We start from the raw sequence: 49,227 nt of genomic DNA, 5'->3' as shown, positions 1-49,227 counted from the left end.
GCTAAACGACCAGATGATGCAGGTGGAAGAAGTATTCACACCTCACCAATTGGATTATCTAGACGTAGTAAGGCAGCGGGTAGAAGGCGCAACCGAGTTGCAGAAAAACCCCTACAAAAAGCATACGCTTGCCTGGGGAACTTGGTTATTAGCCAGATTGGCGGGATGGAGCGGATACAAATCTCACGGTCCACCTGGATACATTACCATCAAAGATGGCTTCGATAAATTCAACCTACAATTTGTAGTGTATGCCGAAATAATGAAATATAAAGATGTGTGTAAAGATTAGCTCCAGAAGAGAGGGAAACAAAGGATTGTAGTTTGAACCATTGGGTTTAGATGTACTGCCCATAAAAACCCTCTCTTCTGGAAAGAAAGCCTCACCCTATGAAAGCGTGTGGTATTTGTTCTTTTCCGTTGTCCCTCTCCAGAAGAGAGGGAAACAAAGGATTGTGGTTTGAACCATTGGGTTTAGATGTACCGCCCATAAAAAACCTCTCTTCTGGAGAGGGCGGCTACAGATTTGCTAAGTCACCAACTTTCATAGGGTGAGGCCCATTTTAATGCGCATCAGTAACAATGTTTGCATTCTTCTTAAATTTCTGAAGATACAACAATGGTATAGAGAACAACATAATCAGTCCCGCAACCCAATAAGCATCGTTGTAAGTAAGCAACATTGTTTGCTTAATTACCGAACCCTCAATTGCTTTCATCGCCATTAATTTTGCATCAATAAACGATGCACCCTTTGCCATAAAGTTATTGGTTAAACCATTTAACTTTTGAACAAATGATGGATTGTATTCATTTATATTTGTTAGTAAGCTACTTCTGTGGAAACCCGCACGCACGTGGATAAGCGTTGTTAATGCAGCGATTCCAAAAGATCCTCCCAGCTGCCTGCTCATGTTATTTAATCCAGATCCTTGTCCAATCTCCGGGCCGGATAAATCCTGCATAGCCAATGTGGTTAGCGGTACGAAGAGCAAAGCCATTCCAAATCCTCTAATTACCAATGGCCAGAAGAAATCGCCTGTTCCAGATGCCAAAGTTGAATTGCTCAACATCCAACAAAAAACGAAGAATAAAAACATCCCTCCTGTTGCCATAAATTGTGCCGGCACTCCTTTTTTAAGCATAATACCAATAAATGGCATCATGGCGATGGTACAGATACCGCCTGCAATAAATAGCTTTCCTGTTTGCAATGGCGTAAATCCGAGCAAATTTTGCGCAAATACTGGGAAAACGAAAACAGAGCCATATAATCCAAATCCTAAGATAAAGGAGGTAAACATCCCGATTGAAAAGCTTCGTTTCTTCATAATTCGAAGATTTACAATAGGAAATTCTGTAGTGGTTTCTCTCCAGATAAACAGCAGAAGACCAAATACGGAAGCAACTGCTAAACCGGTGATGTATGGTGTAGAAAACCAATCTTCACTCTCTCCCTTTTCTAACACCGTTTGTAAGCTACCTACAGCAACCGCCAATAACCCAATTCCCCACCAATCAACTGGCTTTCCTTTTCCATCTTTTGGCGTCTCTCGAATAAAGGTATAGGTGCAATAGGCGGCGAGTATCCCGACGGGAATATTTACATAAAAAATCCAGGGCCAATCTGCAATCTCTAAAATATATCCACCAATTGTAGGCCCTACTGTTGGTCCTACAACGGCACCCAGACCAAAAAGAGCAGTAGCAATACCAACATCTTCTCTAGGCCAGGTTTCTATCAAAATTGCCTGAGCGGTAGAAATTAAGCCTCCACCAGCTACACCTTGCAATATTCTAAATAAAATAAGCTCATTTAATGAAGTTGCGTTTCCGCACAAAAATGAAACTAGCGTAAATACGATAATCGAGGTTAAGAAATAATTTTTACGCCCGAAACGACTTCCCAACCAGCCAGACATGGGCAGAATGATTACATTCGCAACGGCGTAACCTGTGGATAACCAGGCGACATCCTCTAGGGTGGCGCCAAGGTTTCCCTGTATTTGTGGAATTGCTACGTTTACAATGGTTGTATCAATAAGCTCCAATAAAGAAGCCGTGATTACCGTAAAAGTAATAATCCACTTTTTAAAACCTACTTCGGCCATTTTAGTATTAGTTAGTAGAAACAGATGCTTTAACGCTCATTCCAGGGCGTAGTTTAGCAAGCATTTCTTTTGATGGATGGATTTTGATTTTTACTGGGATACGTTGAACAACTTTAACGAAGTTACCAGTTGCATTATCTGGAGGTAATAAAGATCCTTTTGCACCAGTTATTGGAGAGAAATTATAAACTTCACCTTCAATTTTCTCATCAGGATAAGCATCAACCTCTATTTCTACCTTAGAACCAGATTTGATTTTCTCCAATTGGGTTTCCTTAAAGTTGGCGGTTACATAAATGCTTCCGTCGTTAACAACAGAGAATAAAGATTGACCAGCCTGAACTAATTGTCCTTTTTGAACATTCTTTTTAGAAACAATACCAGAAGCCGGAGCTTTAATATCAGTATATGATAATTGAAGTTTAGCAAAATCGATATCGCTTTGGCGTTGACTAATTACATTACTGCTTACCGCTAATTGCGATTGAGTTGTACCTACCTGTTTAACTGCAGCATTATATTGGTCTTGTGCCGCTTGATAAGCTGCCAAAGCCGATTGTTTTGCTGCATCAGCAGATTCCTTAGTTGCCTTTGCTTGGTCGAAAGCTTGTTGGGTAATTGAACCATCTTTTACCAAATTTTCATAACGAGCATAATCTTTCTGTGCCAAATTTACCTTAACATTTGCTGCTGCAACATTCGATTTTGCTGCTTCTACGTTTGCTTTTGCAGTACCTGTATTGGCTTGGGTAGCGGCAATTTGCGATTGAGCCACGCCAACACCCGCACTTGCACCTTTTTGGCCAGATTGCGCTTGCTCTAACTTCACTAAGTAATCGTTATCATCAAGCTTAACCAAAATTTGCCCCTCGGTTACATGTGTATTTTCCTCAAAGCTAATATCCTTTACATAACCGCCAACACGGGCAACAACCGGACTGATATCGCCATCAATCTGCGCATCATCCGTATCTACGTGTTTGCTATAATAACTCCATTCGGTAACCCCGAAGATTATTCCTATTACTAATAAAACGCCTAAAATGATGGGTACTACTAGGCTCTTTTTTTTCTTTTCAGTTGTCATTGCTGTATTTATTGCGTTATTTTTCCTGTTGATTTTAGTAAAGTATAGTAAGCCAAACCTGCATCAGCCTTTGCTATCTCTAAGTTTATTTTTGCTTGATATAATAAGGTTTCAGCGTCGATTCTATCGATAACCGAAGCCACATTGTTCTTATATTTCGATGCTAATAATTTATCGTTTTCGGTTGCTTGAGAAATGGAGGTTTCTAAAACCTGAATCTTATTTACCGAAACCTGGTAGTTTTGGTAGTTCCTGTTAATATCGGTTTTAACGTTATCTGATAAAATATCTTTCTGAAGGGTGATTTCGCTTTGCTGAATCCTTGCTTCACTTACCTTGTTCTTATTAGTCCAAAGGTTACCAATATTCCAAGAAACAGTTGCTCCAATGGTTATTGGCATTAAATATTGATTAGTTGGTGGAATGAAATTACCACTTGGATTGATGTAATATAAATTTGCACCAACACCAACCGTCGGCAATGTGTTTGCCCTGATTGTTTTGATGTTATAATCGGCAACCTTATTTTGCACATCAAGCTGTTTAAGTTCTTGGCGATTTGCCATTGCTAAACCGATATAATCATTTAACGAACTTGCTGTTTTCAAACCTGTAGAAGGATCTACGATTTTTACTTCAGTATCTTCTGGCAAGCCCAATAAAATATCTAAATTATAGTTGATTACTTTTCTATTGCTTTCTAGATCCATTTGCGTTAGCGTAACATTTGCCTGTTGCAACTGGAAACGTAAAACGTCGTTCTTGGTAACAATTCCTTGCTCAAAGAAGCGCTGTGCCTGTTTAATTTGAGCAGCAATAGATTCTAGATTTTGGTTAATTACCTTTTTGCTTTGCTCTACCTTATACAATGAATAATAGGTATTAATTACAGCATAAGTAATTTCCTCTTTGCTTTTATCAGCATTTAAACGGGCAACATCGGCCAATAATTTGGTAGATTCTTTAGCATATTTTAATTTACCACCACCATAAACCAATTCCTGTACCGCAGCCGTACCAACAAAAGCATCTGCTCTTTTAGGTAATTGCAGTGAAGAGCCACCACCCGGAAGCGTAAACGTGCTGGTTGGTATTTCTGCATGGTTATAAATAAAACTTGCATTTGCTGTAGGAAGTACGTTATCCTTTACAACCGCAAGCTGCGCAACGGCCTGGTCTATTTTGTTTTGAGATAGTTTTAAGTTTTTACTGTTGGCTATGCCAAGTTCAATTGCCTGATTGATATTTAATTCCTTCGCACTTTGTGCAAATAATGCTGCCGGAACTAATGATGCCACAAGCATTAATCTAATCGATTTGGGTATCATTTTTTTGTTGTTAAATAAACTGTTACAAGATTTTGTAAATGGGCGATGGCTCGCTCTTTAATAAGTTTGTTTTCTTTAGGGTTGCTTAAATCGATGATTGTACCCTGAGCAATTTTATGTGGTGCAATTACAACATTTGTTAACGTTCCCATAATGGTCGAAATAACCATTCTTACATCCACATTATTAAAACTACCATCTTCAATTCCGTCGATGATAATCCGATCAAGAAGCGACATGTTATGATTCATGGCGTTCTTAATCTTATCGTACATTTCTGGGCGTTGAGTTAGCGAAAGTTCTCTATGCATCATTTTATGGAATGCGATATTGGAGAATATACGGTTGGCATAGCCCTCTATTACTTTATGTAATTTTTCTAGTGATGATATTTTATCTTCATTAATGATTTTTAACTGAGAGGCGAATCCTGCAATCCGGTTATTCATGATCTCAATAAAAACCCCCTCTTTTGATCCAAAATAATAATTGATCATCGCCATATTGGCTCCTGATTCTTTTGAGATCTGGCGGGTAGAAGTTCCCTCATAACCAGTTTCGCAAAACAGCTTTTCGGCTGCTTCTAAAATGGCTTGTCTTTTATCTACTTTTTCTGTCTTCATTTCTTTTTGATAAAGCAAAATTAATCAAACGATTGATTAACTTCCAAATGTTTTCATACATCTTTTACATTAAAAAGATAAATCGTTTATATTTCGTGTAAACCTTCGAGGTTTAAGAAATAAAACAAGTAGAAATTATTAACCGTTAATAGTTGAATTAGAAATCTTTTGACAAATAATTGAATTAATTAATGCTTTAACGACGTAACGCAAACTAAAATTTAAAATAAATATTAACTTTGTCTCCAAATAACAAAAACATGAGCGTACAAGAAAATAGTAGCAATAATTTCAACTGGTTATATTATGCCTTAGGTTTATTCTTCGGAGTTTTAACTGGAGCAGTAATTACACAAAACTACATTTTCGCACTTCTAGGTGGTGTTTTAGGTTTGTTAACAGCAGGCTTATTTTTAAACGCTATCGTAAAAGGCAGAAAATACTAGTTTTTCATCCCCCTCAAAAACATCCCTTTTTAAGGATTTAAAACTAACTCACAGCAAATGAGAAATATCTTCATTGTTGTTTTCGCTCTATTGTGCTTTGGTGCAAATGCCCAAGAAACGGCTTCTACCGAGGTGAAATTTGCCGTTGCAGACCCAAGCCCTGCAGATATTGTTTACTATCCGCTAAATGCTGCAAAATTAAAAGCAGGCGATTTTACTAAGCCAAATATTAAGGTGGTTTACTCTCGTCCGCAGAAAAAAGGGCGTGATATTTTTGGCGTATTGGAGCAATATGGAAGCGTTTGGCGTTTCGGCGCTAATGAAAATACCGAAATTCGTTTCTTTACAAAAGTTACTATCGGCGGCAAAAAGATTAAAGCAGGCACTTACAGCCTATTCGCTATTCCGAATAAAGGAACCTGGACAATCATTTTAAATTCGCAGACTGATAGATGGGGAGCTTTTACTTATGATGCTTCTAAAGACATTGTTCGTGTAAACGTTCCGGTTAAAACCTTAGCAAAACCTATCGAATACTTTTCAATAACCTTTACGCCACTAGCAAAAGGCGCAACTTTAATTGCCGCCTGGGATAAAACACAAGTTGAATTACCAATAGGTTTTTAAGAAATAAAATATTATAGCAAAGGCTTCAGAAATTCTGAAGCCTTTGCTATTTTGTCAAAATGCTCGTTAGTTTCTCCCTATGCCAAACCTGATACATTCCCCATAAAAGGGTCTGTAATTGTTATTTCTCCATTTTCAATCTTTCCGGAATAACGATGTTTAAAAACAGTATTACCAGTTTGTAAGATGCTGAAATCGTACCAATGTGCGCTCTTCGATAAATTCAAAAGTATATTGGTTGTAGATTTTGGTTTCAAATTAAAATTTTGGGTCGCTGCTTTATATTTATTTTCTAAAATTTGAATGCTTACAGGCGATGTTCCTTTATTTTCGATTGTAAAAACCAAATTGCCAGTTAATTTTTTAGTAACCAAACCACTTTGTTCTGCCTTTGCTTTGATGCTGATTTGGGGGTTCTTTTTACTGCCTGCAAAATGCCTGTAAAAACCATTCGGACCAGTAATTCTGAAATCATAAACTTCATTATCAAAATCTTCGATGGCAATTTTGTCTGTTAAAGTATCGCCTGACTTAACTGCATAAGCCCAAACTTTTCCTTGGACACCTTTAAAACTAGCTACAGTATTCATGGTAAAAGGTGCGCCAACGATTTCTGTTTCATTCCCGAACAATGTTTTTGCAGATTGGAAAGTAAGCTCTACCTCATTCCCTACCACAACAGCATCTGCATTTAATTGATAAGGCAATGCACAAGCAGGTTTGGTTCCCGATTCTTGTTTTGGTGCATAAGCGGAAGTTTGGCTTGAAAAAGATTCAAATTTATTAATCTTCGCAACATCATTTTTGTTTAAAGCAGTCGGGCCAACCTGATCGGGTTTGTTCTTTGCGTTACCGATATTCGTGACAACAGTTTCGCGTTTTAATGGCTCCGGAGATTTAATTTCCTCGCCATTATAAGGACGGAATGCTGAAGTTAAATCGCCACAAATATTTCTCCTCCAATCGCTAATGTTGTTGCTCTTGATATTCTTCCCTGTCTTTTTACTCAACCATTTCTCCATAAACATTAATGAAGAAGTATGGTCGAAAACCTGCGAATTTACGAAACCGCCTTTGCTCCAAGGCGAGGCGATAACCATTGGCACACGGTAGCCCAAACCTATCGGACTACCTTTTCTACTCTCAAAATCGGTGGCATAATTTATTCCGGCAGAAACTTTTCCGCTTGAAGCATCTTCAGGGTTTGGTACCACAAATGGTGGTTGATGGTCGAAATAACCATCGTTTTCATCGTAGGTTAAAACGAAAATGGTTTTCTTCCAAACTTCAGGATTTTTGGTTAAAATATCCAAAGCCTCGCTCACATACCAAGTTCCATAAAGCGGCGAACTGGTATGGTCTGAAAAACGTTGCGGTGCCACTAGCCACGAAACAGCAGGCAGTTTTCCGCTATCCACATCTTTTCTAAACTGATGAAAAATATCGCCTTTTGGAATGTTTATCGTTTCAGATTTTCCCTCATCATTGGTAAATGTAAAAGGTGCTAATTCCAGATAATCCTTTTCGCTAATATTGGTTTGAAAAGCCTTATCAATCAGGTTTTTTTCCCGTTGGGATAATTTATCATATCTAGCCTGAACTTCGGCAGCGGTTAAAGCAGGTTTTACGGTATTATCTCCGTTTTTTCTAAAATAAGCAGACAACTTAACATTGTGTCTTTTTACATATTCAACAGGATTATCGCCATAATTGCCTAACCAATCATCAATTTCTCCCTCGGGAAGTTTTGATGTCCAAAGTTCGTTTTGGTATATGCGCCAATCGATGCCGTTATCCTCCAAAGTTTCCTGAAAAGTTGGCCAATCTACAAAAACATTATTTTGCGATTCTGCCTGGTCGTTATTTACAACTGCTATTCGGTTTTCGCTTTTTTCGCCCCTGATGGTTCCTGTGAAAAAGAACAATCTGTTCGGCGTTGTACCCGTTAAGGATGAACAAAAATGCTGGTCGCAAACGGTAAAGGCATCAGCCAAAGCATAATAGAACGGCACGTCGTTTCTATCATAATAGGATAATGTCATCGCCGATTTTACGGGAAACCATTTGTCGTATCTTCCGCCGTTTCTGGCCGCAACTTGGTCGTTCCATGAATGCGGCAAACCGCCTTGCCAGGTAATTTTGGTTTTATTAATATCAACGTGAAACGGCGCATAGGTATAACCCTGACCATCTTTTTGCAACCAAACCTTGTTTCCATCGGGCTGAATGTGCGGATGCGGGTCGTTAAAACCACGAACGCCTTTCATCTTACCAAACATGTGGTCGAATGAACGGTTTTCCTGCATTAAAAATACGATGTGCTCGGCATCGTGAAAGGTACTGCCAGGTTCAGCGTTAATCGCCATAGCCTTAAGTACCGAGCTGGGCAAGGTATTGGCCATACCCGTAGCACCGGCGAACAAGGCCGCCTTTTTTAGAAATTCTCTACGTGAGTCCATAAATTATACAATATAGCTTAGATACTGCAAGTTAGGAATAAGTCATGAATCTTGAGTTCAGAGTATTCTGTCTTGGATGTAAAAAGTTTGCGAGTTGGCGGTTTTCAGCTAACAGTTATCAGCTAGAAGTTGAAAGTTCTAGGCGCTTCAAAACCATTTAACAATAAAGCAGTTTAATTCCATTATCCATTTTACATCTTACATCAAATTTTACTTCTGGTAAACCCTAACATAATCTACTTTCATAGTCGCAGGAAATATCGAATCATCCACCCCTTTTTTACCACCCCAACCACCGCCAACGGCAACATTTAAAATAATATGGAAATTTTGGTCGAACGGCCATTCAGGCGCAGCTTTCCCTGTGTTTTTAAAACTTAAATATTTCTGGTCATCAACAAAGAAATCCATGCGGTCTTCATACCATTCGATGGCATAAACATGGTAAGCATTGTAAGGGTTAATTTTAACACCTTTGCCTACTTGTGTATGGATAACATGATTAAATTTCTCTGTATGAACGGTTCCGTAAACACTATCAGGCTCGTAACCAACATGCTCCATGATGTCTATTTCTCCACTTTTTGGCCAATCGCCGTATTTCCAATCAGTAGGAAGCGCCCAAATTGCAGGCCATAATCCTCTGCCTTTTGGCAGCATTGCCCTCACTTCTACTCTTCCGTATTTGAAATCGAATTTGTTTTTACTAACTAATCTTGCTGAAGTATAATGGTTGTTTTCTTTATCGGCTTTTACTACGATGATGTTTAGATTCCCCTTTTTTACATTTGCATTTGCAGAATCTGCATCGGTGTAATATTGCAGTTCATTGTTTCCCCAGCCTTTTCCACCAACATCGTAACTCCAATTTTTGTTGAGCGGCAAACCTTTATCATCAAATTCATCAGCCCACTTTAATTTCCATCCCAAAGCAACGGGTGTTTTCTTAATTTCTTCGAAAGTTAATTCTGGCTCATTTGTGGTGATGAAATCAACATTGTGAGCCACTAACCACTGCATTTCTGGTGCAGTATTTACCGTCCATGCGTTTACGGTTAAGCCCAATTTGTGTGCATTTTCAATCCAGCCATCTTTTTGGTAAAAGCTGAAATGATAATCTACCCCTGTTAATTTATCGGATTTCATTTGTTCGGCGCTAATTTCACCTCTTAGGTAAGCCACTTTTGCTTTGGGTAATACTTCCAAAATGCGTTTGCAATAATCGTAATCGAAGCTGATGTATTCCGTCCAATCTAGAACGCCAACTTTTTTAACCATTTCAATGCAGGCATTTGTTAATTCTATTCCGCGTTCTTTGCTGATTAACGATGGCTTTATCTCTAAAATAAGTTTTGTGGTTTTCTGTGTTTTGCCTGCCTTTAAATAAGCCTCGAGTGTTGGGATTTTCTCGCCGTTGCTCATGGTTTTGGTTAACAGCTCCTCATATTTTACTTTCTCGATGGTTAGACCTTGAAATTCAGGGTCGTGGTTGATAACCAAAACATTATCGGCGGTCATCCATACATCGAACTCGGAGCCATAACAGCCCAACTTTACTGCCTCGTTTAAGGCTGCGATGGAATTTTGAGGAAAGTTGTTCTTTTTCCATGCGCCTCGATGGGCAATTACTTGGTTTTTATTCCAGTTAAATTTTTGGGCAAAAGAAGCTGTAAAAATGAATAACATACAGGTTAATATAAATGCTCGTTTCATATTGGGGTGATTAAACAAAAAATCAAAAGTAGATTTTTAAAGGAATACTCGTTTAAAATCTATGTAACCTTTGTATTAATTAATAACAAGATAAGGGTTTTTAAATTAATCTATAGGTCCGTTGGCTGAAGCCGAACGGCAATGGATTTGATATAAGTTCCCAAAAATAAAAGCAATGAAAAAAACCACCCCCTTGCCCCTCCTTGAAAATAAGGAGGGGAGTTGGACAAGGCTATTTTTAAATTTGTTCAGCTATTTTAGATAGTGGGTTTAACCCAAAAGCCACATAGTTAATGCGGGAATCTGCCATAGCACAAACTACTCCCCTCCTAATTTAGGAGGGGCCAGGGGTGGTTATGTTGCCAAAAGCTTCAATCTTTGTTCAATAAACCTGATTGTACGGATGCCCGCTTTTCTTCAAAGCGGCAGGAGGGAAAGCGGGACTGAAAACCGCCAAAAACTACTGAATATCGTTTTCCATACCTTTATTCTATATTTTCAATAAACTATTTGAAATAAACACGTTACCTTAACGAGGTTTCTTTTAATTGATGGGAACAATTTTTACATTTACGGTGATATGGTGAGCAATAATTACAGCGATTTATTGAGGAAAATAGATGAGTTTATCCGTAAATTTTATTTGAATAAGATTTTACGAGGAGCCATTTATGCTGCTGCGATACTCTTGGCGCTCTATTTAGTCGTTTTTTTAGGCTTGTATTACCTCAATCCAACCGCTGGATTTAAGACTTTTATCTTCTTTGCTTATTTGTTACTCGGTTTATTGTTAGTTGGTTTTCTAATCATTAAACCGTTGCTTTCTATGTTAAAATTGGGCAAACATTTGTCTTTCGATGAGGCCTCGGTTATTATTGGAAACCACTTTGCCGATATCAAGGACAAGCTTTTAAATACGCTTCAGCTGCATAAACTTTCTGAAAATCTGCCAGAAAACAATCAGTTGATTATGGCGAGTATAGACCAGAAGATTCTGGAGCTGAAACCCGTTCCTTTTTATACCGCTGTTCGGATAAACGACAACAGAAAGTACTTAAAATACCTGTTTATTCCGCTTTCTATCATTTTGCTGATTGCCATTATTGCGCCTGCCATTTTACGTGAGGGAACAAACAGTTTCTTTAAATATGATGAATATATCGCACCGAAAGCGCCATTTAGTTTTACGGTTTTGAATAAGAATTTAACCGTTACGCAGGGCGATGATGTGACGATAAATTTGAAATTAGCTGGAGATGAATTGCCTGCTGAAGTTTATGTAGAAGACGGAAAAAACACCTACAAACTTGAAAAACAGAACATCACTAAGTTTAATTACAGCATCAAGAATATACAAAGTGATAAAAAACTGATTTTTAAAGGAGGTGGATTTAGTTCATCAACATTTATGATTAGCGTTAAACCTCGCCCAGAATTGTTGAACGCAACCGCAACTTTAAATTATCCATCCTACTTGGGCAAAAAACAAGAAGTAATTGCAAACGTTGGCGATATCCTTTTACCCGAGGGAACTCGGGTGACCTGGAATTTTAAAACAGGTCAGAGTAATTCACTTTTGTTTATTTTAAACGGCAAGGAAAATATTTTAAAGGTTGATGATGATGAATCTGATTTTAATGCTACTATCCGAAATAATTCAAAATACAGCATTACACCGAAGAATGATTTTGTAACACTTAGGGATTCTTTATCGCACCAAATTACGGTAATTAAAGACCAATCTCCTGCTATTCAGATTGAAGAAAAGCCCGATTCTATTAGTAACAAAGCGCTTTATTTTAGCGGACAGGTGACGGATGATTATGGTTTTAGCAGATTGAGTTTTAAGTATAACATCAAGGAAAATAATAAGATAATTAGTACCGTTAGCAAGAATATCTCCATTAAGGCCAACGTAACTGAAAATACATTTTTCTATTTCTGGGATTTAAAAACAGCAGCGGCAAAGCCTGGTCAGGAGATTGAATATTACTTTGAAGTAGCTGATAATGATGGTGTTAATGGAGCAAAAGTTACCCGCTCGGAGATTAAAACATTTAAACAACCAACCAAAAAAGAAGCTGCCGAGCAGGTTAGCGCTAACAGCCAGGCACTTAAGCAAAAGGTTCAATCAGCCATTCGTTTGGCCAATACCATTGAAAAGGAAAGTAAAAAAGTTGCCGAAAGCCTGATTGATAAGAAACAGATTTCTTTCGAGGATAAAAAGCAGATAGAGGCTTTGTTGGATAAGCAAAAGCAATTGGATGAGGCGGTGAAAGAGATTAAAGAACAAAACGATAAAAACATTCAGCAGCAGGAAGACCAAAAGCAAACGGAAGAGCTTTTAGAGAAACAAAAACAGATTAAGGATTTGTTTGATAATGTGCTGGATGAAAAGACTAAAGAGCTTTTGCAGAAGTTGCAAAACCTAATGAACGAGAAGAATAAAGACCAAACGCAAAACGAACTTTCGAAAATGCAATTGGATAATAAAACCCTCAAAAATGAATTGGACAGGATTTTAGAACTTTACAAACAACTCGAATTTGAACAAAACCTGCAAAACGATATCGACCGTTTAAATGAATTGGCTAAAGAGCAAAAGGCGCTTAGCAAGGAAACTGCGGATAAAAAACAGGACAATGAATCGCTTAAACAAAAGCAGGATGCCTTAAATAAGGAGATGAAAGATTTAAAGGATGATTTGAAGAAACTGGAAGAGAAAAACCAGTCTTTGGAGAAACCTAATCCGTTTGAGAATCCCGAAAAAGATGTTCAGGATATTCAAAAAGAACAGCAAGACAGTAAGGATGCATTAGATAAAAAAGATTCGAAAGGTGCCAGTCAGAAGCAGCAAAAAGCTGGTGAGCAAATGGAAGAACTTTCGAAAAAAATGAGCGATATGCAGCAGCAAGGCGAAGAAATGGAAAATAACCTGAATGCCAAAGAGTTGCGTAAACTATTAGAAAACTTGCTTAATACCTCTTTTGAACAGGAAAAAGTAATGCTGACATTAAAGAAAATGACTTCTGCTGACCCATCTTACATCAGCAATGTTCAAAAGCAACGCAGCATAAAGGATAACCTAAAAACCATTGCCGATAGTTTATATGCTTTGAGTAAGCGTGTGCCTCAAATTGAATCGACGGTTAATGAGGAGATGAATAAGATTAATTTCAACCTTGATAAGAGTTTGGAAAGTCTTGGCGATAGAAGAACACCCGAAGCGAATCGTTATCAGCAATTTACCATGACTTCGATAAATAATTTGAGTTTGATGTTGAGCGAAGCTTTAAGTCAGCTGCAAAACATGCAAAAGAACTCAAAGCCAGGAAGTGGTAAAAAACAAAAACAAGGCATGAAACAGCTCTCACAAATGCAGGAGCAATTAAATAAGAGCATGCAAAAAGCTCGTGAGCAGATGCAGAAATCTGGCGGAAATCAGGGGACTGTGGGCAAAGGCGAAATGAGTCAGGAATTTGGAAAGATGGCGCAGCAGCAGCAAATGATTCGTCAGGCTTTGGAAAAGATTAACCGTGAGGAAAATAAGGATGGTTCGGGAAAAATGGGTAACCTAAACGAGGCCATTAAGGAAATGAAACAAACAGAGAGCGACCTGGTTAACAAGCGTTTACAGCAAGAAACTTTAAATCGCCAGAAAGAACTGTTAACCAAGCTATTAGAAGCCGAAAAAGCAGAGCGTGACCAGGAAGAGGATTCTAAACGAGAAAGTAAAGCAGCCAAGGAGTTTCCGCCGTCATACCAAAAAATGGTTGAACAGTTTAAAAAAGACCAACAAAATGGAAGTGATATGTTGCAAAAATTGCCGCCTAGCTTGAATTATTATTATAAGAATAAAATCGCCGAGTATTTGAAATCGTTGAATATGGTGAGGTAGGTTTTGATTGGTTAAAAATGTGGTTCGTGAGGACACGAACCACGGCGTGAGATTATTTTTATTATATTTGTTATATTTGTTATATGAGAACAATAACTTTAGACATCTTAGACGACAACGCTTTAAATCTTTTAAAAGATTTGGAGTTGCTTAAGGTTATTCGTCTGCGAAGAGATAATCAACCAGAAACCTTTTCAACTGAGGATTTAGTAAAGAAGTATAAAGGTAGCATGGTTTCTCAAAGTAAGGAAGAAATTGACAACCAATTAGAAAGTTTACGAAACGAGTGGGAGTAACTTTTCTTTGGGATACGAATACTGTTATCTATTATCTTCAAAAGCAGCTTTCTCTCCCCGCTGAAACGTTTATTGATGAAATATTATCAATTTCCAGACCTGCCATTTCAGCAATTACTGAAATAGAACTTCGCTGGTGGAAAGCGGCAACTGAAAATGACATTATAGTTCTAAATAATTCTATTAACGACTCTTTTGTTTATGAGTTATATAGCGATGTCAAATACAAAACTGTTGAGATTCGTAAAGAATATAATGTAAAACTACCCGATGCAATTATTGCAGCTACAGCGTTAGTAAACGATTTTACATTGCTGAGCAGAAATTCTAAAGACTTCGTTAGAATTGATGGCTTAAAACTTGTAAATCCTTTTAATTTATAAACCAGACAATCTCACAATCTATCGCTAAATTTTATTTCTTAAATTTGCAGCCTTAAAGATATCACATGCCTGCAATTTCATTTTTTACAGAATCTGTTACTTACAATCTTCCTCAAAAACTTAAGGTTAAGAAGTGGATTAAAGCAATAATTGAAAAAGAGGGATTTGAATTGCAGGAACTTAATTTCATTTTCTGTAGTGATGAATATTTGTTGGGTATTAATCAACAGTATTTAAACCACGACACCTACACCGATATCATCACTTTCGATAACTCAGATGAAGAAAAGCAAATTGTGAGTGATATCTTCATTAGCATTGAACGTGTTAAAGAGAATGCAAAAACCTTTAGAACAAATGATTTTGATGAGGTTTGTCGCATCATGATTCATGGCACTTTGCATTTGCTTGGCTACAAGGATAAAGGCAAAGCAGCTAAGACGCTTATGACTCAAAAAGAAGATGAGTATTTGGGTTATAGAAGTGAGGTAGGATTGGTTTAGTTTTTCTGAATCCTGTCATTCTGAGCGCAGCGAAGAATCTGTTACATATTAACAAAAGGCTAAAATATCTCCATCAACATTTAAGTAAGCATTCCATCGCCTGTAGATTCTTCGCTGCGCTCAGAATGACAATGCTATTTAACGGTTGCTAGGCAAATCCAATCCTATAACTCACTATACCACAGTTAAATAAACCCGATTGTAGCGGAAACCAAAAGCTTTTTCTGCTTTTGTTGGAGCAAAAAGCGGGGCGGCTCTCTCCTATTTCTACTGAAATTGCTTTTCAAATTAATTTTTTTATTCCTGTTCGTCTAAAAGTTACGGGCGTTGGTCGATAATTTAGCTACGCTGGTATATTAACGCAAATCTGCGTGCAACCTTTCTGCCCTCTTGCAGTCTTATATTCGAAAACAACAACAAAAAGATTTAAAAAAATTAAGATATAAGATTATGAAAACCTCTATTAAAACATTATTCGCAGCAGCTCTAACAACAATTATTTTAGGTACTGCAAGCGTTGCAGCAAATGCAACCGAAAACAATAACAACTACACCAACTTAACTTCGGTTAAAAACATCAGCAAAATTAAAATCAGCGGAAACGTAAAATTGATTTTAGTTCAGGACGCTAAAGAAAGTGTTGAAGTGTACGATAACTACTTCGCGAAAAATGCTTTGGTACAACAACAAAATGGTGAATTGAGAATCAGTTCATTCACCTCAGCACCTTTAACGGTTATTGCTCATGTAAATAATTTGTCAAGTATTGAGGCTTCAAACACTTCGAGTGTTAAAACTTCGGGAAACTTCAATTTATTAAACTTAAATGTGGTTTTGAACGATAATGCAACTGCCGATATTAGAGCAAACACTGTAAGCTTAAGTACCAATGTTAACGGAACATCAAACTTAATTTTAAGTGGTTCTACAGAAAGTTACACTGCAGTTTTAGGTTCGGTTGCTAAAGTAAATATGAATGATTTCTTTGCAGCTGATACAAATGTAAGCGCTGCGCCTGTTGTTGCAACTTATGCATCTAACAGATATGAAGATATAAAAGTTGATGTTTTAGAATCTATTTTCTAAGCATCGCATCCAAGATAAAGTTTAGTTTTAGTTAATGATTGAAGCAGCGGCGGAGCGATTCCTCTGCTGTTTTCTTTTATAATGGTTTGCCACAGATTCGAAGATTTATTTTTGAGATGTCTGGCTAAGTTTCTAATATGCGAATCTTCGACTAACTGCATATCAATATTTTGCCATTTTTACCTGATACATAGTGGCTTTGAAACATCTTTCTACCCTACCAAATATTTTATACTTACTTTTGCACTAATTTTCCTTTATAAATCCGAAATACAAATAAATTGAGCACACTAATTGCGGCAGAAGGCTTGGGTCATGGTTACCATGATGAATGGCTATTTAAAAATTTAACCTTAGGTATCAACTCCGGTCAGCGTGTAGCGTTGGTTGGAATTAATGGCGCCGGTAAGAGTACACTTTTGAAATTATTGGCAGAAAGGTTTCCTCCGCTCGAAGGTAAGATTGTTAAAAATAAAGCCGTTAAAATTGGTTTCCTCGACCAGGAACCACAATTTAATGAGGGTTACTCTATAAGCGACCATATATTTTCTTTAGAGAATAAGCAACAACAGTTGATTAAAGAATATGAAGAGCTAATTGAAGACCCTAATCCTGATGAGAAAACGCTTAATCGTTTGTATGAGGAATTAAGCGAACATAATGCTTGGGAATACGAGCATGAGATTAAAACCATTTTGAATAGAATGGGTATTACTCATTTGCAACAAAAAATTTCTACGCTTTCTGGCGGACAAAAGAAACGTTTGGCTTTGGCCAAGCTTTTAATTGAAGACCCTGAAATATTAGTCTTGGATGAGCCTACCAATCATTTGGATATTGATACCATTGAGTGGCTTGAAAAATTATTAACTACAGGACAAAAAACAATTCTGTTGGTTACTCACGATAGGTACTTTTTAGATAATGTTTGTAATACCATAGTTGAATTGGATAGAGGTAAAATTTTCAATTACAATGGAAATTATGCTTACTATCTCGAAAAGAAATCGGAAAGAGAAGCGCTGGATGCTACTGTTCAACATAAGAATGAGCAGCTATTAAAGAAAGAATTAGATTGGATGAGGCGCATGCCACAAGCACGTGGAACGAAATCTAACGCTAGAATTAATGCCTTTTACGATTTAGAAGAAAAAACAAAGAAAAAGTCTGATAATCAAAGTGTTACGCTTCAAATGAAGATGTCTCGCCAAGGTGGAAAAATTATTGAGGTTGAACACATCGCAAAATCGTTTGATGGCCGTCCGATAATTAATGATTTCAGTTACACCTTTAAAAGAGGTGATAGAATTGGTTTGGCAGGTAAAAACGGCACTGGAAAATCTACGCTACTAAATATTATTACTAGTCAGCTAAAACCAGATGCTGGTAAAGTGGATACTGGAGAGACCACAGTTTTCGGTTACTATAAACAAGGCGGTTTAACATTCGACCCTAAGGAAAGAGTGATTGATATTGTAAAATCGGATGCTGAATACATTAAGATGGCTGATGGTTCTGTGATTACAGCTTCTGCCCTATTAACATTATTTCTATTTCCACCAAAGAAACAACATGGCATGGTTGAAAAATTAAGCGGTGGTGAAAAGAAGCGTTTGAACTTAATGAAAGTTTTAATGCAGAACCCAAACTTCTTAATTTTAGATGAGCCAACTAACGATTTAGATATTGATACCTTAAATGTATTGGAAGAGTTTTTAGAAAACTTCCCTGGCATTTTGATGTTGGTTTCTCACGATAGATACTTGCTTGATAAAATGAGTGACCAATTGTTTATAATGGAAGGAGAAGGTGTAGTTAAAATTTACAATGGGAACTATTCTGAATATCGCTTAAGCCTAGACCAGCCAAAAGCCAAAGTTGAAACCAAGAAATCTACTGTTGCAGTGGTTGAACAAGCACCAATTAAATCTCTAAAAAAGTTAAGTTTTAAAGAACAAAAAGAACTTGATGAAAGCGAAAAAGGGATGGCTAATACGGAAAATAAAATCGCTGAGTTGACAGAGAATTTAATAAAAATTGATGCTTCTGATTATATAAAAATTCAAGAAGTTTCTGATGAAATTGAAAAATTAAAACAAAAGCTTGACAATTATACAATGCGCTGGCTTGAACTTTCTGAATAAATTTTATAGTAATTTTTAAGTAATGTTCACGTTATGTTTCACGTGGAACATTATCAAAACTGCAAAAGAATAAATAGTAAAAACATTATGTTTCACGTGAAACATAAAAGAAATACAAAATAAAATGTTTTCAAAATACGATTTGATTGTAGTTGGTGCAGGACACGCAGGCTGTGAAGCTGCTGCTGCCGCTGCCAATTTAGGGTCATCTGTTTTATTAATAACAATGAATATGGGCACTATTGCCCAAATGAGTTGTAACCCTGCAATGGGTGGCGTAGCAAAAGGACAGATTGTACGTGAGGTAGATGCTATGGGTGGTTATTCTGGTATCATCTCAGATAAATCAATGATTCAATTTAGGATGCTTAACAAATCTAAGGGGCCTGCTATGTGGAGCCCGAGAGCACAAATTGATAGAATGCGCTTTGCTGAAGAGTGGCGATTAGCTTTGGAAAGGACTCCAAATGTAGATATGTGGCAAGACAGCGTTGTTGGCTTATTAGTTAAAGACAATGTAGTTTATGGCGTAAAAACATCTCTTGGAATGGAGATAGAAAGCGCCGCAGTGGTTTTGACAAATGGCACGTTCTTAAATGGCGTAATGCATATTGGAGAAAAGAAATTTGGAGGTGGTAGAACAGCAGAAAGAGCATCAACAGGAATAACCGAGCAATTGGTAGAGTTGGGTATGGAAGCTGGTAGAATGAAAACGGGAACCCCACCCCGTGTTGATGGAAGAAGTTTGGATTATACCAAAATGGAGGAACAATGGGGAGATGAAAATCCTAACAAATTCTCTTTCACTGATACGAAAGTTTCAACCGACCAACGCTGCTGCTGGATTACTTATACAAACAATGAAGTACATGAAACCTTAAAAGAAGGGTTTGAAAAATCTCCGATGTTTACCGGCAGAATTAAGGGTTTAGGCCCAAGGTATTGTCCATCTATTGAGGATAAAATTAACCGTTTTGCAGAGCGTGATAGGCATCAGATTTTCGTTGAACCCGAGGGCTGGAACACTTGCGAAATTTATGTAAATGGATTTTCAACTTCACTTCCGGAGGATGTTCAACAAAGAGCACTTCGTTTAATTCCAGGTTTTGAAAATGCAAAAATGTTCAGACCAGGTTACGCCATTGAATATGATTTCTTCCCTCCTACCCAGTTATCATTAACCCTAGAAACTAAATTAATCAGTAATTTATTTTTAGCCGGACAAATAAACGGAACGACTGGTTATGAAGAAGCGGCTTGTCAAGGTTTTATGGCAGGTATAAATGCACATCAAAAAATCAATGAAAAACATGAACTGATCATGAAAAGATCAGATAGCTATATCGGTGTTTTAATCGATGACTTGGTAACCAAAGGTACTGAAGAACCTTATCGTATGTTTACCTCAAGAGCAGAACATCGTTTATTATTGAGACAAGATAATGCTGATATTCGCCTCTCTCCTATTGGCCATGCATTGGGGTTAGTATCTGATGAACGTTTAGAAAAGGTAAATAAAAAAGTTGCGGCTGCAGAAGCTTTAGTTAAGTTTACAAAAAGCCAAGGCATTGAAATGGCTGATGCAAATCCAATGTTGGAAAGCTTAGGTTCAAGCGCATTAAATCAGAATGTAAAAATTCATAGTTTGGTTGGAAGGCCGCATGTTGGTTTACAAGATATTATTAAAGTAAGCAAACCGCTCGCCGAAGCAACAAAAGATTTAGATCATGAAACCATTGAACAGGCTGAGATCAAAGTTAAATATGAAAGCTATTTCGAAAAGGAAAATGAAATTGTAGCGAAGATGTTGAAGATGGAAGACAAGGAAATTAAACTAGATTTTGACTACAATAAAATTGTTTCTATTTCAAAAGAAGCTCGTGAAAAATTATTTAAGATAAAACCTCGTACTTTAGGTCAGGCTTCTAGAATTTCTGGGGTTTCTCCATCAGATATTTCAGTTTTGATGGTGTATATTAATAAGTAACTGATTATCAGGTATTTAAATAATAAATTAAAGACTTAATTAAAAGCGATTTAAGCGAAAAAAAATTATTTTTAATATTACTTCTCCAAAAACAATAAAAACTCGTCAGAACGTTTAAAATATGCCAAATTTAAAAGCTCACTATTTTAACTTAAAAAACATTGTTGTTGTTTTTACTTCGCTCGTATTTTTGAGTTGTGCGAGCATCCAAACTCCTCAAGGTGGGCCGAAAGATAAAACGCCTCCAAAAGTTTTGAGCATGACTCCGAAAAATCTGACAAGAAATTTCAATGCAAAAAAAATCGTAATTGAGTTTGATGAGTATTTTAATATTCAAGATGAGTTTAAGGAATTTTCAATTTCCCCGGATCAGGAAAGACCACCAATTTTAAAAAAGAGACAGAAACGTTTAGAAATTACCTTACAAGATACTTTGGAGAAAAATACCACTTATACCTTAAATTTTGGTAAAGCCATTGCAGATGTAAATGAAGCGAACGTGGTTAAAAATTTATCTTATGTTTTTTCGACTGGTCCAGAAATAGATTCACTATCCGTTTCGGGTAGGGTGAGTAGTTCTTTAACAAATGAAACAGAGAAAGAGGTTACGGTATTTATTCTTCCCGTAGAAAGAGATACCTTGTTTGGAAAAAAACGTCCATCAATTTACACAACAACAGATAGTGCTGGAAATTATAAGTTAAATAACCTAAGAAAAGGCTCTTATAAAATTTATGCTTTAAAAGAAAATAGTGGCGGTGGCGACAAGGTTTATCAGCAAGTATCGGATGAGATTGGATTTATAAAGGATCCAATTATAATTGATAAAAACCTCGACAATATTAATCTACAGGTATTTAAGGAACTTGCTCCAGAATTTAGGGTAATGGAACGAAAATTAAACGCTGATGGCAGCATTCTTTTAACTTTTAATCAGCAATTAAAACAACCTAAGTTAACTGTAATGCAACCAGCGGCAGTAGATGTTGGCAAGCGAGTATATTTCAATAAAACAAATGATACGGCAAAAATATGGTTAAGCGACCTTAGCTTTGATTCGGTTAAAGTAGCCATACAAGACCAAGGAAAGGTTTTACAGTCGGTTAATTTTACACGTGGGAAAAAGGATACCTATACCAGGGATGTAACCATTGCCGATAACATAACTGGCGGAAAATTAAATCCATCACAACGTTATACCCTAACATTTCCTTTTCCGATGATCGATGCTGATCCATCAAAAATTACTTTATTGGAAGATTCTGTTAAGCGAACAACGTTTCAAGTATTAAAAGATAGCGTAGATTTTCTAAAATATTACATTATCTATCCTTGGAAAACTAAAAAATCTTACGATATCAAGTTTGCAGCTGGCTCATTTACAGCTATTTTTAATGCAAAAAATAAAGATATAACCAAGCGTTTTACTTTAGAGCCTGCAGATAGTTACGGAACATTGGCATTAAAAGTTGAGGTTCCCGATAGTGCTAAACAATACATTTTAGAATTTATAGATGAGAAGAAAAATCCCATCAAATCATTTGTCATCACTAAAAATACAACGGTAAACTTTGCCAAATATCCCACTGGAAAGTATTTATCCAGAATAATTTACGATGAGAATAAAAATGGAATTTGGGATACCGGAAATGTAAAATTAGGCGCTCAGCCAGAAAAAATCTGGTATCCAGCTACAGATATGTCTTTAAAGGCGAATTGGGATAGGGAGGAAAAATTAGTTATCATTGCTACTCCTCCACAAATTCAGGAGAGTACCATAAGTCCACCTAGACAAACATCACCGAACAATAATAAAGAGGATTCTGGCATAAGAGAGGCGCCAAATTCACTTAGAAAGAATTAATTCCCCCTAACCCCCGAAGGGGGAACTAATAGCAAGGTGGAATAGCGAAAGCAAAAAAAAATTAAACATCAATATTTAAGGCTATTTGCCTAAACTCTAGAAAGTCAGAAGCCCCATTTAGGGGGTTGGGGGTTTAAACCACTCGCTATACATCACATAGTTATCAGGTAACTTATTTAACAAAGCCCTTTGCTCTTCAGTAATGGGCTTTATTTTTTTTGCAGGCGTTCCGGCATATAAATAACCTGTTTCGCAAATTGTATTTTCTAGAACAACAGATCCAGCAGCAATAATGCAATATTCTTCGATAACTGCATGATCCATAACAATGGCACCCATTCCAATCAAAACATTATCCCGAACAGTGCAACCATGAACAATTGCATTGTGACCAACTGAAACCCGATTACCAATATGTGTAGATGCTTTTAGGTAGGTAGCATGAATCACAGCACCATCTTGAATGTTCGACTCATTACCAATCGTAATGGCATTTACATCGCCTCTAATCACCGCATTAAACCAAACCGAACATTTATCGCCAATTACAACATCGCCTACAATTGTTGCGTTTTCTGCGATGAAATTTTCTTTACCAATTTGAGGAAATTTATCTTTTACAGGTAGTATTAAAGGCATAATAAATATGTAAAATGGTAGATGTAAAATGGACTATAAATTAAAGTCCCCTTTAGGGGTTAAAAAACAGTATCAATTAATTTGTCTGCATGGTTTGGATAATCTGTGGTAAAGTGTAATCCCCTACTTTCCTTTCTTTGCATGGCCGATTTAATCACCAAATAAGCAGTTTGAATTACATTTCTCAATTCGCAAAGCTTAACTGAAACCTTGTTTTTCTTGTAGAATTCTTCAGTTTCCTGATAAATTAAAAACAGTCTTCTGTGGGCTCTTTCTAATCTAAAATCAGAACGAACAATCCCGACATAATCACCCATTACCTTCTGCAATTCGCGAAGATTATGTGTGACTAAAACATCTTCATTACTTTGCGTAACACCATGAGAATCCCATTCTGGTATATTTTCCGGAATAACATTATTTTTAAAATTCTCTATCGCATCCTGAAAAATCCGATGCGCAAAAACTGTAGCTTCTAATAAAGAATTGGAAGCCAAACGATTTGCTCCATGTAAGCCTGTAGATGAAACCTCGCCACAAGCATATAGATTTTTAATGGATGAACGACCGTACTCATCAACCATAATTCCACCACACATATAATGAGAAGCTGGTGTAACAGGTATAAAATCTTTGGTCATATCGATACCGATAGACAAACATTTAGCATATATATTAGGAAAGTGCTTCAAAATATCTGCTTTCTTACGCATGGTAATATCGAGATAAACAAACTCATCACCCGATTTTTTCATCTCATTATCTACTGCTCGGGCTACAATATCACGAGGAGCTAAAGATCTTCTTTCATCGTATTCTTGCATAAATTCTTCGCCATTTTTACGGCGAAGTACACCACCAAAACCACGAACTGCTTCAGAAATTAGGAACGATGGATACTCTCCAGGATGGTATAAAGCCGTTGGATGGAACTGAATAAATTCCATATTCCTTACTTTTCCCTTTGCCCGATAAACCATTGCCATACCATCACCTGTTGCAATAACTGGATTTGTGGTGGCAGAATACACATGTCCCGCACCTCCAGAAGCCATAACCGTTACACTTGCTAAAATCTTTTCCACATCGTTAAGCTCTGTGTTAAAGGCATATATCCCATAACAGTTGATATCTTCAGTACGTTTATCAACAAACTCACCAAGGTGATGCTGGGTAATTAACTCGAGTGCAAAGTAGTGTGTTAATATCTCTATGTTTGGATTCTCGTGAATTTCCTTTAAAAGCACACGCTCAATCTCGTATCCGGTGATGTCTTTATAGTGCAAAACACGGTGTTCGGAGTGACCACCTTCTTTAGCTAAATCGTAAAAACCAGAGTTGTCCTTATCGAAATTTATACCATAGTCAATGATCTCTTGAATACGCTGAGGTCCCTCTTTTACAACGATTTCCACAATTTTTTCATCACATAAACCGTCTCCAGCAATCAGTGTATCGTGAATATGTTTCTCAAAAGAATCGCCCTTATCAACAACAACTGCAACCCCACCCTGAGCATATTTTGTATTGGATTCATCCTCATTTGATTTGGTAACGATTAAAACCTTTCCAAACTTGGCAGCCTTGAGTGCAAAACTTAAACCCGCTATGCCTGAACCAATTACCAGAAAATCTACTTTTCTCATTTATAAAACATTTACTTTATCAACCATGTTGATAACTATAGAACAACTGTTAGCTTTATGTCTATTAAAGACTAACAAATAAACTTGAATGTTTAAAGCTACTCTAAAAAGACAATTTGCCACAATCTTTTACCCAATTTTTAAGCACCTTTGTCTAAGTAATTAACTTTTTACCTACTTACAAACAATTAACATTCCAATATTGATAAAATTAAAGACGTTTATCGATAGTGCTGAAAATCAATCTTATCATATTACAAAAATGTAATCTGAATGTTAGTAAACAATTAACAACTTACATAACAGTGCTTTTTTTATAAACTTACCAACGTTACCAACACACTAATAAACAAACAAGATTTATTTAAATAAAATACTTATTAATTATTGAGACGTGGAAAGCTTTATCTTTGGCCAACGTCAAAATTCAAAAAAGAAAAATTTGTAATGAACATCGATGTCTTAGAAGAAATTAATAAAAAAGGATTTGTAGAGGAGGATATAGATCCAACACTCGACCTTTTTGTTGAGATTGAAAAATTAAAGAAAGAAAAGAATGCAATAATTCTTGCTCACTATTATCAAGAACCTGATATTCAGGATATTGCTGATTATATTGGTGATAGTTTAGGTTTATCTCAAGAAGCTGCAAAAACCGATGCCGATGTAATTGTGTTTGCTGGAGTGCATTTTATGGCAGAAACAGCGAAGATTTTATCGCCATCTAAAAAGGTTTTATTGCCTGATGTTAAGGCCGGTTGTTCGCTTGCCGACAGCTGTCCACCTCATTTATTTAAAAAATTTAAGGAGAAATATCCCGATCATTTGGTGATTACTTACGTGAATTGTACGGCTGAATTGAAAGCGATGAGCGACATCGTTTGTACTTCAACCAATGCCGTTCAAATTGTAGAAAGTTTACCAAAAGATCAAAAAATTATCTTCGGTCCGGATCGGAATTTGGGTGCTTATGTAGCCAAAAAAACAGGAAGAGATTTAGTGCTTTGGAATGGAGCTTGTATGGTTCATGAAATTTTTTCTCAGGAGAAAATTACAAAATTGAAAGAACGTCATCCAAATGCTAAGTTTATTGCACACCCGGAATGTGAGGAAGTAGTCCTAAAAATGGCTGATTACATTGGATCGACCACAGGATTATTAAAATATACGATTACCAATCCTGCAACAGAATTTATTGTAGCTACAGAAAGTGGAATTATTCACCAGATGGAAAAGGCAAATCCTACAAAAACTTTTATTCCTGCTCCGCCAAATAACAGCTGTGCTTGTAACGATTGCCCATATATGAAGCGCAATACTTTGGAAAAACTATATTTATGTTTGAAAAATGGTTTACCGGAAGTTACTGTACCAGAACATATTGTAGAGCTGGCTCGTAAACCAATCCAAAGGATGTTGGATATTTCAGCAGAATTAGGATTGTAAAAACAATCCGCTTAGATTAAAGCGCTCGTCATTGCGAGGCACGAAGCAATCTTAAAGCTATGGGGTTTAACTTAACTAAAGTAGTAAGATTGCTTCGTGCCTCGTAATGATGGAAAAACTTAAACAATGAAAAGAACCAACATCCTTAAAAATTACTCTGGCTTATTATGGCTTTTAGCGGGAATTACCGTTGGGAGTATTGTAGGCTTAATTTTTGGGAAAAGTGTTGAAAGTATAAAACCACTCGGAGATATATTTTTAAACCTGTTGTTCACTGCGGTAATTCCATTGGTATTTTTTGCGGTTTCATCGGCGATAGCAAACATAGATCGAAGCAAAAAACTAGGAAAATTATTAACTGTAATGGTTTTAGTTTTTTTATCAACCGTAATCATTTCTGCAGTTTTAACTTTAGTTGCAACCTGGCTTTTTCCAATACATCAAGCTTTAGGAAACAACCCAATTCCATTAGAAGAAACTAAAATTCAATCTTTTGGAGAACAAATGACTCAGCTTTTAACCGTTGGAGAATTCTTCGAAATTGGAAGTAGGAAAAATATGTTGGCTTTAATTATTTTTTCAGTGTTGGTTGGGTTTTCTACCCTATATTCTGGAAAAGAAGGCGATGGTTTTAAAAATTTCTTGGTTTCTGGAAATGAGGTGATGAAAAAACTCATCATTTTGATCATGAAACTTGGTCCAATTGGTTTGGGGGCTTATTTTGCTTATCAGGTTGGTGTATTCGGACCACAACTTTTTGGTACTTATGCCAAGGCTTTAGGTTTGTATTATGGTGTTGGTGCATTTTATTTCATTGTATTTTTTACGCTCTATGCCTTTATTGCAGGCGGATTTAAAGCAATAAAAATTTTCTGGAAAAACAACATTATTCCATCTCTAACATCCATTGGAACCTGTAGTAGCATTGCAACCATTCCGGCAAATTTAGATGGAGCGACGAAAATGGGCGTTCCTAGTTACATCACGAATGTGACTATTCCATTGGGTGCAACATTACATAAAGATGGTTCTAGTATTAGTTCCATTATCAAAATAGCAGTTGTTTTTGCTATTTTTGGGAAAGATTTGGTTCATGTAGATACCATTATTTTAGCCTTGGGAATTACTGTTTTAGTGAGTATTGTAGAAGGCGGAATTCCAAATGGTGGTTATATTGGAGAATTGTTAATGATTTCTGCTTATCAATTACCGCCAGAAGCTTTGCCTCCAGCGATGATTATAGGCACTTTGGTTGATCCAATGGCGACTTTGTTAAATGCAACGGGCGATAATGTTGCTGCCATGTTGATTGCCAGATTTACAGAAGGAAGGAATTGGATGGAAAGTAAAGATCATCCCAATATTGTTGAATCAGAAAAAATTTAAAAAATCGAGGGCTTTGTCCCTATTACAGCATAACATATGTTTGAAAATAAAGAGCGTACAGATATTAATGAATTAGGTGAATTTGGTTTAATCAAACACCTAACTACTAATTTTAAAATCAAAAATGACTACTCGGTAAAAGGTGTTGGCGATGATGCTGCTGTTTTAGACAGTAAAGGAAAACAGACTTTAATTTCTACTGATTTATTGTTGGAAGGAATTCACTTTGATTTGGCTTATGTGCCATTGATGCACTTGGGTTACAAAGCTGTGCAAGTTAATTTGAGTGATATTTATGCCATGAATGGCAAAGCAAGTCAGATTACGGTTTCGCTTGGTCTATCTAGCAAGTTCCCTTTGGAAGCCGTAGAAGAGCTTTATAAAGGAATTGAATTGGCTTGTAATAAATATAATATCGATTTAATTGGTGGCGATACTTCTTCGAGTAAACAAGGCTTGGTTATTAGCATTACCAGTATTGGTTATGCTGAGGCTGATAAAATTGTCTATAGAAATGGTGCGCAAGAAAATGATCTGCTTTGTGTTTCTGGTGATTTGGGTGGTGCTTATTTAGGTTTACAAATTCTAGAAAGAGAGAAACAAATATACCTTGAAAACCCGCAAATCCAACCAGATTTGGAAGGTAAGGATTACATTATCGAACGACAATTGAAACCAGAAGCCCGCATGGATGTGATAGCGCTTTTGGAAGATATGAACATTAAACCTACTTCCATGATTGATGTTTCTGATGGTTTGGCTTCGGAAATTTTACATCTAGCAAAACAATCAAACGTAGGAATTACGATTTATGAAGATAAAATTCCTTTAGATCCTATGACTTATGAAACTGCTCGAGAATTAGGAATCGACCCTACGGTATGTGCTTTAAGTGGTGGCGAAGACTATGAATTGTTGTTTACGATTAGTCAGGAAGATTACAAGAAACTGAAACATGATGTAGATATCACAGTGATTGGCCACGTTACGGATAAAAATTCTGGATGTAAAATGGTTTCAAAATCGAATAATGTTCATGAGTTGAAAGCACAAGGTTGGAATGCTTTTAATAAGTAGGAATAACAATTTTTAGTGCGATCATCATTGCGAGGTATGAAGCAATCATAAAGCTATGGGTTTTATAGCGCTCATAGTAAGATTGCTCCGTACCTAGCAATGACGGTTTTTTATGAAGATGATTTTAAAGATGATTTTAAATTTCTTTCAGCTCTGAATCAACGGTTGAATATTCTGACTTTAATATGTTTAAATTCATATTGGCCCTGTTGCCAATAAGCCATTTGATAATGGATTTATCATTTATGTAGTATCTATTTTCTTCCGTTTTTTTAATTTTAAAAGTTTTTTGATGTTCATTGGTTTATCATATAGATAACTCTTTTTGTACACGAAAAATAATTGATTGTTTTTGAAGTAATAATCCGTTTCAGCTTTGCCCATTTCTCCAAAAAGTACGCATTGTATTTTTTTAAGTTCAACGCCATCATAGTAAAAAATGGCGTCCCACCTTCTGCTGATAAACTGAATATATCACGGCTTTTCTTTTTATAATGCTTTTGATTCGCATTAATCTTTTATAAATCCAATTTAATTTTATTGATGATTGCAATCGTATCAATATTTAAGATAGAAGGAGTGGTTTTAAAAGAAGCTACAGATTTTGAAAAATAAAAACCGCCAAATAAGAATAGTATAAAAAATGATAACTTCATTAATAATTAAATTGCTTGATTTAAAAATAATATTATATTTTAATTAAAATTCTTATTTTCATAAAGTAAATTGAAAAATGGGAAACGAAATTAAAAAAAGTAATAATACATGGAAAAAAGCTGTTTTGGTATTTATTTTCATAATTCCTATTATACTTTTAATTTTATTAACAATCTATCTACACCGGGCAGAAGGATTTTTAAATGCAATTTTATCTGGTTACTTTACATACGTATTTTGGTTAATCATTTATATTGTTTTATTCTTTTTGCTGAAAAAAGTATTAAAGTATTTTGGTTTTAATTTTAAGTAACAAGTTGAGCACGAACTGATATATCAACCTTGGTTTTAAAAGTCATGTTTAGGCAAATCGTCATTGCGAGGCACAAAGCAATCCTAATGCTTCGTGCCTCGCAATGACGAATTCTTGAAGTTATTCCTCATCTAAATACTTAATATCAATCTGTTTAGTTGCCTTGGCACCCAACTTTTTAATCTTCTCCGAAGTATTAGTTAAATTTCCAGAACCTACGGAAAGCTTGTTAATGGCCTTATCATAAGCATCTTGTCCGTTTTTAATGTGTTTGCCAATGTTTTCCATATCGGCAACAAAACCCACAAACTTATCGTACATGCTTCCACTTAAACGGGCAATTTCCATTACATTTCGATTTTGCCTCTCCTGTTTCCACATGCTGGCGATGGTGCGTAAAGTGGCTAATAATGTAGATGGACTTACAATAACCACTCGTCTATCCCAGGCGAAATTAAAAAGCTCAGCGTCTTTTTGAACTGCAATACTGAAAGAGGATTCTATTGGAACAAAGAGCAAAACAAAGTCTGGCGAATTGATTTTATACAGATCCTGATAGTTTTTGGAGGATAGCTCTTGAATGTGATTCTTGATGGAGGCCAAATGCGCTTTTACAAAGCCCTCACGCTCTTCTTCTGTCTCGGCAGACACGGAACGCTCGTAAGCAACCAAACTTACCTTAGCATCAACCACAAGATGTTTATCATCAGGCAAATCAATCACCACATCAGGCTGGTATCGGCTGCCATCGGCGGATGTATGCGAGGCTTGAATGCGATATTCCTGATCGCGGACCAAACCCGAACGCTCTAGAACCTTTTCTAAAATTACCTCTCCCCAATTTCCCTGTTTTTTGCTATCACCTTTTAGTGCTTTTGTGAGGTTATTGGCATCCTCTTGAATCAGTTTGCTTTGGATTTGCAATTCTGAAATTACGCCTTTCAAAATATTTCTTTCATCAGATTCGGCCTTGTAAACCTTTTCTACTTTTTCTTCAAAAGCCTTAATGTTTTCTTTTAAAGGATTTAAAATCAAATCGAGATTAGTTCTGTTTTGCTCTACAAATCGGGTAGATTTTTCGTCTAGAATTTTATTGGCAATCAGTTCAAAATCCTTATTCAGTTTCTGTTGAGATTGCTCATAACTTAATTTTTGCTCGGCCAGTTTTTCCTTTTCGGCGATGTAGAAAGAACGCGTACTTTCAAGTTCACGGTTTGCATCAGCCAATCTATCGCGTTCAGCCTGCAATTCATCAATTAAACGTTGCTGTTCTTGTTTCAATAGTAGAGTGATGTGCTCTTTTTCTGTTGATAAATTTGAAACTCGTTCATCTGCTTTGGCTAAACTGATCTTTAAAACATCATTTTCTGCCTTTGCTCTTTCAAAATCCTCCATCGAAATTAAAGCCACGGCTGTTTGTGGTTTCTTGAAAAAAAGTAGTACTAAAACGAGTAAAATAATAACGAGAAGTCCGATGGCGGCAAATTCCATAATGATAAAAATTTTAGTAAAAATCGAGAATTAAAATAGATTTACCAAAATATTTTGCTTTTATTAGCCGGTAGGTTTTGGCCGCAGATTAGCAGATTTTTTTCTTGCTTTTGCTTAATTAATTTTAATCTGCAAATCTGCGGCCTGGTTTTTTGCTTGAATCCAACCAAATTTCTTATCATTGAACTTTAAATATAATTAATGAACGAATTAACAATCCTCATTTCCTGCCCCGATCAAGTTGGTTTGGTAACCAATATTACGAGAGTGCTGGCTGCGCATCAATTAAATATCATCGCCATGCGAGAATTTGTTGATGAACCAAATAAGGCTTTCTTTACGCGAATAGCCTGCACCGGATATTTAGAAGAAACAGAAAAGCTTAAAAATAAATTGCTCGAAAACCTCCCAAATTCTGCTGAGGTAAGCTTAATTACACAGCAAGAAAAGCAAATTGCCATTCTGGTAACCAAAGAATACCATTGTTTGGCAGAAATCCTGATTAAAAATCAATTTAAAACTTTAGGTGCAAACGTTAAATGCGTAATCGGTAATTATGAATCGCTTAAGGATTTTACTGAAAAGCTTGGAATACCCTATTTTTTCGTTGATCATGTGAATAAGGATAAAGCCGAATTTGAAAGCGAACTAAAAGAAATCATCAATCAATTTGATGTAGATTATTTGGTGCTGGCCAAGTTCATGCGTATTCTCTCTGCAGATTTTGTTAAGGATTATGCAGGAAAAATTATCAATATTCACCACTCATTCCTGCCTGCATTTATTGGCGCAAACCCATACCGACAAGCGTTTGAGCGGGGCGTTAAAATCATAGGAGCCACAGCTCATTTTGTAACCGATAATTTGGATGAAGGTCCGATTATTACACAGCATACCACACATGTAGATCATAATTTTGGTGTAAAGGAAATGGTGCGGGCTGGAAAGGAAATTGAGAAAAAGGTATTGTTAGAAGCGCTAGAGCTAATTTTTGAAGATCGAGTTTTTGTAAGTGGTAATAAAACGGTTGTATTTAAATAAAAATATAACAAGTTTTTGGAAATGAAAGGTTCTGTGATTATGGCAGCCGATAGTCCTGCTAACGTTTCAATTCCCGATGAAACCTGTGCAAACAATAAGCGATCAAATAAAAATTGAAAATACAGTTTCTTAAATCGGGAACTTTACACTCTTATCAGGTTTATAAACCAACTTAATCCGCTTTTTTGAAACACAAAAACCTAAAATTTAATAGGTCAATTTAGGGTTCTTGTTTTTGGCATTTTGCAACCTCAAATAGCAGCAGAAACCTAAGTTATTAAACGGGATTGGAATGATATCCTTTTTGGATCCATGATACTTAAATTTGGCATCAACTTTCACAAAAAGATTTAATGTAAAGCCCGACAAAACATTAATAGTCATAAAGACTTTGCTTTCCAAATAAGGCTTAGCATCCTATTTACAATCGGCAGAGCAGGTTATAAACTTTGTAAAACCAATTCTGCTAAATCTTCACCGGTTTGCGATCCAATGGCGATACCCATTCCATTGCACCTGGTTGCACAGAAAATGTTTGTTCTAACTTCTTTTATCAATGGTTCCAACTGTTTGCCAAAAGCCATTATCCCACTCCAACCATAATCTATTTCAAAAGCTTTATTTGGAAGAATAACCTCCTCAAGAAACTTTTTAAGTGCTGCTTGTACAATTGCTGTCTGACCAAAATCTGTAGTTTCTTCTGCTTTAAAATCGATGTTTCTTCCGCCGCCCAACAAAATTCGATCATTGATATTTCTGAAATAATAATAGCCCTTATCGTAGTGAAAAGTGCCAGCTATTTTTAAATTTTTGATAGGCGTGGTAATAATTACCTGTCCGCGGCCTGGAACGATAGCTATTTCGGGCAGCAAAGATTTAATAAAAGCATTCGAGGTTACCACTAATCGTTTGCATCTGAAAATTCCCTGTGAAGTTCTTAATGTTATCTTTTTTGTGGTTTCCTTAATCTCATCGACAAAACAATTATTAAAAATAGTTACACCCAGTTGTTGCGTACATTGAATCAAGGCAAACATCATTTTACCAGTATCAATTTGGGCTTCGTAATGGTTATAAATTAAGTTTTCAATCCCATCAAAACCAAAGTGTTTTATTTTATCGTTATTTAAACAGAATGCATCTTTCCCAACAACATCCTTAATAATTTGGTTGAAATGTTCAATTTTGGATACACACGTTGTAGCTAAATCCATTTCGGTGTTTTTAAATAATTCATAGCCACCCAAGCACTGATAATCAATAGTTTTATCTCCCAAAAGATTACGAAGTTTGGCTAAACCTTTCCATCTCTTTTCTATTAATAAGGATAAGCCGTTTGTGCCCACCAAATTTTCTTGTTCAATTAGCTCAGAAATGCTCCCGAAGCAAGCAAAACCCGCATTTTTAGTGCTTGCCCCTGTTGGCAAAAAACCCTTTTCGAGGATGGCTATCTTCAACAATGGTGCTTGCTTTTTTAAGTGAATAGCGGCATTTAAGCCTACAATACCACTTCCGACGATGATGACATCGAAACTAAAAAATGATTCTCTTTCCCAGTATGAAAGCTGATTGGCCATAAATAAAAGTAGTATTTTTTGGGAAGCAAATATTATGGGAACGCTTTTTGATATACGGCTAAACGAAAAACATACATAAGAAAATGGGAGTTTATTTAATATTAATCATCCCGGTATTACTGTTGAGCATGTTTGTACAATGGCGTTTTAGAAACAAGTTTTCCAAATACGCAGAAATGCAGCTTAGCTCAGGCTTATCGGGCAAGGAAGTGGCAGAAAGAATGCTACATGATAATGGGATATACGACGTGAAAGTGATGAGTACCGAAGGACAACTAACAGATCATTACAATCCATCAGATAGAACCGTAAATTTAAGTACAGATGTTTATTATAGCCGAAGCGTTGCAGCTGCAGCTGTAGCAGCACACGAATGTGGTCACGCTGTTCAACATGCTAAATCGTATTCGTGGTTAAATTTAAGAAGTACAATGGTTCCGGTTGTAAGTATATCCTCAAATCTTTTGCAATGGGTTTTGCTCATTGGCGTATTGCTGATTGGTTTTACAGGAAACCCTGTTGTTTTAGCAATTGGCGTGGTGGGTTTAGCACTCGTCACTGTATTCAGTATTATAACACTGCCGGTAGAGTTCGATGCAAGTAATCGGGCGTTAATCTGGTTGAAAAATAACCAAGGCGTAATGCAAACGCAAGAAGAAAATGTGCAAGCTAAAGATGCACTTTGGTGGGCCGCAATGACCTACGTTGTTGCAGCAGTTGGTGCCTTGGCAAACTTACTTTATTACGCGTCTATGCTTTTTGGGCGAAGCAGGGATTAAAGAAATACCTACCTATGAAAAGCAAAAAGCGTCGCGATGTAAATCGTGGCGCTTTTGTTTTATCAATTTTAGTCAGTTAAAAACTATATCTCGCAACCGTTTTCATCACAAATTGCATCATCGGCTTTATTTAATGATGTTAACGTGGTTTTAGGTTGAGCGGCTTTCCACTCCGTGAAACTTTGTTTGAGTGCGTCGGTAAAAGCCTGTACAGGTTATGCACCAGAAACACCATATTTCCGATCCATTACAAAATACGGAACGCCTCGAATGCCTAAATTTTGGCTTTCATAAACATCATAACGAACAGCCTCAGCAAATTGATCGCTCTTTAAAACCTCTTCTGCTTCCGATCTTTCTAGACCAATTTCTACAGCTAAATCAATAAGAACCGATTCTTCCCCAATGTTTTTACTTTTGATGAAATGAGCTTCGAATAATTTTTCTTCTGCTAAATCTTGAAGATTATGCTTAGCCGCTAAATGAATTAAGCGATGAGCATTGAAAGTATTTGCAGGAATATTATTGTCAAAATCTATTGATAAACCAGCATTTGAGGCCATATCAACAACCTGTTTAGTCATCTGTTTGGCTTGCTCTATAGGCATTCCCTTGCTTCTCGAAAGGTAATCGTAAACGGTTTCGTTGTTCGTATTGTGGTATTCTGGATTAAGCTGATAACTTTTCCAATCTACTTCAATCTCATTTTTGAAGGGCAGCTTTTCAATTGCTTGTTCAAAATGGCGTTTACCGATATAACAAAACGGACACATTACATCCGACCAGATTTCAACTTTCATAATGTAAAATTAAGTTCTTGCAATTAAAGGATGGTAAGTTGAAAGTAAAAAGCTGATTCCCAACTGTGGAAATACTTTGCCCAAGCAGGGGAATAATTTTCCCTATTTACCAAGTTAATTTAATTTAAATAACTCATTATCAGGATAATAAAAATGTGGCTCAATTTTGTATTGAATTATACAAACCATTTTTAAATTATGATGAAAAAAACGCTTTACATGGGCTTGTTTCTTACAGGCTTATATTTTGGTGCTTTCGCTCAGCGACAACCAGACAATGTATCAAAATTTGACTCCAAAATCCAATCAATCATGCTTGATAACTTAACTGGTAATATTATCGTTAAAGAAGCCAATAAGGTTTCTGCATTTAATCCTTCAACCAATACGGTAGAATGGACGGTTACGGATGAACAGATTGGAAAAATGAGTGCATCAAGCCAAGCTGCAAAGGTGAGTGATGCTTTGGGAGATCCAGATTTATTGAAAATTTTTCAATCAACAGATCAATTAAATTTTTTGCCAAACACTCCATTTATCCAAGCAAATATTAACGCCAAGGATGTTATTATCAATTCTCTTGATGGAAAAATTATGTTTAACTCTGGCACAACCCCGTATCGCGTTGTACTAAGTCAGTATGTAGATGGCGATGAGAAATTTCTGTTTTTGGTTACGGAGGGTAAAGATTTTAAATGTGTACTCTTTGATCCTAAACTAGGAAAAGATGATTGGATGACTGTTGTTGGGACAAAGGAAGGAATGCTTAAAAGTTTATTAGCAAATTCTGCCGCTAATAGCCTTGGCTTAGGCTTATCGAAACTGGCAACAAAAGACGAGGTTGTAGCAACAAATGATGCTATCTTCGCAACTATTAATAACCATCTCTTTAAGCTAGATAAAGCGAGTGGAAAAATTAAATGGTCGGCCAAGGAAGACGTACATCGATTCTATCTTTCTAACGATAACAAGCACATTATTACCATGCGAAATGCTGGAAGTTTAATTTCGGCAAAGAGAGCATTAAATGCGCTTGATACTCAAACAGGGGCACCTGTTTTTAAAGAAGATATTACTACCAAATATGTTTCTTATATTGAGGATTGGGGAAATAAATTTCTTGTAGCCCATTCAAACGGATTTAATTTTTTCGATTACAATACAGGACAAAAAATTTGGAAGAAAGATGCAAAAGGCGATGATATTAAGCAAGTGATCCCAATAGATAATGATTACTTATATATTGCAGATAATGAAATGAGCCTAATCGATCGCGATGGAAAACAAAAGTGGAAGAACTTTGTAGAAATTAGCGATGATAAGACCGATCCAGTATATTTTTTAAATAAAGTAGATAACAATAAGGTTTTTTATCTAACAGGAACCTATGGTAATATGGTAGATTATACAACAGGGAAAAAGATTTGGAAAGGAAACATCAAGTTTGAACCAAAGCTACCTTTATTGTATGCTTATGACGAGCCAACAAAATCTTTCTTAGTATTTAACGATGAGAAAATTTACAAGTTTGATCCATCTGCAATAGATAAGCCAGAAGCTTTTGCTAAAATTAAAGTTAAGAACGATAAGGCGTTATCTACTTTAGGCCTATTCGATTGGGGTGTATCTCTAAGTGGAGAAAATGAAGTAATTGGAGTTGGAAAAGATGGGTCTGTAAAATTTCAAAAAACCTACAAGGAACCGGGTGCTGCAGCAAGGCGACTGCTTAAAACAGGCAGTATAATTGGCATGTCTTATTTAGGTTTGAGATCTGGATTACAGCAGGGTTTTTCTGAGGCAACTTATGTTTCTCGAGATGCTAACGGTAATGTAAAAGAGGATTATTTACTTTCAGAATCATCAAGAGCAAGATTGAAAAGTAAGGCTGCGGTAAACAACGGAATATCTCAGGCAATCGGAGCAACTGTACTAAGCCGTGTTGATTCGAGATTTAAAGCATTAAAACAAAATAACGACTTCGCTTTTATTTTTGCTCGCGGAGAAAGTGATGAAACAAATTACCTTGTTAAGGTAAGCAAAGCTACTGGAGCAGAAGTGGATAAAATTGCAATTGATAATACAAAACCAATTTATGAAATTGATTTCGTAACCGATAATCTTTATTATGTGAATGGCAATGAGTTGAGAACATTTTCAAAGAAATAAAATAATCAAAAAAGTAACCAAGCCAATTAATTCGATTGGCTTGGTTATTCTCTATTTATACAACTGGTTAAAAATCAATTTAAAAGTTCCATGGGTTTGTGCCCTAAAGGCAATCTCTGGACCAAAAGCCAATAACTTCCCTTTCCCAACAGGTGCCTCAAAAGCTGTTACACCATCTTGAAGATAAGCTTGTCCCCAAGCCCAACCGCTTCTCAGCGGACTTGCATTTTCAAACCACATTAACGGCTTAATTTTTCCAGATGCAATGGCATCGCTGGTTATTTTAAAAACAGGGCTGTTATCAAAATAGACATCAGCTTCTTTTTCCATTCCCCAAGCCGAAGCAAGTTTTGTATCTACGCCAACATTTAAAACACTGCCTGGAACGTAATATTTTTCTGCCGGAAGTCTTTTCTCCTCACCGTTTATAATTTCTACCATCGCATTGCGAACTGGAAGATTGAGGTGATATGCCAAGTTTGTGCTGCTGCCGATGGTTACAACATCCCCACCATCTTCCAAGAATTTCTTCAACTGAGGAATTGATTTATCAGGTGTAATTCGGCCTAAACGGTTTCTGTACTCTTCGGGAATTTCTTCCGCTTTCGGACCGAAATTTCTCAATGAAGCGCCTCCTGCTTGAACAGATGGAATGGCACCACCAACAAAAATAATTACATCGTATTTAGATTTTAAATTTCCAGCATCAATATCTTGTGGATAAATCACTGTTGCATTGTAGTGGTATTGTTCCATAATAAAACGAAGCCAACCAGAAGCCATTGAGCCACCATAATTATCCCACAATCCAATTCTTGCTGCAGTAATCTTTGTTTTATTTTTTGGTGCAGCTGCTGATTTTAATTTAACATTTGCCTTTTCGAGAATCGACTTTCCGGCTGAAGAGACATAAAAATCCCCATTTTCTTTTGAACGGTAAACATCAACCTTATTTTTAAGCAAATCGTTTACTGCAGTGTAAGAATCATTTTGAGCAGCACTTAAAACATAACTAGATCCGGCAGGCAATTTGTTTTCTGGAACTAAAAGTTTACCAAATGGGTTTCTTTCAAAAGGCCCTGAAAAATCATCCTGAATGCGGTCAAACTTAACATCCATTAGATAAGCCAGTGTCCAACCGGCGGCGTCATAAGGCGGAATTGGAGCGCCACCATCGTACTTAAAATCGTTCGGATGATCTTGCGGCTCGAACATATCCAAAACATGCGGTCTAAAGGCCTGATCGGTTTTTACCACATAACTTCCTGCGGGATAATTCTTGCCAGCAACGCTAAAAGGTGCAGTAGCTTTTTGAACTACAATACCTGTTCTAATCAGGGCATTTAAAAATTTAATGGCAGAATTAAAATCTGCTTGATCAGCTGATAATATATAGCCTCTTGGATCTCTATTTGTTGGCGCATTCATTACCGTGTCGAAATACTTCACGCTCATTGCTCTTCGTGCCCCAAATTCTGAGTCGTCTCCAGCAACAGAACTCAATCCACCTTTTTTAGCCGCGTTGTTTATCGCTTCTATTTTTTTAGGAGAAAACGACCAAGTATCTTTCTTACCTCTATCAATAGAGTTTTTTCCCATTTGGTAAATGTTAAAAAGCAATTCATCATGATAGCGTTGGGCGTAATTCAGTACCGCATAGTTTAACGAAACAGAATAATCTATCGAGTTTTTGAAATACCATTTACGTGGTGTAATCGGGTTTGGAGAATCGCTATTTGGCAAAAGTCTAGCCGGTACCAAAGGTATTTCAGATGGCGTTGGACTACCGACAATCTCAGTCAACAAACCAATCATATTATGAAAATAAGTGGTCGTTCTTAAACCGCCATTGTACCAAGTAGAAAATACCGAGCCACCACGCTGTGTATAACCTGGTTTTCCTTCTACATTCATTCGATTGTGCATGGCAGCACCAACGGCATCTAAACTGGTTAAAAGCGTTGGATCAAAAACGTAGTTAAAGGGATCGCGATAGGGCGGACCTGCAACTACCGTTCCTGCGGGACCAGCTTGATGGTGATTATACATAATTTGAGGAATCCAATCTACAAAAAGCTGGCGACCAATATTTTGTGTTTCCTTTAAATTTAGCATGAAGAAATCCCGATTATTATCATGCCCGGCATATTTTTCGTAAAGCCTAGGTAAACCAGATAAGCTTCTCTTTTTCGGATCTTTTTCCCTCATGTACCAATTACTTACCAGCTCTTGTCCATCTGGATTTGCATGGGTAAATAGTATGATTACATTATCCAAAATTTTCATGGTTTCTGGATCTGTTTTCGAGGCAAATTCATAAACCGTTTGAATTAATTGATGCGCACCAACGGTTTCATTGGCGTGCAAGCCACCATCTATCCAAACTACCGCCTTTCCTTCTTGCGCCAATGCTTTTGCTTGTTCTGGTGTAATTTCTGCATGTGCTAGTTGTTGCGAAATTTCCTTGTATCGCTCCAGTTTCTGTATGTTTTCTGGCGAGGAAACGATTAACATATATTGGCTTCTGCCCTCTTCTGTTTTACCAATGTCTATCAACTTTACGCGTTTAGAAGTTTCGGCTAATTTCTTAAAATAAGCTTCTGTTTGGGTGTAAGTAGCGAGTTGATAATCATCGCCAATGCTGAAGCCAAAATGCGATTTTGGAGTTGGTACTTCTTGTGCAATAACAGCGCTACTGCTTACAATTAAAAAGGCAAAGCATAACTTTTTAAAGTAGTTTTTTATCATAGTCGGGATTGTTTGTTGGATTAATCAAATATAATATAGAATGCAATTTAAAATTAGCATGCTGTAAATTTGTTACAAGCTGCACATTTTCGAGTTTCCATCACTAAATTCGCCCCATAAATAATCATCATGACCCTAGAAGAAAGAATCGAAAACTCAACCACCAGTATTTTTAAAGCCGTTTTCCCGAATACAACCAATCATTACGACACCCTTTTTGGCGGAACAGCCATGCACTTGATGGATGAAGTTGCATTTATTACCGCAACTCGTTTTAGTCGCCAAATTATGGTAACCGTTAGTAGCGATCGAATTGATTTTAAAAAACCGATTCCAGCGGGAACAATTGTTGAATTAATTGGAAAGGTTAGCCATGTTGGAAATACAAGTTTAAAGGTAAACGTAGAAATATATATCGAGCAAATGTATGCCGAGGGAAGAGAACTTGCCGTTCATGGAAGCTTTACTTTTGTGGCTATTGATGAGCACAAAAAGCCTGTTCAGGTGATAAAATAAGGAGTTGCCACGGAAGCACGGAAATCACTGAATTGGTTTTTAGAATTCTGAGGGAACAATCTTTCATTATAAACCAGATTGAAACGGCATCCCCAAATTTTTCATTTGGGATATAGTGTAAAGCTGGGCTGCTGTTTCCGAAAGGCTCTTCCGAACATTTCCAAAAAATTAGTTGCTACGGAAGCGCAGAAATCACGGAATTGGTTTTTAGAATTCTAAGTGAACAACCTTTCATTCTAAACCAGATAGCAACGGCATCCCCAAATTATTCATTTGGGATACAGTGGAAAGCTGGGCTGCTGTTTCCGAAGAGCTCTTCCGAACATTTCCAAAAAATTAGTTGCCAGGGAAGCACAGAAAGCATGGAATTGGTTTTTAGAATTCTAAGGGAACATCTTTCATTATAAACCAGATAGCAACGGCATCCCCAAATTTTTCATTTGGGATATAGTGGAAAGCTGGGCTGCTGTTTCCGAAAGGCTCTGACGAACATTTCAAAAAAATTGGTTGCTACGGAAGCGCAGAAATCACGGAATTGGTTTTTAGAATTCTAAGTGAACAACCTTTCATTCTAAGCCAGATAGCAACGGCATCCCCAAATTTTTCATTTGGGATACAGTGGATAGTTGGGCTGCTGTTTCAGAAGAGCTCTTCCGAACATTTCCAAAAAATTAGTTGCCAGGGAAGCACAGAAATCACGGACATGACTCTCGTTAAAAAGGAGAAACCTAATATAAAATCAAATACAAATAAGCATAAACAACTGGAGCGGCCAATAATAATCCGTCGAAACGGTCTAATAAGCCACCATGGCCTGGCAGTAAACCACCGCTATCCTTGGTATCTAAACTGCGTTTAAGCATCGATTCTACCAAATCGCCAAGTGTTCCAAAGTTTGCAATTAATACGGCCATTCCTGCCCATACCCACGCAGGACTTTCGGTAAAAATAAATGATAAACCAAAGGCGACTAAAACACTTGTAAACATTCCACCGAAGAAACCCTCCCAACTTTTCTTTGGAGAATGGCGCTCGAACAATTTGCGCTTCCCGTATTTTACGCCAAATAGGTAGGCGCCAGTATCGTTAGCCCAAAGCATCAGCAAAAAAGCCAAAGGATAATGAAAATTGTACTCATTCCAGTTTTTTAAAAATCCCAAAGCATGGAAAAAGCAAAATGGAATAGTTACATATACAAAACCCACAAAGGTATAAGAGATGTTTGCGAACGGAATCTTGTTCTTTTTATAAAGTTCTGAAATGAAAACAGAGAAAATTAACGGGATACAAAGCAATAAATATTTAACATCGTATTTTAAGTAATGTAAGCCAGCAGCCATGAAAAAGATCAAGGCACCAGCAACCAAGCCAATATTTCTATGTGGACGAATGCCAGAGTTTTTAATTAATTTATAAAATTCGAAAAGTGATAAAACACTTAAAACCAAGTAAAAGATAGTGAACGTGTAGCTCCCTAAAAAGATAGAGCCAAGCATTACAATGGTAAAAAAGAAAGCGGTTATTGCCCTGGTTTTCATTATGAAAAAGGTAAGATGGAAAATGGAAAATGTAAAGTGTTCGGCATTTTATTCAATTTCATTTTGAACGATATATTCTATGGCTTTATCGAAATCTACCTTGTTAACCAGAACATTAATTTCACCAATATTGTAAGCCGATAGCTGTTTGTTAATGGTTACCGCAGGAATTCCTGCTTCTGTTAATCCTTGTTTTAAAACCTCAGCAGCGAATGCATCGCTTGTGGTATATACCTTAATCCAATTTTCGCTCACGTTCTGCGCTATCTTTAAAAAATTTAAACAAAGCTATGGTAATTATTGCACTAATTAAATAGCCATACCAAGGAAAACCAACCGGTTCGTCTGCTTTATCTAACGGCATATTGTGTTTTTGCATGTAAAAAGCAGCGCAAACGGCATAAGCATTATTTATAAAATGGGCTAACATGGCATACCAAATACTTCCACTGAAATAATAAAGATAACCAAAACCAGCGCCCAGAAGCATACGTGGCACAAAACCATAAAACTGAAGGTGTATTGCGCTAAATATTATTGCTGTAAGCCAGATTGCTAAATGCGGGTTTTTATATGCTCTGGTTAACGATCGCTGAATGCCACCACGAAACATGAGCTCTTCGCCAATTGCAGGAATTACTGCAATCATAATCAGGTTAACAATAAAATCGAGGTTGCTGCGAACGGTAATGAGTTTCATCATCACTTTCATGGTTCCATCTTCTTTCATTCTCATCCAGCGCTCTATTCCTTTCAAAAAATCGGGTAAAACCATTTTTTGGTTCATTAGAACCGTCCATTCCATAAAAGGCATGCTCACCATCATGATAACAAATACAAGGATGAGCAACAGAAGTTGAGGTTTTTTAAAGCTATAAAACTCAGTTACTCTTTTCCTTTCCGTCCAAGCTAAAACTATTGGTGGTGCGATAAATGTTCCAATGGAACTTAGAATTTGTATCAGTTTAAATCCATCAAGGTATCTAGCATCTCCAGCCAAAAGCAGATCGAAATTGCTGATTAAGCCAAGGCCATACATGATTAAGGTGATGGCTACAGCTATTATCCCAAAGATTAATCCTCCAAGTAATGCGTAAAATAAAAGTAAAAGTAATTGTAAGAAAGGATTGATTTCCTCCTTGTTAGGTGTTACAAAATTCATTATTTGTACCTTTGTGTGTTTTTATTAATTGTTGAAGATAGAGAATGTCTGTAAAGATAGGAAATATAGATTTAGGTGAGTTCCCGTTATTGCTTGCTCCAATGGAGGATGTAAGCGATCCGCCGTTCCGTTACGTTTGCAAGCAAAACGGCGCAGATTTAATGTACACGGAATTTATTTCATCGGAAGGCTTAATTAGAGATGCCGCCAAAAGCATACAAAAACTCGATATTTTCGAGTATGAACGCCCAATCGGCATCCAAATTTTCGGAGGTGATATCGAGCACATGCGTGAGGCATCGGAAATTGCATCTGCTGCAGGGCCAGATTTGGTTGATATTAACTATGGCTGCCCGGTTAAAAACGTGGTTTGCAAGGGCGCCGGATCTAGCTTACTTCGAGATATTGATAAAATGGTAAAAATGACGGAAGCTGTTGTTAAAGCTTCGCATTTACCGGTAACTGTAAAAACCCGTTTAGGTTGGGATGATGATAGCAAAAATGTTTATGAAGTGGCAGAACGACTTCAGGATGTGGGCATTCAGGCCTTAACCATTCACGGCAGAACCAGAGCGCAACTATATAAGGGCGAGGCCGATTGGTCGTTAATTCGTGAAATTAAACGTAATCCTCGAATCCAGATTCCAATTTTTGGGAATGGTGATATTGATAGTCCTGAAAAAGCGGCAAACTGGCGTATGGAATATGAGGTAGATGGAATCATGATCGGCCGTGCTGCAATTGGTTACCCGTGGATTTTCCGCGAAGTAAAGCACTTTTTTAAAACCGGAGAACATTTACCAGGACCAACAATAGAAGAACGGATAGAGGTTTGTCGTACCCACTTAGATAAATCTTTAGAGTGGAAAGGCCCAAAAACAGGAATTTTTGAAATGCGCAGACATTATGCAAACTATTTTAAAGGCTTGCCAGATTTTAAACCATACCGAATGCGTTTAGTGGCTGAGCCAGATATCAATAACATTTACAGCATCTTAGCAGAAGTGGCAGAAAAATTTGCCGACTATGATGCCACTAAGGTAATGGCTTGATTTTTGAAAGGTTTTTAATTACATTCGTAAACAATCATGGTTACAGCTATTACAGACGGGGTTAAAGTTTCGGTAGAAACGATTTACCAGCCAGAATATTCAAATCCGGCTAACGAGCATTTTATGTTCGCTTATCGTGTAGAAATTTCAAATCTTTCTGATTATGCTGTCCAGTTGATGCGTCGCCAATGGTTTATTTTCGATTCTAATTCTAGTCGTAGAGAAGTTGAAGGAGAGGGCGTTGTAGGTGTTCAGCCCATTATTGAACCAGGCGATACACATGTTTATGTTTCTGGTTGTAATCTAAAAACCGACATGGGAAGCATGAAAGGCACTTATTTAATGAAACGAGCTGTTGATGATTCTGAGTTCGATGTAGATATTCCAGAGTTTCAGCTGATTGCTCCGTATAAATTAAACTAGGTTTTTATTACTTCTAAAATTATTCGGAAAGCACTGCCTGTATTTCATTTTTATTGTTAGTCCTGCTTTTTGTTCCAACAAAAGCAGAAAAAACTTTTGGTTTCCACGTCAATCAGGTTTAGGAACAGTGGTTCCTGCAATTATTAAAGGTTGCAGATTGCGCTATAACACAAGCTTTGTCTGCGTAAATCATGTTAATATGCAGAAAGTAAGTAGCGTTATCGTCCTGCTGAACTTGATTCAGCATCTTTAATTTTAATATTTCATGCTAAACAGATCCTGAAATAAATTCAGGATGACGACCGTTCATGGTTGGTTTTTTATTTCGCTGGCCAGCCAATACGTCTTTTTGAATTTAATTCAGCATCTAATACTTAGGGTTTCTGCCATTAATATCCTGCCCACGAAGTAACTACAAGACATTTTATAATAATTACTCTATTTATAAATCAAGTTTAGAGAGATGGCTTTTTATAGTCGGCGCCTTAAAACCGATTCTGATTCTTCAACGGCGTTAATAAATATTCCAAACCATTAACCCGAATCTCAAACATCGTCGCCATTAAATCACCTAATTTTCCTTTTGGGAAACCCTTATCCTTGTACCAAAGCAAATAACTTTCAGGGATATTGCAGATCAAATAACCCTTATACTTTCCATATGGCATTTGCATTTTCACTAAATCGAGTAATAAGGTTGGATCCATTAAAGTATAAGGTCTAGATTTTTTTGTTAAGCGCCTCGGTCTGTGTCCTCACAGACCGAAATAAAAAAATGATCTGCGAGGACACAGTCCATGGATTGAAGTAAAAACGTTAATTCAGTCAACAAACTGACTGAATTAACGTTTTTAATCAATCAATTCTAAGGTCTGAATGGCCTCTTCAACAGTAACTACATTATCAAAAGCGATGCGCAAAGTATTTTTAACCTCTTTCAGATTACACATCCTTGGATGATTTTGAGCGAAAGTTAAAATTTTGGTAAAAGTTTCAGAATCGAAATATTTAGATTGTTTATCACTTAGAAAATATCCGCGTAAACTGTTTTTCTTGAAACTGATTTTTTCGAAACCTAGCTTTTTGCCCAGCCATTGTAACCGAACAACACTCAACATCGTTTTAACCTGTGGCGGAACTGGACCGAAACGATCGGCCAAGTGTTTCTCAAAAACAGCTAATTCCGTTTCATTATTCAGTTTGGAAAGTTCGGTGTATAAATTATAACGTTCAGTGATATTTGTGATGTAAGCATCAGGAATATAAAGCTCTAAATCGGTATCAACTTGTGTAAAACCTACAAATGGACGGGCAGGTTCGTTCTCAAATAAACCTTTAAATTCGGCTTCTTTGAGCTCCTGAATAGCTTCATCTAAAATTTTGTGGTACATTTCAAAACCAATTTCGGCAATGAAACCACTTTGTTCTGCTCCCAATAAATTTCCGCTGCCGCGGATATCTAAATCTCGCATCGCCACATTAAAGCCACTTCCCAAATCAGAAAATTCTTCAATGGCACTTAACCGTTTTCTTGCTTCAGAAGTTAAAGTAGAAAGCGGCGGAGAAAGTAAATAACAGAAAGCCTTTTTGTTGCTTCGCCCTACGCGACCCCGCATTTGGTGTAAATCGCTCAAGCCGAACATGTGCGCATGATTGATAATGATGGTATTGGCATTTGGAATATCCAAACCAGCCTCAATTATCGTGGTGGCTACCAAAACATCTTTTTCGCCATTAATAAAATCAAGCATTACATCTTCCAAAGCATCGCCATCTAACTGACCATGAGCTAAACCGATCCTCGCTTTTGGAACCAGTTTCTGGATCAATCCGCCCAACTGCATCAAATCGTTAACGCGGTTGTGTACAAAGAAAACCTGCCCGCCTCTATCCAATTCAAATTGAACCGCTTCTTGGATCAATTTATCATTAAAAACATGAAGTTCGGTATTTACGGGCTGGCGATTTGGCGGTGGTGTACTAATGATCGATAAATCCCTGGCGCCCATTAAAGAAAAATGTAAAGTTCTCGGAATTGGTGTGGCGGTAAGTGTTAAGGTATCTACATTTACACGAACAGCTTTTAGTCTTTCCTTTGCGGTTACACCAAACTTTTGTTCCTCATCAATGATCATGATGCCCAAATCCTTAAACTTCACATCTTTGCTTAATAAGCGATGCGTACCAATCAAGATATCAACTTTACCAGCTGCGGCCTCCGCTAAGGTATCTTTAATTTGTTTGCTTGTCTTAAAGCGATTGATATAATCTACCGTAACCGGGAAATCTTTTAATCTAGCAGAAAAAGTTTTAAAATGTTGTAAAGCTAGGATTGTTGTAGGAACCAAAATTGCTGCCTGTTTTCCCTCGGCAACAGCTTTAAAAGCCGCACGAACTGCAATTTCAGTCTTACCAAAACCCACATCGCCGCAAACCAATCGATCCATCGGATGTGGCGATTCCATATCCTTTTTCACATCCTGCGTGGCTTTTAGCTGATCGGGCGTATCCTCATAAATAAACGAAGCTTCCAATTCAGTCTGCAAATAACTATCAGGCGAAAAAGCGGTTCCGGCCTGCGTTTTACGCAAAGCATAAAGCCGAATCAAATCTCGGGCAATGTCTTTAACTTTTTTTTTTGTGGTCTTTTTGAGTTTATCCCAAGCGTCGGTACCCAATTTATTCATCTTCGGTACACCACTTTCCTTTCCGCTGTATTTCGCAATGCGATTTAGCGAGTTGATGTTTACATAAAGCAAATCATTATCCGCATAAATCAAACGGATCATTTCTTGCGTTTTGCCATTTACATCAACTTTTTCTAGGCCAGCGTATTTTCCAATACCATGATCGATGTGGGTAACATAATCACCAGATTTTAATTCACGAAGATCTTTTAACGTAATCGCCTGACTTTTCTGATAACCCTTTTTAAGCTTGTATTTATAGTAACGATCAAATATTTGATGGTCGGTGTAAAACGCAGTCTGAATTTGAGGGTCGACAAAACCCTCACGCAACATGCTATTAATTGGCGTAAATTTTGCCGTTTTATCAATATCCTCTAAAATGGCATATAAACGCTCAATTTGCTTTGGCGAATCCGTAAAAATGAAATTTACAATTCCGGCCTTTTCGTTCTCTTTTAAATTATGGATTAAGAGGTTAAAATCTTTATTGAACGATGGCTGAGGTTTAGTTTCGAACTCAAAACGATGCTCTGTTTTATAAAAGAACTGTTTACCGAACTCTATAATTGGAAAATCCTGAAGATGATCGCCTAATAATTTTTCATCTGTAAAAGCAAATTTTGGATCAATCCATTCCGGATTTTGAGTTTTATCAGCAAGCGAAAGGGCTTTCCAAAGTTCGACAGCCTTTTTGTAACCCGCTTTTATAATATCTAAAGTGAACTCAACATCTTTAAACCAAAGCTGTGTATCCTGATCGATATAATCGAGAATACTGATGTTGCTTTCCGTTAAAAACTTAGCTTGAACGTTTGGTACAATGGTAAGCGATTTTACGTCGGCCACAGAAAGCTGACTTTCAATTTCAAAACTACGGATACTTTCCACCTCATCGCCAAAAAACTCGATGCGGTAAGGCAAATCAGAAGAAAAAGAAAAAATATCTACAATCCCACCACGAATCGAAAACTGACCGGGTTCATAAACAAAATCACGTCTGTTGAAATCGTAATCAATTAAAAATTCATTAATAAAATCGATGCCCAGTTTAGCGCCAAGACTAATTTCTAAAGTGTTTTTCTCTAACGCAGAGCGATCAATCACTTTCTCGGCAATTGCCTCTGGATACGAAACCACAATTTTTCCATATTCCGAATCGTGATTCAGTTCGTTTAAGACCTCGGCACGAGCCAAAACATTTGCCGTATCCACTTGGGTAAAATCGAAAGATTTTCGGTACGAAGATGGAAATAACAAAACCTGCTTATCCAAAACACTTTCCAAATCAGATTGGAAATAGGCAGCTTCTTCCCTATCAGGAAGTATAAAAAGCAAAGGTTTATGAAGTATAAAATACGAGGAAAGCGCAACAATGGCATCGGCAGAACCCACCAATCCCTTTAATTGTATCTTTGGGTTTTTAGCGGAGTTCAACGCTTTGGTAAATTCGGTTACCCTATCGTCGGTTTTGTATCTATTTATTAAATCGCGAATGTTCAAGGCACAAAAATAAGCTTATCTTTTA

Annotated in this window: 36 protein-coding genes and 1 pseudogene; 20 read left to right on the top strand and 17 right to left on the bottom strand. The window is 36.8% G+C overall.

What is annotated here, in order from left to right; all coding sequences use genetic code 11:
- Positions 1 to 292 (top strand): annotated as a pseudogene (locus EZ449_RS18775) (hypothetical protein); the annotation flags it as partial.
- Positions 293 to 563: 271 nt separating this feature from the next.
- Here the strand turns inward: EZ449_RS18775 and EZ449_RS18770 are convergent.
- From EZ449_RS18770 to EZ449_RS18755, 4 genes are read right to left on the bottom strand one after another with little or no spacing between them, the layout of a single operon-like run.
- Positions 564 to 2,111, bottom strand: coding sequence for a DHA2 family efflux MFS transporter permease subunit (locus EZ449_RS18770; RefSeq protein ID WP_131561779.1), 1,548 nt, complete (start codon positions 2,109 to 2,111; stop codon positions 564 to 566).
- Positions 2,112 to 2,118: 7 nt separating this feature from the next.
- Positions 2,119 to 3,198 carry an HlyD family secretion protein gene (locus EZ449_RS18765; RefSeq protein WP_131561777.1) on the bottom strand — a complete coding sequence of 360 codons (1,080 nt, stop codon included), beginning with the start codon at positions 3,196 to 3,198 and terminating at the stop codon, positions 2,119 to 2,121.
- Positions 3,199 to 3,206: 8 nt separating this feature from the next.
- Positions 3,207 to 4,526: a TolC family protein gene (locus tag EZ449_RS18760; protein WP_131561774.1), complete on the bottom strand. Its 1,320-nt coding sequence runs from the start codon at positions 4,524 to 4,526 to the stop codon at positions 3,207 to 3,209.
- A complete protein-coding gene (locus EZ449_RS18755) occupies positions 4,523 to 5,149 on the bottom strand; it encodes a TetR/AcrR family transcriptional regulator (protein ID WP_131561772.1) in 627 nt (208 codons plus the stop codon). The genes EZ449_RS18760 and EZ449_RS18755 overlap by 4 nt, the downstream gene beginning before the upstream one ends.
- A 260-nt stretch (positions 5,150 to 5,409) precedes the next feature.
- Between EZ449_RS18755 and EZ449_RS18750 the strand changes: the two genes are divergently transcribed.
- Positions 5,410 to 5,595: a hypothetical protein gene (locus tag EZ449_RS18750; protein ID WP_131561770.1), complete on the top strand. Its 186-nt coding sequence runs from the start codon at positions 5,410 to 5,412 to the stop codon at positions 5,593 to 5,595.
- A gap of 57 nt (positions 5,596 to 5,652) precedes the next feature.
- Complete coding sequence (locus EZ449_RS18745) at positions 5,653 to 6,222, top strand: DUF2911 domain-containing protein (protein ID WP_131561768.1); 570 nt, start codon at positions 5,653 to 5,655, stop codon at positions 6,220 to 6,222.
- A 77-nt stretch (positions 6,223 to 6,299) separates the two neighbouring features.
- Here EZ449_RS18745 and EZ449_RS18740 read toward each other — a convergent pair whose 3' ends face one another.
- Positions 6,300 to 8,681: a phosphocholine-specific phospholipase C gene (locus EZ449_RS18740; RefSeq protein ID WP_131561765.1), complete on the bottom strand. Its 2,382-nt coding sequence runs from the start codon at positions 8,679 to 8,681 to the stop codon at positions 6,300 to 6,302.
- Between the two features lie 210 nt (positions 8,682 to 8,891).
- Complete coding sequence (locus EZ449_RS18735) at positions 8,892 to 10,394, bottom strand: glycerophosphodiester phosphodiesterase family protein (RefSeq protein ID WP_131561763.1); 1,503 nt, start codon at positions 10,392 to 10,394, stop codon at positions 8,892 to 8,894.
- A gap of 580 nt (positions 10,395 to 10,974) precedes the next feature.
- Here EZ449_RS18735 and EZ449_RS18730 point away from each other — a divergent pair.
- The 8 genes from EZ449_RS18730 (at position 10,975) to EZ449_RS18695 (ending at position 22,555) form a co-directional block, all read left to right on the top strand.
- Positions 10,975 to 14,292, top strand: a complete 3,318-nt coding sequence (locus tag EZ449_RS18730; RefSeq protein WP_131561760.1) for a DUF4175 family protein — start codon at positions 10,975 to 10,977, stop codon at positions 14,290 to 14,292.
- Positions 14,293 to 14,375: 83 nt separating this feature from the next.
- On the top strand, positions 14,376 to 14,588 hold the full coding sequence (locus EZ449_RS18725) for a hypothetical protein (RefSeq protein WP_131561758.1): 213 nt from the start codon (positions 14,376 to 14,378) through the stop codon (positions 14,586 to 14,588).
- Positions 14,579 to 14,971 (top strand): type II toxin-antitoxin system VapC family toxin, encoded by a 393-nt coding sequence (locus EZ449_RS18720; RefSeq protein WP_165499808.1) that lies wholly within the window; start codon positions 14,579 to 14,581, stop codon positions 14,969 to 14,971. The genes EZ449_RS18725 and EZ449_RS18720 overlap by 10 nt, the downstream gene beginning before the upstream one ends.
- Before the next feature lie 65 nt (positions 14,972 to 15,036).
- Positions 15,037 to 15,474, top strand: a complete 438-nt coding sequence (gene ybeY, locus EZ449_RS18715; protein WP_131561753.1) for an rRNA maturation RNase YbeY — start codon at positions 15,037 to 15,039, stop codon at positions 15,472 to 15,474.
- Positions 15,475 to 15,924: 450 nt separating this feature from the next.
- Positions 15,925 to 16,560 carry a GIN domain-containing protein gene (locus tag EZ449_RS18710; protein WP_131561751.1) on the top strand — a complete coding sequence of 212 codons (636 nt, stop codon included), beginning with the start codon at positions 15,925 to 15,927 and terminating at the stop codon, positions 16,558 to 16,560.
- Between the two features lie 281 nt (positions 16,561 to 16,841).
- Positions 16,842 to 18,704, top strand: coding sequence for an ABC-F family ATP-binding cassette domain-containing protein (locus EZ449_RS18705; protein WP_131561749.1), 1,863 nt, complete (start codon positions 16,842 to 16,844; stop codon positions 18,702 to 18,704).
- Positions 18,705 to 18,828: 124 nt separating this feature from the next.
- Positions 18,829 to 20,691, top strand: a complete 1,863-nt coding sequence (gene mnmG, locus EZ449_RS18700) for a tRNA uridine-5-carboxymethylaminomethyl(34) synthesis enzyme MnmG (protein WP_131561747.1) — start codon at positions 18,829 to 18,831, stop codon at positions 20,689 to 20,691.
- Positions 20,692 to 20,812: 121 nt separating this feature from the next.
- A complete protein-coding gene (locus EZ449_RS18695; protein WP_131561745.1) occupies positions 20,813 to 22,555 on the top strand; it encodes an Ig-like domain-containing protein in 1,743 nt (580 codons plus the stop codon).
- 117 nt (positions 22,556 to 22,672) lie between these two features.
- Here EZ449_RS18695 and EZ449_RS18690 read toward each other — a convergent pair whose 3' ends face one another.
- Positions 22,673 to 23,194, bottom strand: a complete 522-nt coding sequence (locus tag EZ449_RS18690; RefSeq protein WP_131561743.1) for a gamma carbonic anhydrase family protein — start codon at positions 23,192 to 23,194, stop codon at positions 22,673 to 22,675.
- 59 nt (positions 23,195 to 23,253) lie between these two features.
- Entirely contained in the window at positions 23,254 to 24,840 is a 1,587-nt protein-coding gene (gene nadB / locus EZ449_RS18685; protein WP_131561741.1) for an L-aspartate oxidase, read from the bottom strand.
- 447 nt (positions 24,841 to 25,287) lie between these two features.
- Here nadB and nadA point away from each other — a divergent pair, with 447 nt between their 5' ends.
- The 3 genes from nadA to thiL all read left to right on the top strand — a co-directional run bounded on the left by nadA (position 25,288) and on the right by thiL (position 28,749).
- A complete protein-coding gene (gene nadA / locus EZ449_RS18680; protein WP_131561739.1) occupies positions 25,288 to 26,286 on the top strand; it encodes a quinolinate synthase NadA in 999 nt (332 codons plus the stop codon).
- A gap of 126 nt (positions 26,287 to 26,412) precedes the next feature.
- On the top strand, positions 26,413 to 27,672 hold the full coding sequence (locus tag EZ449_RS18675) for a dicarboxylate/amino acid:cation symporter (RefSeq protein ID WP_131561737.1): 1,260 nt from the start codon (positions 26,413 to 26,415) through the stop codon (positions 27,670 to 27,672).
- Between the two features lie 36 nt (positions 27,673 to 27,708).
- Positions 27,709 to 28,749: a thiamine-phosphate kinase gene (gene thiL / locus EZ449_RS18670; protein ID WP_131561735.1), complete on the top strand. Its 1,041-nt coding sequence runs from the start codon at positions 27,709 to 27,711 to the stop codon at positions 28,747 to 28,749.
- Positions 28,750 to 29,839: 1,090 nt separating this feature from the next.
- Here the strand turns inward: thiL and EZ449_RS18665 are convergent.
- Positions 29,840 to 31,210 carry a DNA recombination protein RmuC gene (locus EZ449_RS18665; protein ID WP_131561733.1) on the bottom strand — a complete coding sequence of 457 codons (1,371 nt, stop codon included), beginning with the start codon at positions 31,208 to 31,210 and terminating at the stop codon, positions 29,840 to 29,842.
- 201 nt (positions 31,211 to 31,411) lie between these two features.
- On the opposite strand from EZ449_RS18665, the gene purU reads away from it, so the two are divergent.
- Positions 31,412 to 32,251, top strand: coding sequence for a formyltetrahydrofolate deformylase (gene purU / locus EZ449_RS18660; RefSeq protein ID WP_131561731.1), 840 nt, complete (start codon positions 31,412 to 31,414; stop codon positions 32,249 to 32,251).
- Positions 32,252 to 32,691: 440 nt separating this feature from the next.
- Here the strand turns inward: purU and EZ449_RS18655 are convergent, their stop codons facing one another.
- Positions 32,692 to 33,828 carry an NAD(P)/FAD-dependent oxidoreductase gene (locus tag EZ449_RS18655; RefSeq protein ID WP_131561729.1) on the bottom strand — a complete coding sequence of 379 codons (1,137 nt, stop codon included), beginning with the start codon at positions 33,826 to 33,828 and terminating at the stop codon, positions 32,692 to 32,694.
- An 83-nt stretch (positions 33,829 to 33,911) separates the two neighbouring features.
- Here EZ449_RS18655 and EZ449_RS18650 point away from each other — a divergent pair, with 83 nt between their 5' ends.
- Positions 33,912 to 34,607, top strand: coding sequence for a zinc metallopeptidase (locus EZ449_RS18650; protein WP_131561727.1), 696 nt, complete (start codon positions 33,912 to 33,914; stop codon positions 34,605 to 34,607).
- A 215-nt stretch (positions 34,608 to 34,822) separates the two neighbouring features.
- On the opposite strand, the gene EZ449_RS18645 is transcribed toward EZ449_RS18650, so the two are convergent.
- On the bottom strand, positions 34,823 to 35,407 hold the full coding sequence (locus EZ449_RS18645; protein ID WP_131561725.1) for a DsbA family oxidoreductase: 585 nt from the start codon (positions 35,405 to 35,407) through the stop codon (positions 34,823 to 34,825).
- A gap of 198 nt (positions 35,408 to 35,605) precedes the next feature.
- Between EZ449_RS18645 and EZ449_RS18640 the strand changes: the two genes are divergently transcribed.
- Positions 35,606 to 37,573, top strand: a complete 1,968-nt coding sequence (locus tag EZ449_RS18640) for an outer membrane protein assembly factor BamB family protein (RefSeq protein ID WP_131561723.1) — start codon at positions 35,606 to 35,608, stop codon at positions 37,571 to 37,573.
- Positions 37,574 to 37,624: 51 nt separating this feature from the next.
- Here EZ449_RS18640 and EZ449_RS18635 read toward each other — a convergent pair whose 3' ends face one another.
- Positions 37,625 to 40,321 carry a M14 family metallopeptidase gene (locus EZ449_RS18635; protein WP_131561721.1) on the bottom strand — a complete coding sequence of 899 codons (2,697 nt, stop codon included), beginning with the start codon at positions 40,319 to 40,321 and terminating at the stop codon, positions 37,625 to 37,627.
- A 129-nt stretch (positions 40,322 to 40,450) separates the two neighbouring features.
- Here EZ449_RS18635 and EZ449_RS18630 point away from each other — a divergent pair, with 129 nt between their 5' ends.
- On the top strand, positions 40,451 to 40,837 hold the full coding sequence (locus EZ449_RS18630; RefSeq protein WP_131561719.1) for an acyl-CoA thioesterase: 387 nt from the start codon (positions 40,451 to 40,453) through the stop codon (positions 40,835 to 40,837).
- A gap of 728 nt (positions 40,838 to 41,565) precedes the next feature.
- On the opposite strand, the gene EZ449_RS18625 is transcribed toward EZ449_RS18630, so the two are convergent.
- Genes EZ449_RS18625 through EZ449_RS18615 form a run of 3 tightly spaced genes read right to left on the bottom strand, consistent with a single transcriptional unit; the run spans position 41,566 to position 43,537 of the window.
- Positions 41,566 to 42,375 carry a phosphatidate cytidylyltransferase gene (locus tag EZ449_RS18625; RefSeq protein ID WP_131561717.1) on the bottom strand — a complete coding sequence of 270 codons (810 nt, stop codon included), beginning with the start codon at positions 42,373 to 42,375 and terminating at the stop codon, positions 41,566 to 41,568.
- Between the two features lie 48 nt (positions 42,376 to 42,423).
- Positions 42,424 to 42,630, bottom strand: coding sequence for a putative signal transducing protein (locus EZ449_RS18620; RefSeq protein ID WP_165499807.1), 207 nt, complete (start codon positions 42,628 to 42,630; stop codon positions 42,424 to 42,426).
- On the bottom strand, positions 42,611 to 43,537 hold the full coding sequence (locus EZ449_RS18615) for a CPBP family intramembrane glutamic endopeptidase (protein ID WP_131561713.1): 927 nt from the start codon (positions 43,535 to 43,537) through the stop codon (positions 42,611 to 42,613). The genes EZ449_RS18620 and EZ449_RS18615 overlap by 20 nt, the downstream gene beginning before the upstream one ends.
- Before the next feature lie 44 nt (positions 43,538 to 43,581).
- On the opposite strand from EZ449_RS18615, the gene dusB reads away from it, so the two are divergent.
- Both dusB and apaG read left to right on the top strand, forming a co-directional pair.
- Entirely contained in the window at positions 43,582 to 44,589 is a 1,008-nt protein-coding gene (gene dusB, locus EZ449_RS18610) for a tRNA dihydrouridine synthase DusB (RefSeq protein WP_131561711.1), read from the top strand.
- A 36-nt stretch (positions 44,590 to 44,625) separates the two neighbouring features.
- Positions 44,626 to 45,012, top strand: a complete 387-nt coding sequence (apaG, locus tag EZ449_RS18605) for a Co2+/Mg2+ efflux protein ApaG (RefSeq protein WP_131561709.1) — start codon at positions 44,626 to 44,628, stop codon at positions 45,010 to 45,012.
- Positions 45,013 to 45,497: 485 nt separating this feature from the next.
- Here apaG and EZ449_RS18600 read toward each other — a convergent pair whose 3' ends face one another.
- Together EZ449_RS18600 and mfd are read right to left on the bottom strand one after the other, a co-directional pair.
- On the bottom strand, positions 45,498 to 45,719 hold the full coding sequence (locus EZ449_RS18600; RefSeq protein WP_131561707.1) for a DUF3820 family protein: 222 nt from the start codon (positions 45,717 to 45,719) through the stop codon (positions 45,498 to 45,500).
- A 144-nt stretch (positions 45,720 to 45,863) separates the two neighbouring features.
- Positions 45,864 to 49,202 (bottom strand): transcription-repair coupling factor, encoded by a 3,339-nt coding sequence (mfd, locus tag EZ449_RS18595; protein ID WP_131561705.1) that lies wholly within the window; start codon positions 49,200 to 49,202, stop codon positions 45,864 to 45,866.
- Positions 49,203 to 49,227: the final 25 nt, after the last annotated feature.

Origin of the sequence: Pedobacter frigidisoli (assembly GCF_004331675.1) — a bacterium.
In the GTDB taxonomy this organism is placed as follows: domain Bacteria; phylum Bacteroidota; class Bacteroidia; order Sphingobacteriales; family Sphingobacteriaceae; genus Pedobacter; species Pedobacter frigidisoli.
Note: the sequence above shows the minus strand (reverse complement) of the source record. Positions and strands in the feature narration are given on the sequence as shown.

What these genes read in the sequence shown, in the direction of transcription:
- EZ449_RS18645 (WP_131561725.1), bottom strand. Translation starts at nt 35,407, where the DNA reads ATGAAAGTTGAAATCTGGTCGGATGTAATGTGTCCGTTTTGTTATATC.
- nadA (WP_131561739.1), top strand. Translation starts at nt 25,288, where the DNA reads ATGAACATCGATGTCTTAGAAGAAATTAATAAAAAAGGATTTGTAGAG.
- EZ449_RS18745 (WP_131561768.1), top strand. Translation starts at nt 5,653, where the DNA reads ATGAGAAATATCTTCATTGTTGTTTTCGCTCTATTGTGCTTTGGTGCA.
- EZ449_RS18765 (WP_131561777.1), bottom strand. Translation starts at nt 3,198, where the DNA reads ATGACAACTGAAAAGAAAAAAAAGAGCCTAGTAGTACCCATCATTTTA.
- EZ449_RS18770 (WP_131561779.1), bottom strand. Translation starts at nt 2,111, where the DNA reads ATGGCCGAAGTAGGTTTTAAAAAGTGGATTATTACTTTTACGGTAATC.
- EZ449_RS18695 (WP_131561745.1), top strand. Translation starts at nt 20,813, where the DNA reads ATGCCAAATTTAAAAGCTCACTATTTTAACTTAAAAAACATTGTTGTT.
- EZ449_RS18740 (WP_131561765.1), bottom strand. Translation starts at nt 8,681, where the DNA reads ATGGACTCACGTAGAGAATTTCTAAAAAAGGCGGCCTTGTTCGCCGGT.
- EZ449_RS18675 (WP_131561737.1), top strand. Translation starts at nt 26,413, where the DNA reads ATGAAAAGAACCAACATCCTTAAAAATTACTCTGGCTTATTATGGCTT.
- EZ449_RS18665 (WP_131561733.1), bottom strand. Translation starts at nt 31,210, where the DNA reads ATGGAATTTGCCGCCATCGGACTTCTCGTTATTATTTTACTCGTTTTA.
- apaG (WP_131561709.1), top strand. Translation starts at nt 44,626, where the DNA reads ATGGTTACAGCTATTACAGACGGGGTTAAAGTTTCGGTAGAAACGATT.
- EZ449_RS18735 (WP_131561763.1), bottom strand. Translation starts at nt 10,394, where the DNA reads ATGAAACGAGCATTTATATTAACCTGTATGTTATTCATTTTTACAGCT.
- EZ449_RS18725 (WP_131561758.1), top strand. Translation starts at nt 14,376, where the DNA reads ATGAGAACAATAACTTTAGACATCTTAGACGACAACGCTTTAAATCTT.
- dusB (WP_131561711.1), top strand. Translation starts at nt 43,582, where the DNA reads ATGTCTGTAAAGATAGGAAATATAGATTTAGGTGAGTTCCCGTTATTG.
- ybeY (WP_131561753.1), top strand. Translation starts at nt 15,037, where the DNA reads ATGCCTGCAATTTCATTTTTTACAGAATCTGTTACTTACAATCTTCCT.
- EZ449_RS18760 (WP_131561774.1), bottom strand. Translation starts at nt 4,526, where the DNA reads ATGATACCCAAATCGATTAGATTAATGCTTGTGGCATCATTAGTTCCG.
- EZ449_RS18600 (WP_131561707.1), bottom strand. Translation starts at nt 45,719, where the DNA reads ATGGATCCAACCTTATTACTCGATTTAGTGAAAATGCAAATGCCATAT.
- EZ449_RS18625 (WP_131561717.1), bottom strand. Translation starts at nt 42,375, where the DNA reads ATGAAAACCAGGGCAATAACCGCTTTCTTTTTTACCATTGTAATGCTT.
- EZ449_RS18640 (WP_131561723.1), top strand. Translation starts at nt 35,606, where the DNA reads ATGATGAAAAAAACGCTTTACATGGGCTTGTTTCTTACAGGCTTATAT.
- EZ449_RS18690 (WP_131561743.1), bottom strand. Translation starts at nt 23,194, where the DNA reads ATGCCTTTAATACTACCTGTAAAAGATAAATTTCCTCAAATTGGTAAA.
- nadB (WP_131561741.1), bottom strand. Translation starts at nt 24,840, where the DNA reads ATGAGAAAAGTAGATTTTCTGGTAATTGGTTCAGGCATAGCGGGTTTA.
- EZ449_RS18730 (WP_131561760.1), top strand. Translation starts at nt 10,975, where the DNA reads ATGGTGAGCAATAATTACAGCGATTTATTGAGGAAAATAGATGAGTTT.
- EZ449_RS18630 (WP_131561719.1), top strand. Translation starts at nt 40,451, where the DNA reads ATGACCCTAGAAGAAAGAATCGAAAACTCAACCACCAGTATTTTTAAA.
- thiL (WP_131561735.1), top strand. Translation starts at nt 27,709, where the DNA reads ATGTTTGAAAATAAAGAGCGTACAGATATTAATGAATTAGGTGAATTT.
- EZ449_RS18650 (WP_131561727.1), top strand. Translation starts at nt 33,912, where the DNA reads ATGGGAGTTTATTTAATATTAATCATCCCGGTATTACTGTTGAGCATG.
- mnmG (WP_131561747.1), top strand. Translation starts at nt 18,829, where the DNA reads ATGTTTTCAAAATACGATTTGATTGTAGTTGGTGCAGGACACGCAGGC.
- purU (WP_131561731.1), top strand. Translation starts at nt 31,412, where the DNA reads ATGAACGAATTAACAATCCTCATTTCCTGCCCCGATCAAGTTGGTTTG.
- EZ449_RS18755 (WP_131561772.1), bottom strand. Translation starts at nt 5,149, where the DNA reads ATGAAGACAGAAAAAGTAGATAAAAGACAAGCCATTTTAGAAGCAGCC.
- EZ449_RS18750 (WP_131561770.1), top strand. Translation starts at nt 5,410, where the DNA reads ATGAGCGTACAAGAAAATAGTAGCAATAATTTCAACTGGTTATATTAT.
- EZ449_RS18655 (WP_131561729.1), bottom strand. Translation starts at nt 33,828, where the DNA reads ATGGCCAATCAGCTTTCATACTGGGAAAGAGAATCATTTTTTAGTTTC.
- EZ449_RS18635 (WP_131561721.1), bottom strand. Translation starts at nt 40,321, where the DNA reads ATGATAAAAAACTACTTTAAAAAGTTATGCTTTGCCTTTTTAATTGTA.
- EZ449_RS18710 (WP_131561751.1), top strand. Translation starts at nt 15,925, where the DNA reads ATGAAAACCTCTATTAAAACATTATTCGCAGCAGCTCTAACAACAATT.
- EZ449_RS18615 (WP_131561713.1), bottom strand. Translation starts at nt 43,537, where the DNA reads ATGAATTTTGTAACACCTAACAAGGAGGAAATCAATCCTTTCTTACAA.